This window comes from Hominiventricola filiformis, assembly GCF_020686965.1.
Taxonomy (GTDB): Bacteria; Bacillota; Clostridia; order Lachnospirales; family Lachnospiraceae; genus Hominiventricola; species Hominiventricola filiformis.
In genome coordinates, this window is record NZ_JAJEPS010000001.1 from 115,343 (window position 1) to 173,013 (window position 57,671).

59 protein-coding genes, 2 pseudogenes and 1 riboswitch (2 of these 62 running past the window's edge) are annotated in these 57,671 nt (G+C 46.7%); of the genes and pseudogenes, 11 read left to right on the forward strand and 50 right to left on the reverse strand.

All coding sequences use genetic code 11. The features are described from left to right. The 4 genes from LKD36_RS00530 to LKD36_RS00545 form a co-directional block, all read right to left on the reverse strand. A protein-coding gene (locus LKD36_RS00530; RefSeq protein WP_308458249.1) for a chromate transporter crosses the window boundary here: on the reverse strand, window positions 1–82 show its beginning. 491 nt of this gene lie to the left of the window's left edge; 82 of the gene's 573 nt are visible here — the first part of the coding sequence; its start codon is at window positions 80–82; its stop codon lies off the left edge, out of view. A gap of 365 nt (window positions 83–447) precedes the next feature. Then, the gene (locus LKD36_RS00535; protein WP_308458250.1) at window positions 448–543 is read right to left on the reverse strand and encodes a putative holin-like toxin; all 96 of its coding nucleotides are present in this window, start codon (window positions 541–543) and stop codon (window positions 448–450) included. A gap of 192 nt (window positions 544–735) precedes the next feature. Next, window positions 736–1,761, reverse strand: a complete 1,026-nt coding sequence (locus LKD36_RS00540; RefSeq protein ID WP_118769102.1) for a branched-chain amino acid aminotransferase — start codon at window positions 1,759–1,761, stop codon at window positions 736–738. A gap of 84 nt (window positions 1,762–1,845) precedes the next feature. After that, the gene (locus LKD36_RS00545) at window positions 1,846–2,508 is read right to left on the reverse strand and encodes a Crp/Fnr family transcriptional regulator (protein ID WP_308458251.1); all 663 of its coding nucleotides are present in this window, start codon (window positions 2,506–2,508) and stop codon (window positions 1,846–1,848) included. Window positions 2,509–2,595: 87 nt separating this feature from the next. Between LKD36_RS00545 and hcp the strand changes: the two genes are divergently transcribed. After that, window positions 2,596–4,191 (forward strand): hydroxylamine reductase, encoded by a 1,596-nt coding sequence (gene hcp, locus LKD36_RS00550; protein ID WP_308458252.1) that lies wholly within the window; start codon window positions 2,596–2,598, stop codon window positions 4,189–4,191. Between the two features lie 654 nt (window positions 4,192–4,845). Beyond that, the gene (locus tag LKD36_RS00555) at window positions 4,846–5,727 is read left to right on the forward strand and encodes an RpnC/YadD family protein (RefSeq protein WP_308458253.1); all 882 of its coding nucleotides are present in this window, start codon (window positions 4,846–4,848) and stop codon (window positions 5,725–5,727) included. A 49-nt stretch (window positions 5,728–5,776) separates the two neighbouring features. On the opposite strand, the gene LKD36_RS00560 is transcribed toward LKD36_RS00555, so the two are convergent. After that, the gene (locus tag LKD36_RS00560) at window positions 5,777–6,505 is read right to left on the reverse strand and encodes an RraA family protein (protein ID WP_308458254.1); all 729 of its coding nucleotides are present in this window, start codon (window positions 6,503–6,505) and stop codon (window positions 5,777–5,779) included. A 44-nt stretch (window positions 6,506–6,549) separates the two neighbouring features. Further along, window positions 6,550–7,452, reverse strand: a complete 903-nt coding sequence (locus LKD36_RS00565; RefSeq protein WP_308458255.1) for a dihydrodipicolinate synthase family protein — start codon at window positions 7,450–7,452, stop codon at window positions 6,550–6,552. 246 nt (window positions 7,453–7,698) lie between these two features. On the opposite strand from LKD36_RS00565, the pseudogene LKD36_RS17535 reads away from it, so the two are divergent. Then, window positions 7,699–7,880, forward strand: a pseudogene (locus LKD36_RS17535) (ISNCY family transposase); the annotation flags it as partial. 178 nt (window positions 7,881–8,058) lie between these two features. Here LKD36_RS17535 and LKD36_RS00575 read toward each other — a convergent pair. The 4 genes from LKD36_RS00575 to LKD36_RS00590 all read right to left on the reverse strand — a co-directional run bounded on the left by LKD36_RS00575 (window position 8,059) and on the right by LKD36_RS00590 (window position 12,191). Then, window positions 8,059–9,336, reverse strand: a complete 1,278-nt coding sequence (locus tag LKD36_RS00575; protein WP_308458256.1) for a TRAP transporter large permease — start codon at window positions 9,334–9,336, stop codon at window positions 8,059–8,061. Window positions 9,337–9,355: 19 nt separating this feature from the next. After that, window positions 9,356–9,844 (reverse strand): TRAP transporter small permease, encoded by a 489-nt coding sequence (locus LKD36_RS00580; protein WP_308458257.1) that lies wholly within the window; start codon window positions 9,842–9,844, stop codon window positions 9,356–9,358. Window positions 9,845–9,919: 75 nt separating this feature from the next. Then, complete coding sequence (locus LKD36_RS00585; protein ID WP_308458258.1) at window positions 9,920–11,002, reverse strand: C4-dicarboxylate TRAP transporter substrate-binding protein; 1,083 nt, start codon at window positions 11,000–11,002, stop codon at window positions 9,920–9,922. Window positions 11,003–11,183: 181 nt separating this feature from the next. Further along, on the reverse strand, window positions 11,184–12,191 hold the full coding sequence (locus tag LKD36_RS00590) for an aldo/keto reductase (RefSeq protein ID WP_308458259.1): 1,008 nt from the start codon (window positions 12,189–12,191) through the stop codon (window positions 11,184–11,186). 163 nt (window positions 12,192–12,354) lie between these two features. Between LKD36_RS00590 and LKD36_RS00595 the strand changes: the two genes are divergently transcribed. Continuing rightward, a complete protein-coding gene (locus LKD36_RS00595; RefSeq protein ID WP_408610901.1) occupies window positions 12,355–12,513 on the forward strand; it encodes a transposase in 159 nt (52 codons plus the stop codon). A 49-nt stretch (window positions 12,514–12,562) separates the two neighbouring features. On the opposite strand, the gene LKD36_RS00600 is transcribed toward LKD36_RS00595, so the two are convergent. The 5 genes and pseudogenes from LKD36_RS00600 to LKD36_RS00620 form a co-directional block, all read right to left on the reverse strand. Continuing rightward, the gene (locus LKD36_RS00600) at window positions 12,563–13,219 is read right to left on the reverse strand and encodes a GntR family transcriptional regulator (RefSeq protein WP_308458260.1); all 657 of its coding nucleotides are present in this window, start codon (window positions 13,217–13,219) and stop codon (window positions 12,563–12,565) included. A gap of 128 nt (window positions 13,220–13,347) precedes the next feature. Beyond that, entirely contained in the window at window positions 13,348–13,491 is a 144-nt protein-coding gene (locus tag LKD36_RS00605) for a hypothetical protein (protein WP_308458261.1), read from the reverse strand. A gap of 61 nt (window positions 13,492–13,552) precedes the next feature. Then, window positions 13,553–13,726: pseudogene (locus tag LKD36_RS00610) on the reverse strand (MBL fold metallo-hydrolase); the annotation flags it as partial. Window positions 13,727–13,916: 190 nt separating this feature from the next. Beyond that, window positions 13,917–14,744, reverse strand: coding sequence for a MerR family transcriptional regulator (locus LKD36_RS00615; RefSeq protein ID WP_308458262.1), 828 nt, complete (start codon window positions 14,742–14,744; stop codon window positions 13,917–13,919). Further along, window positions 14,737–16,086: an MATE family efflux transporter gene (locus tag LKD36_RS00620; RefSeq protein ID WP_308458263.1), complete on the reverse strand. Its 1,350-nt coding sequence runs from the start codon at window positions 16,084–16,086 to the stop codon at window positions 14,737–14,739. The genes LKD36_RS00615 and LKD36_RS00620 overlap by 8 nt, the downstream gene beginning before the upstream one ends. 171 nt (window positions 16,087–16,257) lie before the next feature. Between LKD36_RS00620 and LKD36_RS00625 the strand changes: the two genes are divergently transcribed. The 5 genes from LKD36_RS00625 (at window position 16,258) to bioA (ending at window position 20,311) form a co-directional block, all read left to right on the forward strand. Continuing rightward, window positions 16,258–16,749: a GNAT family N-acetyltransferase gene (locus LKD36_RS00625; protein ID WP_118769096.1), complete on the forward strand. Its 492-nt coding sequence runs from the start codon at window positions 16,258–16,260 to the stop codon at window positions 16,747–16,749. 91 nt (window positions 16,750–16,840) lie between these two features. Further along, window positions 16,841–17,416, forward strand: a complete 576-nt coding sequence (locus LKD36_RS00630) for a biotin transporter BioY (protein WP_308458264.1) — start codon at window positions 16,841–16,843, stop codon at window positions 17,414–17,416. A gap of 26 nt (window positions 17,417–17,442) precedes the next feature. After that, window positions 17,443–18,426 carry a biotin synthase BioB gene (gene bioB / locus LKD36_RS00635; protein WP_118769094.1) on the forward strand — a complete coding sequence of 328 codons (984 nt, stop codon included), beginning with the start codon at window positions 17,443–17,445 and terminating at the stop codon, window positions 18,424–18,426. A 4-nt stretch (window positions 18,427–18,430) separates the two neighbouring features. Beyond that, on the forward strand, window positions 18,431–19,123 hold the full coding sequence (bioD, locus tag LKD36_RS00640; RefSeq protein WP_308458265.1) for a dethiobiotin synthase: 693 nt from the start codon (window positions 18,431–18,433) through the stop codon (window positions 19,121–19,123). Next, window positions 19,124–20,311 (forward strand): adenosylmethionine--8-amino-7-oxononanoate transaminase, encoded by a 1,188-nt coding sequence (gene bioA, locus LKD36_RS00645; RefSeq protein ID WP_308458266.1) that lies wholly within the window; start codon window positions 19,124–19,126, stop codon window positions 20,309–20,311. Window positions 20,312–20,348: 37 nt separating this feature from the next. Here bioA and LKD36_RS00650 read toward each other — a convergent pair whose 3' ends face one another. From LKD36_RS00650 to LKD36_RS00810, 33 genes are all read right to left on the reverse strand, one after another. Continuing rightward, on the reverse strand, window positions 20,349–20,915 hold the full coding sequence (locus LKD36_RS00650; RefSeq protein ID WP_118769091.1) for a carbonic anhydrase: 567 nt from the start codon (window positions 20,913–20,915) through the stop codon (window positions 20,349–20,351). A gap of 10 nt (window positions 20,916–20,925) precedes the next feature. Beyond that, a complete protein-coding gene (locus LKD36_RS00655) occupies window positions 20,926–21,228 on the reverse strand; it encodes a thiamine-binding protein (RefSeq protein ID WP_118769090.1) in 303 nt (100 codons plus the stop codon). A 15-nt stretch (window positions 21,229–21,243) separates the two neighbouring features. Further along, window positions 21,244–21,894: an HAD family hydrolase gene (locus tag LKD36_RS00660; protein WP_308458267.1), complete on the reverse strand. Its 651-nt coding sequence runs from the start codon at window positions 21,892–21,894 to the stop codon at window positions 21,244–21,246. After that, the gene (thiE, locus tag LKD36_RS00665) at window positions 21,887–22,546 is read right to left on the reverse strand and encodes a thiamine phosphate synthase (RefSeq protein WP_118769088.1); all 660 of its coding nucleotides are present in this window, start codon (window positions 22,544–22,546) and stop codon (window positions 21,887–21,889) included. Before thiE ends, LKD36_RS00660 begins: the two co-directional genes overlap by 8 nt. Beyond that, window positions 22,533–23,357: a hydroxyethylthiazole kinase gene (gene thiM / locus LKD36_RS00670; protein ID WP_118769087.1), complete on the reverse strand. Its 825-nt coding sequence runs from the start codon at window positions 23,355–23,357 to the stop codon at window positions 22,533–22,535. The genes thiE and thiM overlap by 14 nt, the downstream gene beginning before the upstream one ends. 15 nt (window positions 23,358–23,372) lie before the next feature. Next, entirely contained in the window at window positions 23,373–23,870 is a 498-nt protein-coding gene (thiW, locus tag LKD36_RS00675) for an energy coupling factor transporter S component ThiW (RefSeq protein ID WP_118769086.1), read from the reverse strand. Between the two features lie 100 nt (window positions 23,871–23,970). Beyond that, window positions 23,971–24,077: riboswitch (TPP riboswitch) on the reverse strand. A 53-nt stretch (window positions 24,078–24,130) separates the two neighbouring features. Continuing rightward, window positions 24,131–25,576, reverse strand: a complete 1,446-nt coding sequence (locus tag LKD36_RS00680; protein ID WP_308458268.1) for a hypothetical protein — start codon at window positions 25,574–25,576, stop codon at window positions 24,131–24,133. 80 nt (window positions 25,577–25,656) lie between these two features. After that, window positions 25,657–26,631, reverse strand: a complete 975-nt coding sequence (bsh, locus tag LKD36_RS00685; RefSeq protein WP_308458269.1) for a choloylglycine hydrolase — start codon at window positions 26,629–26,631, stop codon at window positions 25,657–25,659. A gap of 1 nt (window position 26,632) precedes the next feature. Continuing rightward, window positions 26,633–27,556 carry a sugar phosphate nucleotidyltransferase gene (locus LKD36_RS00690; RefSeq protein ID WP_308458270.1) on the reverse strand — a complete coding sequence of 308 codons (924 nt, stop codon included), beginning with the start codon at window positions 27,554–27,556 and terminating at the stop codon, window positions 26,633–26,635. 134 nt (window positions 27,557–27,690) lie between these two features. Continuing rightward, window positions 27,691–31,239 carry a pyruvate:ferredoxin (flavodoxin) oxidoreductase gene (nifJ, locus tag LKD36_RS00695; protein WP_308458271.1) on the reverse strand — a complete coding sequence of 1,183 codons (3,549 nt, stop codon included), beginning with the start codon at window positions 31,237–31,239 and terminating at the stop codon, window positions 27,691–27,693. 244 nt (window positions 31,240–31,483) lie between these two features. Then, a complete protein-coding gene (locus tag LKD36_RS00700) occupies window positions 31,484–32,278 on the reverse strand; it encodes an ABC transporter ATP-binding protein (protein ID WP_308458272.1) in 795 nt (264 codons plus the stop codon). Further along, entirely contained in the window at window positions 32,278–33,198 is a 921-nt protein-coding gene (locus tag LKD36_RS00705) for an ABC transporter permease (RefSeq protein WP_308458273.1), read from the reverse strand. Before LKD36_RS00705 ends, LKD36_RS00700 begins: the two co-directional genes overlap by 1 nt. A 125-nt stretch (window positions 33,199–33,323) precedes the next feature. Further along, window positions 33,324–34,367, reverse strand: a complete 1,044-nt coding sequence (locus LKD36_RS00710; RefSeq protein ID WP_308458274.1) for an ABC transporter substrate-binding protein — start codon at window positions 34,365–34,367, stop codon at window positions 33,324–33,326. A 278-nt stretch (window positions 34,368–34,645) separates the two neighbouring features. Beyond that, window positions 34,646–35,386, reverse strand: coding sequence for an amino acid ABC transporter ATP-binding protein (locus LKD36_RS00715; RefSeq protein ID WP_308458275.1), 741 nt, complete (start codon window positions 35,384–35,386; stop codon window positions 34,646–34,648). Beyond that, window positions 35,376–36,044 carry an amino acid ABC transporter permease gene (locus LKD36_RS00720; protein ID WP_118769078.1) on the reverse strand — a complete coding sequence of 223 codons (669 nt, stop codon included), beginning with the start codon at window positions 36,042–36,044 and terminating at the stop codon, window positions 35,376–35,378. The genes LKD36_RS00715 and LKD36_RS00720 overlap by 11 nt, the downstream gene beginning before the upstream one ends. Window positions 36,045–36,223: 179 nt before the next feature. Then, a complete protein-coding gene (locus LKD36_RS00725; RefSeq protein WP_308458276.1) occupies window positions 36,224–37,069 on the reverse strand; it encodes a transporter substrate-binding domain-containing protein in 846 nt (281 codons plus the stop codon). Window positions 37,070–37,221: 152 nt separating this feature from the next. Beyond that, a complete protein-coding gene (locus LKD36_RS00730) occupies window positions 37,222–37,812 on the reverse strand; it encodes a cytidylate kinase-like family protein (RefSeq protein ID WP_118769076.1) in 591 nt (196 codons plus the stop codon). A gap of 2 nt (window positions 37,813–37,814) precedes the next feature. Continuing rightward, the gene (locus LKD36_RS00735; RefSeq protein WP_118769075.1) at window positions 37,815–39,218 is read right to left on the reverse strand and encodes an NAD(P)/FAD-dependent oxidoreductase; all 1,404 of its coding nucleotides are present in this window, start codon (window positions 39,216–39,218) and stop codon (window positions 37,815–37,817) included. A 99-nt stretch (window positions 39,219–39,317) separates the two neighbouring features. Beyond that, window positions 39,318–40,433 carry a SpoIVB peptidase gene (gene spoIVB, locus LKD36_RS00740; protein ID WP_118769074.1) on the reverse strand — a complete coding sequence of 372 codons (1,116 nt, stop codon included), beginning with the start codon at window positions 40,431–40,433 and terminating at the stop codon, window positions 39,318–39,320. Window positions 40,434–40,494: 61 nt separating this feature from the next. After that, window positions 40,495–42,177, reverse strand: coding sequence for a DNA repair protein RecN (gene recN / locus LKD36_RS00745; protein WP_308458277.1), 1,683 nt, complete (start codon window positions 42,175–42,177; stop codon window positions 40,495–40,497). An 11-nt stretch (window positions 42,178–42,188) separates the two neighbouring features. Then, on the reverse strand, window positions 42,189–42,647 hold the full coding sequence (gene argR, locus LKD36_RS00750) for an arginine repressor (protein ID WP_118769072.1): 459 nt from the start codon (window positions 42,645–42,647) through the stop codon (window positions 42,189–42,191). Between the two features lie 30 nt (window positions 42,648–42,677). Beyond that, a complete protein-coding gene (locus tag LKD36_RS00755; RefSeq protein WP_308458278.1) occupies window positions 42,678–43,514 on the reverse strand; it encodes an NAD(+)/NADH kinase in 837 nt (278 codons plus the stop codon). Between the two features lie 9 nt (window positions 43,515–43,523). Further along, on the reverse strand, window positions 43,524–44,327 hold the full coding sequence (locus LKD36_RS00760; RefSeq protein ID WP_308458279.1) for a TlyA family RNA methyltransferase: 804 nt from the start codon (window positions 44,325–44,327) through the stop codon (window positions 43,524–43,526). Continuing rightward, on the reverse strand, window positions 44,324–46,207 hold the full coding sequence (dxs, locus tag LKD36_RS00765; protein WP_118769069.1) for a 1-deoxy-D-xylulose-5-phosphate synthase: 1,884 nt from the start codon (window positions 46,205–46,207) through the stop codon (window positions 44,324–44,326). Before dxs ends, LKD36_RS00760 begins: the two co-directional genes overlap by 4 nt. Before the next feature lie 12 nt (window positions 46,208–46,219). Continuing rightward, a complete protein-coding gene (locus LKD36_RS00770) occupies window positions 46,220–47,107 on the reverse strand; it encodes a polyprenyl synthetase family protein (protein WP_118769068.1) in 888 nt (295 codons plus the stop codon). Continuing rightward, a complete protein-coding gene (xseB, locus tag LKD36_RS00775; protein WP_118769067.1) occupies window positions 47,094–47,315 on the reverse strand; it encodes an exodeoxyribonuclease VII small subunit in 222 nt (73 codons plus the stop codon). Before xseB ends, LKD36_RS00770 begins: the two co-directional genes overlap by 14 nt. Continuing rightward, entirely contained in the window at window positions 47,293–48,540 is a 1,248-nt protein-coding gene (xseA, locus tag LKD36_RS00780) for an exodeoxyribonuclease VII large subunit (protein ID WP_308458280.1), read from the reverse strand. Before xseA ends, xseB begins: the two co-directional genes overlap by 23 nt. Before the next feature lie 37 nt (window positions 48,541–48,577). Next, window positions 48,578–48,988 carry a transcription antitermination factor NusB gene (gene nusB, locus LKD36_RS00785; RefSeq protein WP_118769065.1) on the reverse strand — a complete coding sequence of 137 codons (411 nt, stop codon included), beginning with the start codon at window positions 48,986–48,988 and terminating at the stop codon, window positions 48,578–48,580. Window positions 48,989–49,066: 78 nt separating this feature from the next. Then, window positions 49,067–49,441, reverse strand: a complete 375-nt coding sequence (locus LKD36_RS00790; protein ID WP_118769064.1) for an Asp23/Gls24 family envelope stress response protein — start codon at window positions 49,439–49,441, stop codon at window positions 49,067–49,069. Between the two features lie 72 nt (window positions 49,442–49,513). After that, window positions 49,514–51,094, reverse strand: a complete 1,581-nt coding sequence (locus tag LKD36_RS00795; RefSeq protein WP_118769063.1) for a peptide chain release factor 3 — start codon at window positions 51,092–51,094, stop codon at window positions 49,514–49,516. Between the two features lie 72 nt (window positions 51,095–51,166). Further along, on the reverse strand, window positions 51,167–51,445 hold the full coding sequence (locus LKD36_RS00800; protein WP_118769062.1) for a hypothetical protein: 279 nt from the start codon (window positions 51,443–51,445) through the stop codon (window positions 51,167–51,169). Between the two features lie 46 nt (window positions 51,446–51,491). Next, a complete protein-coding gene (locus tag LKD36_RS00805; RefSeq protein WP_308458281.1) occupies window positions 51,492–52,472 on the reverse strand; it encodes a diaminopimelate dehydrogenase in 981 nt (326 codons plus the stop codon). Window positions 52,473–52,514: 42 nt separating this feature from the next. Then, window positions 52,515–53,447: a LysR family transcriptional regulator gene (locus tag LKD36_RS00810; protein WP_308458282.1), complete on the reverse strand. Its 933-nt coding sequence runs from the start codon at window positions 53,445–53,447 to the stop codon at window positions 52,515–52,517. Window positions 53,448–53,571: 124 nt separating this feature from the next. On the opposite strand from LKD36_RS00810, the gene LKD36_RS00815 reads away from it, so the two are divergent. Beyond that, the gene (locus LKD36_RS00815) at window positions 53,572–54,867 is read left to right on the forward strand and encodes an adenylosuccinate synthase (protein WP_308458283.1); all 1,296 of its coding nucleotides are present in this window, start codon (window positions 53,572–53,574) and stop codon (window positions 54,865–54,867) included. A 5-nt stretch (window positions 54,868–54,872) separates the two neighbouring features. After that, window positions 54,873–55,565: a YoaK family protein gene (locus tag LKD36_RS00820; RefSeq protein WP_118769058.1), complete on the forward strand. Its 693-nt coding sequence runs from the start codon at window positions 54,873–54,875 to the stop codon at window positions 55,563–55,565. Here the strand turns inward: LKD36_RS00820 and LKD36_RS00825 are convergent. Next, window positions 55,555–56,253, reverse strand: coding sequence for a response regulator transcription factor (locus LKD36_RS00825; protein ID WP_308458284.1), 699 nt, complete (start codon window positions 56,251–56,253; stop codon window positions 55,555–55,557). The two genes, LKD36_RS00820 and LKD36_RS00825, sit on opposite strands and share 11 nt — an antisense overlap. After that, window positions 56,246–57,671, reverse strand: partial view of an ATP-binding protein gene (locus tag LKD36_RS00830; protein ID WP_308458285.1) — the 3' portion only. 539 nt of this gene lie beyond the right edge of the window; the window shows 1,426 of its 1,965 coding nt (coding positions 540–1,965); its start codon lies beyond the right edge, outside the window; its stop codon occupies window positions 56,246–56,248. The genes LKD36_RS00825 and LKD36_RS00830 overlap by 8 nt, the downstream gene beginning before the upstream one ends.

Here is a 57,671-nt window from a genome sequence, read left to right on the forward strand (position 1 = left end):
CGCCTCCGAAGGTGAAGGCACTCAAATAAAATGTTGATAAAAACAGAGAACGCAGCAGATGGACGTTGTTCTTTTCTTTCATAATATGCTCCTACTGTTTCTTTATAGATATTGTGGCTAAGCGGATGAAAGTGACAGCCTGTGAGCGGAACCGCTCGCGCTAAGTCCTCGATCCAGCGGTACTAACATTCAAACATCGCTGCCGCTCGTTCTCATGAAGTACCGGGACTGCGGACGTTCCTTTCACAGGCTGTCACTTTCATCCACATAATCACCTGTAAACTGCAACGTATATTATCTCATAAATAAAGATTTTTGCAAGGGACGCTTGAAAGTTTAAGTAACTCATATTATAATACAAATAGAGAGAAGCAACTGCACACATTGTGGTTGCCTCCAAGGTTGATAAAATAAGTCACCTGTCCGGTCAAGACGTAGGTGGCTTATTTATTTTCGCTTGTTAATCCTATCTATGTAGGCAAGCAGCGCAAGCAGAAATGAACCGCCCAAAAACAACAGGCTTAATACTTCATATGTATCCATTCGCACCACCTCCCCTCTTTTCAAGTATGGGAGGCTTCCACCTAATCTAACCTAGCAATATTTATGTACATTTGCTTCTCATGCAAATAGTATATCATAATATTACATAACGTACAATTTTATCTTCACAAAAAACTGCCATTACACAGGAATTTTCCCGCATAATGGCAGTTTTTAGCATTTCGTTTAAAATTACATAATCTCTTTGATCCAGCCTTCCGGTGCCTCAATGCGGCCCATCTGGATTCCGGTCAGAGTATCATAAAGTTTCTTGGTAACCGGTCCCATCTCTTCCATACCGCTCGGCAGGCAGATCTCGGTTCCGTGGTCTACGATCTTTCCGATCGGGGAGATAACTGCTGCAGTTCCGCACAGACCAGCCTCTGCGAAATCTTTCAGCTCTTCTTTTGCAACCGGACGCTCTTCTACTTCCAGTCCCAGATAATCTTTTGCTACTACCATCAGAGAACGACGGGTAACAGACGGTAAGATACTGTTAGACTTCGGAGTTACGACTTTATTGTCTTTGGTTACAAAGATGAAGTTGGCACCACCGGTCTCCTCAACATAAGTTCTGGTAGCCGGATCAAGGTACATATTCTCATCAAATCCTTTGTTGTGAGCATCTACAATATTGTAAAGGCTCATTGCGTAGTTCAGACCAGCCTTGATATCGCCGGTTCCATGAGGTGCTGCACGGTCCACATCAGATACGCGGATGGTGATCGGTTTTGCTCCGCCTTTGAAGTACGGACCTACCGGAGTAGTAAAGATACGGAACTGATACTCAGTTGCCGGTTTTACACCAATAACAGAATCAATACCAAACATATACGGACGAATATACAGCGTTGCTCCGCTTCCATAAGGCGGTACATATGCTGCATTTGCTTTTACAACATCTACAACTGCCTGTACAAAACGATCTTCCGGAAATACCGGCATCTGCAGTCTTCTCTCAGAATCTGCCATACGTTTTGCGTTCAGATCCGGGCGGAAGGTAACGATTTTACCCTGCTCGGTTGTATAAGCTTTAATTCCCTCAAAGCAGGTCTGTGCATACTGAAGTACACAGGCACATTCACTCATGGTAATCATTGGATCGTCAATCAGAGCACCTTCATCCCATGCTCCATTTTTATAGTTGGCAACGAATCTCTTATCGGTTGGCATATATCCAAAACCAAGGTTGCCCCAGTCAATGTTTTTCTTTTCCATCACACTTTACTTCCTTTCCTATGTATATAGATGATGTCTGCGATGACTTATCTTGCTTTATGATACGCTTTTCAAAAACCAGTGTCAAGATTTCAGTACAAAATGCTTCTTCCGATATTCCAATAATCCCTCTTCCTGCATCCGGCTTAGTTCCATGGAAAGGCCGCTCCGGTCCACAGACAGATAATCTGCCAGCTGCTGGCGTGAAAATGCGATGTCAAATTCCGCACTGCCATGGCGTTGTGCTTCTGCCGAAAGGTATGATAAAATCTTTGCCCGGCGGCTTCGCTGTCCAAGGTGAGTAATTTTTTCATTAAGGCGCAGATTTTTCTCGGCCAATTCAGATAACAGATTGCGAATCATCCGGCTGTGATGACTGCAGGTGGACGGGCAGGTAGTAAGAATTCTCTTAACATTCAAAAAAAGCACCTGCACATTGGTTTCTGCAATGACACTTACATTCAGTACAGCACCCGGAGAACAGGCAAAGGTTTCTGCAAAACAATGTCCCGCTCCCACTGCAGCAAGAATATTCCGGTTTCCCCAGAAATCTTCCTGAATGATCATCACTTTTCCTGTGATTACCACTCCAAAAGCTTCTACCCGGTCTCCTGCCCGCAAAATATATTCGTCTTTTTGATAAGTTTCCGGACGCACTTCCAGGCAATGAAGCATTTTTTCTGTCTCTTCCTCGGAAATTCCGAAAAAAATTCCTGATGTCCGCAAAACGGATAACATTTCTTTCATTTTCTTACCTCGTTGTATTTTCAACCGATTTGTTGTTCACACTATAGTATACTCCACTCATCAAATCAAAAAAAAGGAGAATTTCTTATGGATACAAATATGTTTTGTTTTCAATGTGAGCAGACCGCCGGATGCAGCGGATGTACCGGGAAGGCCGGCGTCTGTGGAAAATCTGCTCAGACTGCTCAGATTCAGGATCAGCTGACAGGTGCACTTATCGGACTTGCTCACGCAGCAAACGGCTCTCTTCCAGAGGGACAGCCTATTGAAAAGGTAATGATTGAAAGTCTTTTTGCTACTCTTACCAATGTGAATTTTGACGATGATGCATTAAAAGCACTGCTAGCTCGGGTTCATGAAAAAAAAGCAGAACTGGTTCCTGGCTGCGGCAGCTGCATGTCTTCCTGCGGTCACAATGATGATTATGATATGATGCGGATCTGGGAGGCTGATGAAGATATCCGTTCCCTGAAATCCCTGATTTTATTCGGTATTCGCGGAATGGCCGCCTATGCTTACCATGCCATGGTACTTGGATATGAGAATGCCGAAGTAAATCAGTTCTTCAGTAAAGCGCTGTTTGCCCTCGGCGAGGACTGGGATATGGAGCTGCTCCTTCCCATTGTCATGGAAGTTGGGAAATACAACTTACTGTGCATGGAACTGCTTGATAAAGCCAATACCGAATCCTATGGCACACCAGTTCCCACCACAGTTCCGTTGGCTGTGGAAAAAGGACCATTTATCGTTGTCACCGGACATGACTTAAAAGATCTGCAGCTGCTGCTTGAGCAGACAGAAGGAAAAGGAGTTAACATCTATACGCACGGTGAAATGCTCCCTGCCCATGGTTATCCGGAGTTGAAAAAATATGCGCACCTGAAGGGGAACTTCGGAACCGCATGGCAGAATCAGCAGAAAGAATTTGCTTCCATCCCGGCACCGATTCTCTTCACCACCAACTGCCTGATGCCGCCGAAGGCATCCTATGCGGATCGCGTCTTCACCACCGGAGAAGTTGCTTTCCCAGGAACCGTCCACATTGATGAAGAAAAAGATTTCACTCCGGTGATTGAAAAAGCACTGGAACTCGGTGGATATACCGAAGATCAGGCATTTACCGGAATCAACGGCGGCTCTACTGTCATGACCGGATTCTCCCATGGAACCGTGCTCAGTGTAGCTGATCAGGTAATCAATGCCGTAAAGAGCGGTGCTATCCGTCACTTCTTCCTGGTAGCTGGCTGCGACGGTGCCCGCCCGGGACGTAATTACTATACGGATTTTGTAAAGCAGACACCTGATGATACCATCATCCTTACCCTGGCCTGTGGAAAATATCGTTTTAACGATCTGGATCTTGGAACCATCGGCGGTCTCCCCCGCATCATGGATATGGGCCAGTGTAACGATGCCTACGGTGCTATCAAAGTAGCTGTGGCACTCTCCGAAGCCTTCGGATGCGATGTCAACGAACTGCCCCTGTCCATGGTACTGTCCTGGTATGAGCAGAAAGCCGTCTGCATCCTGCTCACCCTGCTCCACTTAGGGATCAAAAACATCCGCCTCGGCCCTTCCCTTCCGGCATTTCTCTCTCCCAATGTTCTGAATTACCTGGTAGAGAATTTTGGAATCGCACCGATCACCACCCCGGAAGAAGATCTGAAAGAGTTGTTAAAATAAAAATGGGATAAATCTGTAAATATGTGCCAGATAGCGGTCAATTTCCGCTTTTTTATGCCTTTCAACTTCGGTTGGAAGGCATATTTTTCTGCCCGCGGCCGGGGCGTGGGGCTTTTGTTTTTCTGCCCGCGGCTGGGGCGTGGGCTTTTGTTTTTCTGCCCGCAGCCGGGGCGTGGGGCTCAGCGCCCAACTTGCTTACAAAAGTTCCTGCTTTTTTTGAAAACGGGGGAACTCGCGGCCAGCAATCTGCATTTCAGACCCATTTCAGGTAAAAAAGCTTGTTGTGTCAGAGGAAAACAGGAACTAAAGTGGGGCGAAAGTGATATAGACCCAGTACGTACTGTTCTGTTAACTCTTATTATAAATATGGACATTTTCACGCACAGTTTCTTCAAACATCCATGTATCTTGTAATCCTATACCGCACAACGTCATAATCCAATTTGTATATAGCGTCAACAATGTTGCATTTTAAATAATTGTATGCTATTATCAATACACACAGCAGATACTATTATTGCATTTCTGTAAATCACTTTTCATACGTTTCCCCACTGTTTATTATGTTTTTTCTAATATGCTTATTGTATCATTTTAGGAATCATATTATAATGAATGCAGACGGTGGGACATTTCTTTACTTAGGAGGCTGTCATGTCAGATTCTATTCATTCCCCGTCCACGCACAACATAAACGATTATTCTCAGCAGGAGGATGCTGCATTAAAAACCGCATGGCAGTTTTTTGCAAGTGACCTGCTGCCCTTCTTCCAGATTTCCGGGTCAGTAAAGGGCATCGCGCCAACGGAGCTTATCAGTCTGGAACTGAAAAAGCTGTTTCAGGATTTTAATCTCATTATGGAAGATGGAAGCTGGAAACATTTTGAATTTCAGAGTAAAAACGAAGGGCTTGCCGGTTTAAAACGATTTCGTACCTATGAAGCACTGACCAGCTATCAACATAAAGTTCCTATCACCACTTATGTCCTGTTTTCCGGCAATATTAAAAATCCTATGACCTCTTTCTCAGAGGGCATCAATACTTATAAGGTTGCTCCCATTATTATGAAGCGGCATAGTGCTGATCGACTCATCCGCAGGCTGCAGCGAAAATTGAAAGCAAAGAAAGAACTCACAAAAACAGATCTTGTTCCATTAACACTCTGCCTGTTAATGGGTGGAAAAATGAGTCTCAAAGACCGAGTAACAGAATCCTTCCACATTATCCACAGCGCTTCTCATATTCCGAATGAGGACCGGTCTCACATGGAAGCGGTACTCTATCTTATGGCAGATAAATTTTTAGAACCAGCAGAACTGAATAAACTGAAGGAGGAAATACATATGACGCAATTGGGACAAATGTTAGTTGACTGGGGTATTGAACAGGGGATTCAAAAAGGTGCTAAACAGAAAACACAGGAATTTATTATCAATGCTCTCAAGCTTGGTCTTTCTGATGAGGATATTCTCCGGCTCACGGAATGTACCTCTGACGAACTGCAGGCTGCACGTGAACACTGGCTCTCCAGATGACAGAACAGCCGATTTCTTTCGAAACCGGCTGCTCTGCTTTGTGTGCTCTTTATCTGATTTTAGAATTTTCTCTGGCTTTAGCCATTCCCTCGCGCCATTTTTTGAGATCTTCGATCTCTACGGTTTCACCATTCATGATGGCGCGTCTGCAGGGCTCTAGCACCGGAAGTTCCGCCAATGCGATATTTCTGCAGGCTCTTTCCATATCCGGCAGATATTCTACCGGGATACGGATAATTCCGTGAATGTCACATGCGATGATATCACCCGGTTCCAGTTCCAGACCGCCTACCGTTACCTTGCAGGCGAAGTCGACTACGTGAGTGTGTGCATGGCTCACCACTACTTCCTTTGCAAAATATCCGAATCCAAGTCCGGATACTTCTTTCAGGTCACGTACACCACCGCTTGTCACAACTCCCTGGCAGCCCAGAGCCAGATGCTGCGTGGCGTTTACTTCTCCCCAAAAAGATCCTACCGGTTTGAGATCCATATCCTGCTGTACTACAATACAGCCGGGTCCCATATCTTTTACATGCTGGTAATAGGGCATCATTTTTGCCTGTTCTTCCGGTGTTGCCGGAAACTCTGTAGCGATCTTTGCAGTTGCAACAGGACCAACATATGTAGTTGTGCAGGATACCACTGGTTTGATGGTGTAATCCATGAACCCCGTGCCTCTTTTGAAATCTGAGAAACATTCCAGTGCATTGGAAATAGTCGGCGTATCAAACTGTGTCAGTCTATCGCAATAATTACGTATTTCTTCCTTTGTCATATGTCAGTCCCCTGTCCTGATATTCATAATTTACTGGATTTTTCTTATTTCACGTATCCCAATTTTACCAGTTCCTCTTTCATATCATCATATTTCGGACCTGTTGTAGATTTATTCGGACGATACGGATCTCCGACATTTCTTCCAACAATATTTGCCATATCCTTGGTTGCTACCGGCCAGCTGGTCTTGTCCATGAGAAGTCTTAACGGATTTAACTTATACTGCGCCTCTCTGGAGCCTTCGAAATCACCTTCATTATATTTGGTGATAATGGAGCATACCAGATCCGGTACAAAGTTAGCAGTGGTAGCTACACAACCTGCTGCTCCGTGGCACATAGCGCCAAAGATCAGGGTATCTTTTCCACCGTATACTTTGAAACCACAGTCACTGTTTCTGCGGATGAACTCTTCGGTCTGAGTCATATCCCCGGAAGAATCCTTCATGCCAACTATATTCTCTACTTCATGAGCCAGACGATATACCAGATTACTGCTCAATGTATATCCGGCTCTTCCTGGATTATTGTAGAGGAGCATCGGCATATCCGGTACTGCATCAGCAATTGCTTTGAAGTGTTCGTACAGCTCTTCTTCGGTTGGTTTGATAAACATCGGCTGCAGAACGCTGATGGCGTCTGCTCCGACTTCTTTTGCCATCTTGGCGATGCGGATGCATTTTTTTGTAGCAATGCCACCGATTCCCATGAATACCGGCACACGTCCCTTTGCCTGATCTACCATGATCTTCAGTGCGCGTTCCATCTCATCCTCTTCTACCATGTAGAACTCGCCGTTACTTCCGAATGCAAGTACACCGACTACTCCGCCGTCGATAACAAAATCTACCTGCTCACGAAGTTTTGTCTCATCAATTTTCTCGTCTTTGTCTACCGGGGTCAGAATCGGTACTACAATACCGCTCTTCATAAAATCTGTGTTCATACTTGTTCTCCTTTTATTTTATATTTTAGTTAGACATTGGCAAAACGCCAAAAAACGTATAGATACGGCATTTTTTGTTAAAATAAAATATCTCCTCAAGGTTTATGGTAAAATAGAGTTGACCAGAAACTAAATAATCATCTGCCTAAAGGAAATATACCTATATGATAATATATAAGAAGCTCACTTTGGCAAAAGTTTTTGAAAATTGCCAAAATAAATTCGCTAACGACAAATGTCAGTTTCTTTCAAATCCGTGTAAATGTTGAAAAATCAATCATTTTTATTGCAAACATAAAAAAACAGAATGAAAAAAATCTTCATGTAGACTTGCTGCTTGCGAAGTCACTCAACTTGTCACTGTATTTGTTGCTGACAAAATCTACCAGCATCAATACATTCGAAGTTTGAAACCCTTAATTACATAATCATTCATTTCTATATGATATTTTCTTCGCAGTTTAGCTGGGAAGTCTTTTTGTTATACCTAAATTTTATATCACCTGTTTTCCATTCTAAGAATCTTGCGTTGCAGGATTCTTACCGCATATAAGCAGAAGACGGACAGCAATTGCCGTCCGTTTTTCATCCATAATAAAGGGATGGTTAGAAAAAAAGTTCGGGAAGGAACATAATTACTTCAGGAGTAAAAGCCAATGTCAGTACCATAAGCATTGTAGCGATGAGGAACGGAACCATTTCCTTGCAATAATCTTTAAGAGGGACATCTAGAATCGTGTTTACTGTGTACATTGAAATACCAACTGGCGGAGTATTAACCGCAAGGGTGGTCATCATACACATCAGCACACCCAGATGAACTGGATCAATACCGACCGATTCTACCAGTGGGATCAGGATCGGGGTGAGCAGGATGATCGTAGTTGCCCCCTCCATAAACATTCCCAAGAACAGCAGTAAGATAATAATAAGACAAAGAATCAAGTGGCCATTGGAGGTAACATTCATCATCAGCGAGGTGACTGTTTGAGGGACTTTATCAATAGGAATGCCATATCCAAATAGGCCGCTCATTGAAATAATCAACATAATTGCACCCATGTCCTTAGCTGTGTCATCCAGTGCCCCCAAAAACCGTTCCCAAGTCAGCTCCTTATAGACAAACAGTCCTATAACAATCGCGTAGACGCAGGCAAATGAACCGACCTCTGACGCAGTGAAGAATCCTAGGCGAATGCCAAACAGCATCAACAGCGGGAACATCAGTGCCCATATGGTTTCCTTGAGCGAATGCAGAATCTCGATTGGATGGGCAGCGTGTTCCCGTTCAGGCAGATAACCGTGATGGCGCGCCACCAGGTTAACGGTAACCATCATAATAACCATCATGATAATTCCAACCGTTAAACCAGACGCAAACAGTTGTCCAATTGAGACACCGCCTGTGGTTCCAAACAAAATTAACCCTACTCCCGGCGGAATAGTCGCTGTAATAAGCGAAGGGAATGTAAGCGCATTGGCTGTAAAGCCTTTAGAATAGCCCCTCTTAAGCATATCTGGCCCCAGCAGCCGAGCCTCCATCGCTGCGTCGGCAGTCGCCGAGCCCGAAATACCGCCCATCAGCGTGCTGAGCACCACACTCACCTGTGCCAACCCCGCGCGCATATGCCCGGTAAGCAAGGTTGCAAGCTCCACAAGCCGTGAAGTCACACCACCTGCATTCATCAGATTGCCCGCTAAAATGAACAGCGGAATAGCCAACATTGCCACCGTCTGAGTCTGAGAAATGGGCAACTGCGCCACAATAGTAGCTGGTAAATTACTGTGCTGTAAAAAGAATAGCACCCCTGCTGCCCCAATCGAAAAAGCAACCGGGACACCTAAGACTAGCAGGCATAGAAAAACAATAAAAACCAATACCATCTTTTTCTTCCCCCCTTTTTCACATTTTGGAGATTACATTCTTTTCGTTACTGCGCATCAGGTTAACAAACCGAGTGATTGCTGAAAACAGCAACAAAGAGAAACAAACCGGGATGCTTAACGCAACCCAAATATAGCTGAACCCCTTCATCCCATTGAAAGCACGGTGGATGGTAGTGGGGCAAATGACAATGCCTTGATATAGCACATATGCCAAAAAAGCGCAGATGATCGTATATACAACCGCCGCGATGACCTTCTGTACCTTAAGCGGGAAACACACAATCAGCAGGTCAACGTTCACCAGTCTACCGTTGCGAAAGGCGATATCCCCGCAGATAAACACTGTCCAAGCAAAAAGGAACAGCGCAATATCTGCGGTCCAGTTCAGCGGATGCCCCAAAGCACGGGTCACAGCACCCATGAAAATGGTAAGCATAAAACCAAGAATTCCAATCCGGGCAACTGTCTCTTCAATTTTTGTAATGATTCGAATGACTGATTTCATGATTTTTCCTTTCCTGATTTTTTAATTGTCTAATTGGCGGCGTCGGCACGTGTCCGGCGCCGCCAAAAAATGTTGTTACTCAGTTTTACCCAACTGCTTGTAAGCTTCTGCACGTACTTCGACCAACCCCAGCGCCTCGTATGCCTTGTCGCCTGCAGCCTTGAAAGCTTCAATATCAATCTCCTCCGGTGGGACAATAGTGATGCCCTTCGCCTTGAGTTCCTCGCGGATGCGTGGCTCCTCGACATTGGCAATCTCATCTGAAGCCATCTTTCCAGCAGCAACCGCCTCTTCTTCCACAATCGCCTGATACTCTTCTGGCAGACTGTTAAACCATTGGCTAGAAACAACCGGAATATTTACCAGCAGGATATCTCCGGTTTCGTTAACCGTGTTCAGCACCTCGTATAGCTGCTCGCTATAATAGGAGATGTACAATTCATCCAAGCCATCGATCACCTTAGTCTGAACTGCTGAATAAATTTCTGAACGAGCCAGTGCGGTTGGAGTTGCACCAAGCGCGCTGATCGACTCGACCCAGACTGGTGCACCCGGAGTACGCATCAACATACCGTTCAGGTCAGCCGGGGTTTTAATTACCTTGTCATTTGTCATAAAATGACGCTTACCGTAAACGAAGTTCATCGCCAACGGGCGGATGCCAAAATCAGTTGCCAACTGGTCAACCCAGCCCTTTGCCATATCGGTTTGAATAAACTTGTTGATCTCGTCTGCGTCCTCCAAAAAATACGGGCAGTTGAGCACACCGATCTCGGGCACATAGTTTGCAAGGCGGGCGGTATCGGTACTCTGTCCAACGTTTGCACCCGCACGGATCTGTTCAATGATATCCTCTTCAACCCCCAGTTGAGAACTGGTGTATAGCTCAATCTTTACCTCACCATGGGTGCGCTTATTAACATTCTCTGCCCATGCAGAGTAAGCACGAAAATACGGTTCGGTATCCGGACATGGCATATTAAACAGCAATTCATATTTACCTTCTTCATACTGAGTCTCAGCTGTACTGGAGGATTCAGCCGTGCTGGTAGCCGGCGAAGCCGATTCCGTGGACGATGAGGACGTAGCGTTTCCGCCACAAGCTACCAGCGAAAGTGCCAGCGTTCCTCCGAGGATCACACTTACAAATTTGTTCATCTTTCATTCTCCTTTTTGTTTTAATTTGTTGTAGGCGTTTGCAAAACGCCAAAAGCCGTGTAAATACGGCATTTTTAATGAAATATCGCCTCAAGGTTTATGGTAAACTTGCGGGCAGTATACCCCTTTGGATAAAATTCATCTGAATACACGCTTTTATCTATGGAAATTAAGATTTAGCTTAGATAGTGGTATAAGTCCGCTGGGAATCATCGATAAATAACAGATCCATCCGGGCCAGCTTACCCGCAAATTCATCTCGGCGTCGTTCCTCATAGACCTTAAACATTTCGGTGCCGCGGATTTTTTCAAGCAAAGCCTCGTCCTGTGCACTAAACGGTTTTTCCAGTGCTCTGCAGGCCGTTTGAAGATTGCGCACCTTACCGGTACCATAGACCACCATATCTACCGGTGCACAAGTTAGCTGCCAACGCATAGCCGCTTCCGCGAGCGACACAGTATCTTCAATACCAGCCTGTTTTGCCATTTTGAACAGGTCACCTTTCATGTAAACCTCGCGGGTAACTACCCCCATACCCTTCTCCTTCGCAAGCTTGAGGGTTTCCATTGGAGTGTGGTCACCAAAGTTAAAATTAACATAGATGACATCAAAAACACCTGATTCAATCATCTTACGGTAAATTTCCTCCCCTGAGAAAGTGTCAGCTGCCGCATAGCGCAGCAAGCCTTCCTTCTTGAGTTGGTCGAGGTTGTAGCCCAGTTTATCAAGGTAGTCTGGGTCGTGATCAAACGCCCATTTCATCGGCGGACAGTTGAGAAAATCAAGTCGTTCAATCTGCATAAGCTTGAGGATTCGCTGAACCTCAGTGCGCAACTTGTTCAGATCGGCCATTCCAAGGTTATATTTATCATAACTATAAGCCATTCGCTCGGGGCGAGTCTGGATGTAGACTTCATAAGGCGGTGGGCACTCCCGCAGATTACGCCCCAGCGCTTCTTTTTCCGAATCCTGAGTTACTTCAAAGAAATTAATACCGTTTTCATAGGCGGTTTTCAGCACTGCTTTACGGTTCTCACCGCCAAATCCATCGAACAACGCACCAGGGGTCAAACTCTTTTCACGATCCTCGTTAAAGCCACGGCTGCGTCCATCTTGGAGATACTCATGTCCCCCCATCGCAATACGAGAAACTTTCAATCCGGTTTTTCCTAAATTAACATATTCCATCAAATAAATCTCCTTTCATATCATAAGATGTATAGGCGTTTGCGAAACACCAAAAGCCATGTAGATACGGCATTTTTTGTTAAAACAAAATAATTGTTCCTGTTTCTTTTGTGAATCATTTTATGCCCGTACCGTAAGGCCTCGCAAACACCTGTTTTATCCAATGCTAAAAGCTCTTCTTATCCAACGCATTTTTTCAATCCCGACTGATACTCTCCTGATCATATTTTTGATATACTTTCAGGAACTACGTGATTTTTGCGGTTTTGATGTTGTTCCAAATGTTTCCAAATTTGACGTTTCAGCAGAACTTGATATCTGATATATCAGATATTGAAAATTTTTATAGGGAGATATCTGCTCCCCATAAATCACTTATTTAAAAGCGGCATATTTGCCTTTCGGATATGGTGTACCATAGCCATTTCTGCTTCTTCACAGCTTCCCCGTCTGATACATTCGAGGATCTGCTTATGCTCACTGTGCCTTGATTTCATCAACGTTGAATCTCGATTGATCAGTCTTCGCAATGATTTGTCGATAGAAGATAAATTATTTCCCATGGCAATGACCTGCTCATTTCCGGATGCTTCCCGGATGGCCATATGGAACTGATCATTGTACTGACTGATTGCCTCACCGTCATCTGCACCTTTATTAATCAATTTCTCTGCTTTCATAAGCGGATCTTCTATGGCATTATAAAGTTCTTCATTAATCCTCTTGGCAGCCAGGTATGCAGCCACTCCGTCAATAGAACTTCGAAGTAACATTACCTGATAGGCATGCTCTGATGCATTGGCAGAAACGAAAGAACCTTTTCTTGGCAGGGTGTAGATTAACCCTTCTGCCTGCAGCAGCCGAAATGCTTCCTTTACTGGCGTTGTGCTGATGTTCAGTTCTGCACTTATTTGTCGTTCACTGAGCCTTTCTCCATTTGCTAGATCTCCACTGATAATTCGTTTTCTAAGGATGTCTGCCACCTGATCGCGAATCGGAACGGCTTCCACAATATTCATTTCTTTCATTTTTCCTCACATGTTTGGAATCTGATATATCAGATCTGATGATCTTAACATAATTCCAGTTCTTCATTTTTGTCAATCCGTCATATTTCACTATTTTTTTGTTGATTTTCACTATAAAATATTTCACATTATGAAATCATGATCGTATGTCCGGATCCCAGATAGCAAAGCCTGTCTCCCATCTTTTCTTTCAGATACTGGTACTGGGAAAGCCCAGTACAGTGATCGGCCTCCAACTTCAGCTCTTCATCAATCTCTAGGCTGTCATCCACATAGTGGATATGTGAGCTCTGCTACAACAACGGATCCACACCGATATATTTTCCAAATAGATTATAGTGTGAAATAAATACCCCCTCTCTGCATGTAAATCTCTGCTTTCTGATTGATTTCCATAAATTCTTTCAGACCGCCGGAATGATCAAAGTGTCCGTGGGACAGAACCGCCGTATCAATATCGTCCAGACGAATCCCCAAAGTTTCCGCATTTTTTACAAATGCATCGCTCTGACCGGAATCAAAAAAATTTTATGCCGGCCCGTCTCCACATAGGTGCCGTAATTTTCATTGCTTCCCTGTCCCTCCTTTCAGATAGTCGTCTGTTTTTTGATATCTGATATATCAGATGATACCAACAAAACCGCGAATTGTCAATCCGACAGAATTCACGGTTTTATTTTGTAATTTTTGTGCAATTTTACTTTTCATCTACCGGAATCCGGATCTCCGTCACAAACTTCTCAGGATTGCTGGTGATGCCATCATCTATCATGGTGATTTCCTGAGAAAAACCTGTGATCGTCAGATGTTCTGCCCTGATGTAAGTGAGAATTTTCCGGTAATAATCAGGCGCTTCTGTGTGTCCTCCGCAGAAACGGATGCTCACATACATCTGCTCCTGCAGTTCTTCTGTTGTCCCCTGATAACTGTCTTCCTCATCTAAAATTAGAAATACCAGATCGTAGGTATCAAGTTTTCCTTCCAGAAGATGTTCCAGAATGATTCCAATTCCCACTTTTCCCAAAAATACACTTGTCTCCAGTTGGTCTTTCTGCAGCTGTCGAATTGAAAATTCCAGATCAAGATAGGATTTGGGACACAGAGAATCCTGCATCCGCACCATGCGGCATCCCGGAATCTTAATTTTCCGGATCACATCGAGCTCCGACTGGCTGGCATCCTGGATCTGCCAAATCCGGTGATCAATCTTTCGCTCGATAATCTCCAGTTCCTTTTTTTTCCGGGCAATGAGTTCTTTCTGCCGTTCCAGTTTTTCCTCGATGACTTCAATATCCCGATTATGAAGAAATTCCGCAATTTCATCAAGAGGCAGATCAAGTGCCCGCAAATACCGGATTGTGTTCAGCACCTCAAATTGCCGTACACTATAATAGCGATACCCGGTCTCCTGATCTGTATGTTCCGGGCATAATAATCCCGCTTTCTCATAATGGCGGAGCGTTCCCGTGCTCACACGGAACATCTTTGCTACATCGCTGATCCGGAATAATTTCTTATCATCCATGACTCTTTTTCCTTTCAACACCATGTTCCCGAAGCCACAAATAAACGATCACACAAATACCTACCGACAGCAGTGACCCACAGGCTGTGGCTATTCCCATTGGCAGCAATGTAGTCGGGAATAGCTTTGACGTCAGATACACACCGGGAATTCTCACCAGCAGGATGGCAATGATATTGTGGAGGAAGGAAAATTCTGACCGCCCGCAGGCACAGAAATATCCGCTGAAGCTGAAATGAATGCCCGCAAAAATACAGTCAAAAATATACCCCCGGATATACTGTCCACCCATCATCCGAACCGTGGCATCTGTAGTAAAGAGCCCCACTGCCGGTTCTGCGATGAACTGAATAAGAATGGATACCAGAATACCAAATCCTGCCGCAATCATGATAGCATAGCGAAGGGTCTCTCTTGCCCTGTCCTCTTTGCCTGCACCAATATTCTGGGCGCAAAGCGCCGATACGGTGGACAGCATGGAAGATGGTACCAGGAACAGGAAACTGATCATTTTTTCCACAATTCCTACCGCAGCCGCCGCGCTTAATCCACGCCGGTTGGCGATAATGGTGATAACAATGAACGCAATCTGGATAAATCCGTCCTGCAGTGCCACTGGAATACCGATCTGCAGAAGCTGTCCCATAACCGGCCTTCTTGGCCGGAAATCACTTTTTCCAAGGGTAATGCCGGATCTCTGTTTCAAGATGGTTATCAGGGCAATCACCACACTGATTGCCTGGGCAAGCGTGGTACCCAGGGCCGCACCTGCCGGCCCCAGATGAAAATAACCGATAAAAAGATAATCCAGTACAATATTTGCCACACAGGCTGCTGCGATAAAGTACATGGGACTTCTGGAATCCCCCAGTCCCCGAAAGATAGAACTAATGATGTTATAGGCTGTGATAAACGGAATTCCCAAGAAGCAGATAGTCAGGTAGAGAACTGTTCCGCTCACTGCCTCCTCCGGTGTGGACATGACTGTCACAATGGGACGCACAAATAAAAGCAGCACTGCTGACAGCACCACAGATAATCCCATAAACAATGTGACCGTATTTCCCACCGACAGGGACGCCTGCTTTTTATTATTTGCTCCTACTGCCTGAGCAATGCTCACCGTCGATCCCATGGCAAGGCCTACGATCATGACCGTAATCATATGCATGACCTGGCTTCCGATGGAGACTGCCGTCGTTCCGGCTACGCCCTCGAACTGCCCGATAATAAAAAGATCCGCCATGCCATACAGTGTTTGCAGAAAATACGACAACAGATACGGCAGGGAGAACCATACAATATTCTGAAATACACTTCCTGAAGTCAGATTCTTTTCCATTTCTTTCGTAACTCCTTTTCCTGAACTGCCTTCATTCTAAACCTTATAACTATTGTAAGGTCAATCTTTTCTTTCAGCAAGCACTTGGCAAATTTTTTTCGTGGTTTTATAATACGACTATAGTTTTGGTGCTGCACGGAACTATCACCTACAATTCGGAGGGATACCATCATGAATATTATCATCAGACCCTATCAGGACGCAGATCTTCCTTCCATGAATCAGATCTGGAACGAGGTCGTAGAGGACGGCGTTGCCTTCCCCCAGGAAGATTTTCTGAATGCGGAAACCGGCAAAGCATTTTTTGCTGAGCAGACATACACTGCTGTAGCAGAGGATACGGACACTGGAAATGTTCTGGGACTTTACATTCTTCATCCTAATAATATCGGCCGGTGCGGTCATATCTGCAATGCCAGCTATGCAGTCAGCTCCCAGGCAAGGGGACTTCATATCGGAGAGAAACTGGTCTCCGACTGTCTTATTCAGGGAAAACTCCATGGCTTCCGCATCCTGCAGTTTAATGCTGTTGTTGCCAGCAATATTCACGCGAGACATCTCTATGAACGTCTTGGCTTTATCCAGCTGGGCGTGATTCCCGGTGGCTTCCGGATGAAAGACGGTCATTATGAGGACATCTGTCCTTACTACCACGAGTTATAAGTTCATTTGTTAACCTCATAATTATTTTTAGTTGACAATTTGTTTTCCTCCTTTTATAATTGTGAACCATAGTGATTACGGAGGTTTACAAATGACAAAAACAAAATCTATTATCTACTGCGGACTCTTTACCGCACTCATTGCCGTGGGCGCTTTTATTAAAATTCCTGTCCCGGTGGTTCCCTTTACGTTACAATATCTCTTTACCATGCTGGCCGGACTGCTCCTAGGCGCACGCCTTGGTTCCCTGTCGGTTTTCGCTTACATGGTGCTTGGTCTTGCAGGACTTCCTATCTTTACTGAAGGCGGCGGACTCTGGTATGTATTGAAACCAAGCTTCGGTTATATCATCGGCTTTGTAGTCGGTACCTTCGTTACCGGATGGATTGCTGAGCATATGAAGAAAAAGACGATCCTTCGTTATCTTTTCGCAAATCTTGCCGGACTGATGGTAGTCTATGCTTTCGGCATGATATATTACTACATTATCTGTAATTATGTGATCAACACTCCAATCGGTGTATGGCCGCTGTTTCTCTATTGCTTCCTGCTGGCCGTACCGGGAGATATCGCTTTAAGTATCTTAGGAGCTGTCATTGCCAAACGGGTACGTCCGGTCATCGGCCTTCACGTTCTGTACCCGGCAAAAACAACTGCAAAATTATAAAACCTGAATCTACGAGGAGACACAACATGGATGTACTTGCACTTGCAAAAGAAATTATTGACGGGAGAAGACTGACCAGAGAAGATGATCTTTCCTTCTTCCTTACCTGCGATCTTGACGATCTATGTAAAGGAGCAGACCAGATCCGCGAAGCGCGCATCGGTGATAAGGTGGATCTTTGTTCCATCATCAACGGACGAAGCGGACGCTGCCCGGAAGACTGTAAATACTGTGCCCAGTCCGCACATCATCATACCAACTGTGAAATCTACGATTTTCTGCCGGAAGAAAAAATCGTGGAGCTCTGCAAACTCAATGAATCTGAAGGTGTGAACCGCTTCTCCATTGTCACCGCCGGAAAAGCACTGACTGGAAAAGAATTTGATAAAGCCATCCACGCATATGAGACCATGCACCGGGAATGTAAGATTGACCTTTGTGCTTCCATGGGATTTCTCTCTGCTGAACAGCTGCACCGTCTCCACGAAGCAGGCGTGACCAGCTATCACCATAACATCGAGACCTCCCGGAGAAATTTCCCGAATATCTGCACTACCCATACCTATGACATGAAAATTGAGACTCTGAAAAAAGTAAAAGCAGAAGGCATGTGTGCCTGTTCCGGAGGTATCATCGGCATGGGCGAGACTTGGGAAGACCGTCTCGACATGGCTGTCAGTCTGGCTGAACTGGGAATTGATTCCATTCCCATCAATGCTCTGATGCCCATTCCTGGGACACCTCTCGAACATCTTAAGGAACTTTCCGAAGAAGATATCCTGAGAACCATTGCTTTCTTCCGCTACATCAATCCGGACGCCAATATTCGTCTGGCTGCCGGACGTGCACTTCTGACCAACGATGGAGAAAAAGCCTTTCAGGCTGGAGCATCTGCTACTATTACCGGAAATATGCTGACCACGGTTGCCTGTGCCACGATCCGGAGCGACCGTCAGATGCTGACAGATCTGGGCCGTGATGTAACTCCGGACTACTGGAAGGAGGCATAATGCCATGAGCAAAGCACTTTTTGTCACCGGTACCGGCACAGATACCGGGAAAACGTATATTACCGGTCTGATTGTGAAAAAGCTTCAGGAAGCCCAAAAAAATCCTGCCTATTATAAAGCAGCCATGAGCGGTAATGACAGACGTCCTGACGGTACCTTAATCCCGGGAGACGCCCTGGCAGTTCAGACCATGAGCGGCATCGATCAGTCTCTTACTTCCATGTGTCCCTATGTCTATGAGCATGCTTATTCTCCGCACCTGGCATCCCGCCTGGAGGGAAATCCGGTGGTGATGGATGTAGTAACGCATGGATTTGCAGATGTAGCAGCAGTCTACGACTATGTAACGGTAGAAGGAAGCGGTGGCATTCTCTGCCCCATCTGCTTTGACGAGGCTAGAATTCAGTTGGAAGATGTGGTGAAAGAGCTCCATCTTTCCAGTATTCTCATAGCAGATGCCGGACTTGGCACCATCAACAGCGTAGTACTGACCGCAGAATACATGAAAACCCACGGATTGCCGCTGAAAGGAATTATTTTCAATCATTACCATCCGGGCGATGTGATGGAGGACGACAATATTTTCATGTGCGAACATATGACAGGACTGCCGACACTGGCAAAGGTGCAGGACGGTGACACGGAACTTGATATGAATATCGACGCACTCTGTGCGCTTTATGACGAGGTGAAATAAATGATCTGGTATCCTTATGAACAAATGAAAACCATGCGGGAACCTTACAAAATCGTGGATGCAGACGGAGTCTATCTCTATACAGAGGATCAGAAGCTCATTGATTCTGTTTCTTCCTGGTGGTGCATGATCCACGGTTACAAACATCCGGAATTGACTGCCGCCATCAAAGAACAGGCTGATCACTTCTGCCATGTCATGCTGGGGGGTCTGACCCATGATCCGGTACAGAAGCTCTCTGATAAACTGGAAAGCTTCCTCCCCGGTGATCTTGACTACTGCTTCTTCTCTGATTCCGGCAGTGTAGCTGTAGAAGTTTCCCTGAAAATGGCACTTCAGTACAATACCAATCAGGGCCGGAAACGCCCGCTGGTACTGGCTCTTACCCATGCTTACCATGGAGATACATTTAAAGCCATGGAAGTCGGTGATGATGAAGACTATCATTTCGCTTTTGATAAAAAAGAAGGCGTCATCCATATTCCCACTGAGATCGCGGCTCTGGAAGAAGCCTTTGCCCGTTACCACGATCAGCTGAATTCCTTTATCGTGGAACCTCTTCTGCAAGGTGCAGGAGGTATGCGGATGTATGATCTTGCATTCCTGAAACGTGCCAGAGAGCTCTGTACGGAATATGATGTACTGCTGATTTTTGACGAGGTAGCCACCGGATTCGGCCGCACCGGCTATCGTTTTGTGGCTGACGAGGTACTTCCGGACATTCTGGTCTTAGGCAAAGCACTGACCGGCGGTTATATCGGTCATGCCGTAACAGTTGCCAACCATAAAGTCTTTGAAGCATTTTACAGTGATGACGACCGGAAAGCACTGATGCACGGACCCACCTTTATGGGAAATCCTCTTGCCTGCGCAGTCGCCTTAAAAGGCATTGAGATCTTTGAGCGGGAAGATTACATGAGCAAAATCCACCGGATCACGGAGATCTCCCACCGGGAAATGGACGGATTTACCGATCCCAGAATCCGTGAGATCCGCATCATGGGTGGCTGCACCTGTGTGGATGTCTACGATCCTGCCACTCTGGACGGATTCCAGCAGTTCGCCTATGAACACGGGGTCTTCAGCCGTCCGTTCCTGACCTGTATGTACACGATGATGCCTTATATCATCAAAGAAGATGAACTAATACAGATTTATGACGTCATGAAAAAATGGTTCCGGAGATAATCTCCGGAACCATTTTTATGTCGTACCCCTTCTCCTGTCAGATGAATTCTACCCTTCCATCCTCGATATGATAGACGGCCCCTACGACCCGCAGTCCTTCTTCCTCAATCTGATGGATCTCCAGACTGTGTTCAATCATATCGATACTGCGCTGCACATTGAGACAGCAGGCTTTGAAATCATCCGTCTCATCCCCGATGGCCAGCTTAATCTCATCGGTAATGTATTTGATATATCCCTGCGGGTCATGGTTGATGGCCGCATCTACCGCACCGCAGAACGTATGTCCAAGCACTACGATAAGCGGGCTTCCCAGATGATCCGCCGCATACTCAATGCTTCCCAGCTGATGGTCATCGATCACATTTCCCGCCACACGAATCACAAAGAGATCTCCCAGGCCTGCCGAAAAAATACTCTCCGGAATCACACGGGAATCCGAACAGGTAATGATGATCGCATAAGGATGCTGTCCATTCTCATACGTATATTTCCGGAGCATACGGGAAATATTTCCCCGGCTGGTCTCCGCATTCAGATATTTTGCATTTCCCTCTTTTAATTTCTTCAGCGCCTTGTCGGCGGTCATAATAAATGCATGCATACTTCAAACCCTATTTGTTTTTCTTATATTTGCCGATCTTCTGGTCAATAGAAAGGATTTCACCCTCCGGGCGATATACCACTTTTACGTAAGCGGACACCTTCTTCGCCCCTGCACGGACTGCCACGTGCTGGCATTCCTTGACAATATCCATCAACTGGTCATAATCATCTCCCTCGATGGTGGTTTCAAAGGGACCCACTTCATAGCGAAGACCAGTGCCTGCAATATAAGCAATTACCTCATCTACGATTCTGCAAAGCTCCTGATCATTTTCTGCCGATGGCAGTACCTGAATTGCTACACTTGTCATATCTTTCTTCTCCTTTTACAAATCCGCTGCCGCAGACTTCCAGTCTTCTATCACTTCATCTGCCAGCCGTTTCATCTTCTCCCAGCAGTCTGTGTTACTCTCATCCTGAACACCTGCCACATAAAATCCTGCCCGTTTTGCCGTCTCTGCCGCATAGATGGCATCTTCATAAACAGCCGTCTCTGCCGCTTTTGCACCCATCCGGCTTATGGATTCCAGATAGACATCCGGCTGCTTCTTTCCTGCCCCTACAGTCTCGCAGGAGAGCAGAAATTCAAAATCAGCAAGAACATCAAGACGCTCCAGACAGGCTTTCATGAGCGGTTCTGCTGTGGCAGATGCCACGCACATACGGACTCCCGCTGACTTTAATTTTGTTAAATATTCCTTTACTCCTGATTTCAGCGGGATATCATTCCGGTAATGTTCATCCATCATGGTATTCATATCCGCTGCCACGCTCTCCGGTGTTCCCAAAAGACCATATTCGCTGATAAAAAGTGCTGCTGACTCTGTCATCGTCATAGCCTTGATACGTTCCAGAATCTCTGCTGACACTTTTTTCACCCCATGGCTTTCCAGATATTCAAAAGCCAGACGCTTCCAGAATCCCATGGAATCTACCAGGGTTCCGTCCATATCAAAAATCGCATATGGTTTATTCATGGCTCACCATCTCTGCTGCCAGTGTTTTCAGATGCTCTGTAGCTGCTCCCGGATCCTCCGCTGCAAAAATGGCAGATACCACAGCGACTCCATCCACGCCGCATCCAGAGAGTTCTTCCACATTGGAAGCGTTAATGCCTCCGATGGCTACCACCGGAATGGATACAGAGCTGCTGATCTCTTTTAACTTTTCTTTGGAAAGATTTCTTGCATTTTTCTTGGTGCTGGTTCCAAACACAGCACCGACACCAATATAGTCTGCACCTGCTTTTTCTGCAGCCTGTGCTTCTTCTACGGTTCCGGCGGAAATTCCCAGAATTTTATCCGGACCAATCATGGCACGGATATCTCTTCCCTTAATATCGGACTGGCCCACATGGACGCCGTCTGCATCAATGTCGATGGCAATCTCCACGCTGTCATTTACCACAAAAGGCACATGATACTGGGCACACAGGCCTTTCAGTTCCTCTGCTTCCTGCTCAAAGGTTCCCTCATCCAGGTCTTTCTCCCGGATCTGCAGAAATGTTGCCCCATGCTCCAGCACATTTTTGCATACATCTGTCAGTTTTTCGCCTTCCTTTAACCACATCCGGTCGGTTACTGCATAAAGCAGCATGGATTTCCGGATCTCTTCTTTAGAGTATTTCATATTGCATTCCCTCCACCAATTGTTCTTCTGTCATATTAAATACAGCATCAATCAAATCTGTCCGGAATGTAGCATTGCCTGTTCCGTTTTTGATACGGCGTGCCTCTGCCACCTCTCCGCTGATTCCCATCACGCTCATGGCTGCCACTGTTGCCGTAAAGCAGTCTTCCGGCATGGCTCCACAAAATGCGCCGATCATGGAAGTCAGCATACAGCCGCTGCCCGTAATCCGCGCCATAGTTGCACATCCATTTCTGAGGACTGCCGTTTCTTTCCCATCGGATACCAGATCCAGCTTTCCTGAAACAGCAATGACACTTCCCGTGCGTTCCGCAAGTGCCCGCACCATCTCTGCTGCTTCTTTGAGATTCTCTTCCGTAATCTTATCAAGCGCGCTTACATCCACACCACTTCCGGCGGTCTGCTGTCCTGCCAGATAACGGATCTCTGACGCATTTCCACGAATGGAGCTGAACTTCACTTCTTTTAACAATTCTGCTGCCACTTCTCTTCGAAGGCTCGTTCCGCCTGCTGCTACCGGATCCAGAACAACCGGACGACCAAGCTTGTTCATCTCTTTTCCGGCCAGAATCATGGACGGGGCATCTTCAATGGCTCCCATATTGCAGACCAGTGCCCGGGCATTTCTGGCTGCCTCTGCCGCCTCCCGGACGTCATGCGCCATAGACGGAGAGCCGCCTGCTGCCAAAATGATATTTGCACAGTCATTGACCGTCACAAAATTGGTAATGCACTGCACCAGCGGTTCCTTTTCCCGCACCAGATGTAATGCCTCTGCATACTTGTTCATAAAACGTTTGTCTCCTTACGCCAGCTCATTCTGCATCCGTCCAAGCACAGCCGTTTTCTTTAAGATCACCAGGATTGCCACACCCATAGCTGCTCCTACCACTGCAGACGGGGTATAGAACGGAATATAGTAAAACGGGGACTGGGCATCCAGTCCGTAAAACATCTTCATCAACGGATAAGAAGACATGGCTCCGAAAAATCCGGTTCCGATGACTTCTCCAATCCATACCAGATAAATATTTTTTGTCTTCTTGTAAATCAGGCCTCCCAGAATCGGTCCATAGATTGCTCCGGTAACTGCCTGAATGGTACGGCCGGACAACATTCTCATAATGCCGCATAAAAGGGCTGCCGCAAATCCATACCAGGGTCCCACCAGAACCGCTGCAATGACATCCACGCAGTGCTGGAACGGTGCCATGGCCGGGAAATAGACAAAGGTGTTCAGGACGAAGGCCAGACAGGCCAGCATGGCAGTCAGTGCCATTTTTTTAGTTACATTTTTCTGCATATTCATTCACTCCTCTTTTGCTCAAACAAGGGAAACCTGATGACCAACACCTGACTTTTTACTGACAAAAAAGGAGGCTCCTGTATCGGTGCCTCCTGTAAAATCATATTCGATGACTTCCTACGACGGCATTATCCGTATCAGGTTAAAGGGTCGAAGGTCATTCCTTCCTCTCAGCCTGTCACACAAGCTCCCCTGTTCTCTTTCTGCTGTCTATTTTACCCCTGTACAGTAGGAAATGCAAGCCCTATTCATTTTTCTTATCCTGCATAAGGCAGCTCTTCAAAAAGATCGCTCTCCGATACACCTCCAATGGTGCCTGCATAAATACCGTCTGCATTCAGGTCTACGATCAGGTTTCCTGCCGTTCCGTCCTCCAGTTCAAAGCCAAAGGTACCGTCTTCAGAGTAACTGGTCGGAGTAATCACATCTCCTGCTTTTAATGTAGCATTGGAGCCTTCCAGTCTGCAGAAAATGGAACCTTTCACGGTCAGTTTCACATCAGAAGCATGGTTAAAAAGATACATGTCCCCGTTCGGAGTCAATTGGTCATTGGAAATATGGTAAGTTTTGGTTCCACCATAAGTCCCCAGTACATCTACTTTGGACGTAATCTCAATGCCGTCTGCCGGATTGGAAGGAACCTTTTCGATACTTCCATCCACACTGGTGACAGAAAGTTTTCCATCCTCCAGTTTGATCAGATATGTAACTGCCCAGTCATTGTACGTATAGGTCTCTGTCAGTACATAGTAAGTATTATTCAGATTCAATGCATAGGTATCCCCTGCCCGCAATGTCTCCGGGTCTACCTCCACACTGTCAGAACCATACTGAGCCGTCACACTCACAATATCCGCATTATCTGCATCCGGCTCTGATACTTGCAGTGTAAATTCCTGGCCGTCAATCTCCACCGGTGTGTTTGCTTCCAACTTCGTCACATTGGAATCCACCGTAGCCGGAGTACCGATAGCGTCCATAAGCGGGGTCCAGTCAAGGACGGCATACTGCTCCATATAAGAATCAATCATTGCCTGCGCGGTCTCTTCATCCGTCGGCGTATCATTGCTCACATCCCAGTCATCATCCACGGAAGTAAACCATGGATTCTGCTCATCTGCTCCTGCGTCATAAATAACCGACTGCTGAATAGAAAGCTCTCCGTTTTCTACGATATAGTACAGCCATCCGGAACTTGCTGCACCGTTGGAACCTTCATTGGCAATGATCACAGCACCTGCCTCATCTTCCACCAGATAATATCGGTTTCTCTCCCGACTGGTAAACAGCTGCTTTGCCGCATCTCCGTCCATAGTATAAGCATCCAGAATCATCCGGTTCACCGGTTCTTCCGTATCTGTTTCACCAATCAGTAATTCCAGCTGTCCGTCCTGATCAAGATCGTATAACGTATAACCTACTGACACCATAGTGGCCAGATTACTGTAATTATGCTCATAGATCTGGTCATAATCCCACTGTTCCTCTACCAGTGACCGATAGTCGTCGATAATCCCTTCGTAGGCTTCCGTCATACCATCATCCGAGATCGTCTCCAGCGGAGCATCTTCCTCTCCGATGATTTCCTCACTGTCTTCCGGATTTTCTGTATCCTGCGCTGTCTGATCTGTATTGTTTCCACATGCTGCCAGCATGGACATTCCAAGCATCAATACACATAAAATCGCAATTTTCTTTTTCATAAGATCCTCCTTCATGAAATTACCTTCATTTTGGTATCCTCATTTTACTACACAGGAGGTATTTGTCCACTTAAGATTTCTTAATTCTGATACCGGATCTCTGTCTTCTGCAACATAGGATAACTGACCACTTCCATTCCTTCAAGATCCTCTGCATGCATGCTGACTGCCGTGATCTGCGGATTTTCATAGGTGGTATAATAGTAAATACCTTTGCTGGTGTTGCAGCAGGAAGTATAAATCGTAATCTCATACTTTCCTTCCGCCACTTCGCAGCAGCCTCTCTGTTGGTCTACAGAACCAAGGATATGGAAAAACTGGCTGACACTCTCTTCCTCCGTATCTCCTGACTGGGAATTAAGTTTCGTAAATGCCACTCTTGCAAAGCGGGATGTGGAAGACAAATCTCCCGGAAGTCCCAATGCTCCCATGCCTCTGCTGTACATATCAAGCGGAAGCTCTTTGGAAAACTGATTCTCTGGCTGCTTCGGAGAAAGATTTCTATACTGATTCAGCAAAAACATCTGCTGAGGGAACGGAGGATTGTTGGTAAGCACCCCTGCCGGATTATCATAGACATGGAACCCATCCTTCATAGATTCCACCACAATACAGCCATTTTTATCCGCAATGATCCAGTGAAGCTGTGCAGAAGGAAGCTGATCACTGAATGAGATTCCTGTCAGATTCATTTTCCCAAGTGCTGCTTTTGCCTCTTCCACAGTCGCACATCTGGAAAGGATCCAGGGGATAAACTCATACTGAGCTACATTCTCTTTCTCTTTTGTTTCCTCTGCATAAGCTGCATTTCCCACAAAATTCAGACCAGCCATACCAAGACCTTTTTCATTGGCTGCATCATAGTAAAGCGGATATCCGTCCGCCATATGTGCCATACCAATCATGGCATAATGCTGCTTCAAGACACCTGCATAATGAAAATGAATGGGATAATTCCGCGGCATCACTGCAATCTCTTCTCCATAAGAGAATTCATAATCCAAAGTACGTCCCATATAGAAATCTTTTGTCAGATAAGTTGCTGCTGTACACATATTAATCCTCCCACAGACTCTGCGGATATTTGCCCGCATCTTTCAGATCCTGCATAGCCTTCATAACAACCGGCTTGTCCTCTTTGTAGGTAACACCATGCCAGCGGTCATGGGATTTTAATACGGTTACTTCTGCCTTTCCCTCACGGATCAGTTCATCCACAACAAATGGCAGGAAATACTCACATTTCAGCGGATTCTCCGGGATACTTTCTTTTAAGAACTTCGGGAAACGGTCTTTTAACTCTTTTAAAATGCTCTCGGAAAATCCCCAGAGATTCATGGATACCGGTGCATCCTCCGGCAGTGCATGCCAGGTAGCTCCATCGTCCTCGGTATAAGCAGGTCCTTCCGGACGGCGCTCAATTCGTGTTCTTTCTGTGATAGCAGTCAGTTTCTGATGCTCATCGGTCTCGCAGACACCTCTTGCCACATGGCCATTCTCAGTCAAAGTATTTTTCAGCAGATAACCTACCATGGCATACTGATATTTCTCTCCATCTTTCGTATTAACCAGGAAATCGTGAATCAGCTTGAATGCTTCCTGTCCATAATAATCATCCGCATTGATCACTGCAAAGGGTCCATCCACTACCGGCAGGCAGGACAGAACAGCATGTCCGGTTCCCCACGGTTTTACACGGCCTTCCGGCACCTCAAAGCCTTCCGGCAGATTGTGAAGATCTTGAAATACATACTCCACCGGAATCCGTTTCTCCATACGATTTCCAATACTCTCACGGAAATCTGCTTCATTTTCTTTTTTAATAATAAATACGACTTTTCCAAATCCAGCCTGTACCGCATCATAAATGGAATAGTCCATAATAATATGTCCCTGGGGATCAATGGGATCGATCTGTTTCAGTCCGCCGTAACGACTTCCCATTCCTGCCGCCATAATGACTAATGTTGGTTTTTTCATGCTTCTCTCTCCTCCTGTACGAAAATTCCACTTATTACTAATATACTCATAAGTCCGGTATTTTACAAGTTTTTGACGAAAAAAGAGGTGTACCAAAAGGTACACCTCTTCGAAAGTCTTATGGATTCTACAGATTACTCTGCATCTGCTCCGTAAAGAGTTTTCAGTTTGTTCAGGTAAGCAAATCTTGCTTTGTACTCCTCTTCGGATCTGGTGAACAGAGCCTGTGCTCTCTCCGGATTTGCTCTCTTCAGAGAGTTGTAACGAACCTCGCCGTCCAGGAATGCCTGGAAGTCACCGGTCGGTGCTTTGGAATCCAGAGCGAATGCGTCCTTGCCCTCTGCTGCCAGAGCCGGGTTGAAGCGGAAGCAATGCCAGTAACCAGCCTCTACAGCCAGCTGCTCCTCGGTCTGAGCTTTGCTCATACCTTTCTTGATACCATGGTTGATACACGGAGCGTAAGCGATGATCAGGGACGGTCCCGGATATGCCTCTGCCTCTGCGATTGCTTTTACGCACTGATTGAAGTCAGCACCCATGGAGATCTGTGCTACATATACATAACCATAGCTCATTGCGATAGAAGCCAGGTCTTTCTTCTTGGTCTCTTTACCACCAGCTGCGAACTGTGCTACAGCACCAGTCGGGGTAGCTTTGGAAGACTGTCCACCGGTATTGGAGTAAACCTCGGTATCGAATACCATAACGTTGATGTCTTTGCCGGAAGCAAGTACATGGTCAACGCCGCCGAATCCGATATCGTAAGCCCATCCGTCACCACCGAAGATCCACTGGGATTTCTTAGCGAGGAAGTCTTTCTGTGCAAGGATCTCTTTGCCCTTGTCGCATCCGCAAGCTTCCAGAGCAGCTACGAGCTTATCAGTTGCAGCACCGTTGGTTGCTCCAACTCCATAAGTATCAAGCCATTCCTGAGCTGCAGCTTTGACATCTGCATTCTTGCCGTTAGCAACGATATCCTCAACTTTTGCTTTCAGTCCGCCACGGATAGCGTTCTGAGCAAGTAACATACCATAACCAAACTCTGCTGCATCCTCGAACAGGGAGTTAGACCATGCCGGTCCCTGACCTTTCTCGTTTACAGTATACGGAGTGGACGGTGAAGAGTTACCCCAGATAGAGGAGCATCCAGTTGCGTTTGCAATGTACATTCTGTCACCGAACAGCTGGGTAATCAGTTTAGCGTACGGAGTCTCACCACAACCTGCGCATGCGCCTGAGAACTCAAGCAGCGGAGTCTTGAACTGAGATCCTTTTACGGTAGCCTCTTTGAATTTCTCGATAACATCTGCTTTCTCCGGAAGAGTAACAGCATAATCGAATGCGCTCTGGCAAGCTGCATTTGCTTCCATATTTGCCATATCGAGAGCTTTTGCACCCTTCTTGCCCGGGCATACGTTTGCACAGGAACCGCATCCGGTACAGTCAAGAGCGGATACAACGATTGCAAACTTCTTATCAGCCATACCAGTCATAGCCAGAGTCTTCATCTCAGCCGGTGCAGCAGCAGCCTCAGCCTCGGTCATAGCAACCGGACGAATTGCAGCGTGCGGGCAGACATAAGAACATCTGTTACACTGGATACAGTTTTCAGCATTCCATACCGGGATATTAACTGCAATACCACGTTTCTCGTATGCAGAAGTTCCGGACGGAGTAGTTCCATCTACATAATCCTTGAATGCAGATACCGGCAGGGAGTTACCTTCCTGAGCAGATACTTTAGCCTGGATGTTGTTAACGAAGTCAACAGCAGCCTGTCTTCCGCTCTCTGCATGAGTAGTTACAAGTCCTTCATCAGCTGCATTCTTCCAGCTTTCCGGAACTTTGATCTCTACAACCTGTTTTGCTCCCTCATCGATAGCAGCCCAGTTCTTAGCAACGACATCATCACCCTTACGTCCGTAAGTAGCCTTTGCAGCAGCTTTCATAAGATCGATTGCCTGCTCCTCCGGAATGATTGCAGCCAGTTTGAAGAATGCGGACTGGAGAATGGTATTGATACGGGTCGGTCCCATACCAGTCTCGATACCGATCTTAACACCATCAATTACATAGAATTTGATGTTGTGGTTAGCGATGAATGCTTTTACCTGTCCCGGAAGATGTTTCTCAAGACCTTCCATATCCCACGGGCAGTTCAGCAGGAAGGTACCGCCGTCTACCAGCTCCTGTACCATGTTGTACTTACGTACATAGGACGGATTGTGGCAAGCTACAAAGTTAGCTTTATGGATCAGGTATGTAGATTTGATCGGTTTCTTACCAAAACGAAGGTGAGACATGGTCACACCACCGGATTTTTTGGAGTCATAATCAAAATATGCCTGAGCATACATATCAGTGTTATCACCGATAATCTTAATGGAGTTCTTGTTAGCACCTACAGTACCGTCTGCGCCAAGACCCCAGAACTTACAGTTGATGGTTCCTTCCGGAGTGGTTACCAGCGGAGCACCGGTTTCCAGAGACAGATGTGTTACATCATCAACGATACCGATAGTGAATTTAGCCTTCTCGGTGTTGTGATATACTGCAACGATCTGTGCCGGAGTGGTGTCTTTGGAGCCCAGTCCGTAACGGCCGGTAAATACCGGAGTATCATTGAATTTGGTTCCTTTAAGAGCTGCAACAACATCAAGGTACAGCGGCTCGCCAAGAGCACCCGGCTCTTTGGTTCTGTCAAGTACAGTGATCAGTTTTGCAGTATCCGGAATAGTCTCTACCAGAGCATCTGCGCAGAACGGTCTGTAAAGACGAACTTTAACAACGCCGACTTTCTCTCCTGCAGCGGTCAGGTAATCGATGGTCTCCTCGATGGTATCACATACAGATCCCATAGCGATGATAACTTTTTCAGCATCCGGAGCACCGTAGTAGTTGAACAGCTTGTAATCGGTACCGATCTTAGCGTTTACTTTGTCCATGTACTCCTGTACGATTGCCGGAAGAGCATCGTAGTACGGGTTACATGCCTCACGAGCCTGGAAGAAGATATCCGGGTTCTGAGCGGAACCTCTCTGGCACGGATGATTCGGGTTCAGAGCGTCCTGTCTGTAAGCCTCGATTGCATCCATATCTACCATATCTTTCAGATCTTCGTAATCCCACTGCTCGATCTTCTGGATCTCATGAGATGTACGGAATCCGTCGAAGAAGTTGATGAACGGCAGACGTCCTTTGATTGCTGCACAGTGTGCAACCGGAGTCAGGTCCATAACCTCCTGTACGCTGGACTCACAGAGCATTGCTACTCCGGTCTGACGACAGGCATATACGTCGGAGTGATCTCCGAAGATAGACAGTGCATGGCTTGCCAGTGCACGAGCGGATACGTTAAATACACCCGGAAGTCTCTCACCTGCTACTTTGTACAGGTTCGGGATCATCAGAAGAAGACCCTGAGAAGCGGTAAAAGTGGTAGTCAGAGCACCTGCTGCCAGAGAACCGTGTACAGCACCTGCTGCACCTGCCTCAGACTGCATCTCGGTTACCTGTACGGTATGTCCGAAGATATTGGTTCTTCCCTGAGTTGCCCACTCGTCAGTTGCCTCTGCCATTACAGATGACGGGGTGATCGGATAGATAGCAGCTACGTCAGAGTATGCATAAGATACATGAGCGGCTGCATGGTTTCCATCCATGGTTTTCATTTTTCTGGCCATTTTTATTATTCCTCCTTATTTGAATCAATAAGACTCTTTATTACTTTGTAAAAATAGCTCTTATCATACGGATTCATTCTAGCACATCTGTCGAAGGTTGTCCATTTCTATACTTAATTTTTTCCATAATTTTTTCTCATTAAGCTCTTGTTTTTGGTTAGTTTAGACAAACTCTCATCTGTTGCTGAGTAAAAAAAAGAATCGGAAAGCCATTTTGGCTCCCGATTCTTTTTTTATGATCTGGTTATCCAAGAATCGCCTTGTCATTGGTGAACTCTTCCCCGCTGACCTCTTCAAATTTGTGAAGGAGATCTTCCACGGTCAGTTTCTTCTTCTCCTCGCCACGAATGTCAAGAATAATCTTTCCTTCCATCATCATGATCAGACGGTTTCCATGAGTAATGGCATCCTTCATGTTGTGAGTGATCATCAGCGTAGTCAGATGGTCACGGTTGACAATCATCTCGGTGGTTTCCAGTACTTTTGCTGCTGTCTTCGGATCCAGAGCTGCCGTATGCTCATCCAGCAGAAGAAGCTTCGGTTTCTTTAAGGTTGCCATCAAAAGGGTCAGTGCCTGTCTCTGTCCTCCTGAAAGAAGCCCAACTTTAGAAGTCAGACGGTCTTCCAGGCCAAGACCAAGGGTTGACAGAAGCCGTTTATACACTTCTCTCTCACTGGCTTTGATTCCTGCGCGGAGGGTTCTGGACTGCCCACGCCGAAGTGCCAGTGCAAGATTCTCCTCAATTCCCATAGTGGCTGCAGTTCCATTCATCGGATCCTGGAACACACGTCCCAGAAAAGCAGCTCTTTTATGCTCCGGAAGTTTGGTTACATCCTTTCCGTCAATGATGATCTGTCCTTCATCTACCGGCCATACACCTGCAATTGCATTCAGCATGGTGGATTTTCCTGCACCGTTTCCTCCGATGACCGTTACAAAATCACCATCCTCCAGCGTCAGGTCAATTCCTTTCAGTGCCTGTTTTTCATTTACTGTTCCGGCATTAAATGTTTTATAAATATTCTTCAGTTCCAGCATCAGTGGTTTCCTCCCTTTCTAACCGGTTTGGAAAAATATCTGCTCTTCCAGGTCGGAATTGCCAGGAATATGGCAACTACCAGTGCAGACAGAAGCTTCAGAAGGTCTGTGTCGATACCGAACCAGATGACGATCTGAAGTACAAAATAATAAATAATAGAACCAATGGCTACTGCGATAAGTTTCAATCCGAAGTTGCGGAAAATCTTTCCGAAGATAGCCTCACCGATAATGACGGCTGCCAGTCCGATAACAATGGCACCACGGCCCATGTTGATATCGGAGAATCCCTGATACTGTCCCAGCAGTGCACCGGAAAAAGCAACCAGTCCGTTAGAGATCATAAGGCCAAGTACCCGGTTAAAATCCGTGTTGATTCCCTGTGCTCTTGCCATCTTGTCATTACATCCGGTTGCACGTAAGGAACATCCAAGTTCTGTACCAAAGAACCAGTACAGTACTGCTACCAGAAGTATAATCAGAACGACTACGATCAGAATGGTATTTTTATAAATGGCAACATTCTTAATATAACGAAGGGATACCAGCAGATCAAATTTATCAACATTGATGGCCTGATTGGATTTGCCCATAATTTTCAGATTCACGGAATACAGTCCAAGCTGTGTCAGAATTCCGGCCAGAATCGCCGGGATCCCCATAAAGGTATGGAAAAGTCCGGTTGCAAATCCTGCCAGCATACCGGCTAAAAATGCACATAGAAGGGCAATCCATACATTGCTTCCTCCCTGGATCATCATAATGCAGACTGCTGCGCCTGTACAAAGGCTGCCGTCTACGGTCAGATCTGCGATGTCAAGAATACGGAAGGTGATATAGACACCAATCGCCATAATTCCCCAGATCAATCCCTGTGCCACTGCTCCCGGCAGGGCATTCAGTAAACTCATAATGTTCATGTTCCCAATCACCTCGTAATTCTTATTGCTTTTTATTTCACAACGACGGCAGCGAGAGTGGAATCCCCCTTCTCGCTGCCATCATAGTAAGTCAAATTTGTATGAACTTTTTGGTTTCTTCTTATTTATTCTGCAATTGCAGTGTAATCATCCGGAACAGTTACTCCAAGAGCCTCACACAGTGTCGGGTTGTACTCTTTGGTAAACTGCGGAGCATACTCAATCGGCATCTCAGAGATATCAGCTTCGCCTGTCAGAATCTTCACTGCCATCTTACCGGTTGCTACACCAAGATCATAGTAGCTGATGGAAAGAGTTGCAACTCCGCATCCTTTGCAGATACCTTCCTCACCTGCAATAATCGGAACACCTGCAGGCTGGCAGATATTGTTTACGATCTCTGTATTGTTTGCTACGGTGTTATCGGTCGGTACATAAATAACATCACTCTCATCTGCTGCGGTAGTTGTTACAGAAGAAAGGTCATTGGAATCAGAGAAACCATACTGTTTGCAGGTATATCCCATTCCTTCCAGTGCTTTCTGCACCTCGTCTACCTGATACTGGGAGTTTGCCTCTGCAGTACAGTACAGAAGACCTACATTCTTAGCATCCGGGAACAGCTCATTCAGCATAGCTGCCTGCTCAGTCAGCGGTGCCAGATCAGAAGTACCGGAAATATTTCCACCAACAGTTCCATCAAAATCATCAATACCAAGAGCTACACCATACTCCGTTACTGAAGTACCAAGAATCGGGATCTCACTGGTTCCAGCCTGTGCTGCCTGCAGTGCAGCAGTTGCATTTGCAAGAATCAGATCTGCATCCTCAGCCACGAAGCCGTTAATAATGGTTGCGCATGTATTGGAATCGCCCTGTGCATTCTGCTCATCGAAAGTTACCGCATCCTCACCGAGTGCCTCTACGATGGCATCCTTAAATCCCTGGGTAGCTGCATCCAGTGCTTCATGCTGTACCAGCTGGCAGATACCGATCGTGTAGGATCCGCCTGCAGACGGTACTTCCGTCTCCTCTGCTGTATCAGCAGTATCAGCTGCCTCAGTTGTCTCAGCTGCAGCATCTGTGGATGCTGCGGTATCACTGCTTCCGCATGCAACCAGACTAAGTCCCATGGTCATTGCCATAGCCAGAGCTATCATCTTTTTCATAATCCTTTTCCTCCGTCTTTTCCGAATTGGCTTTCAATACTTTAATGCATTGAAGCTTTTAGACTTAATCAATATAGCACTTCAACGCACAAAAGTCAACAAGTATGAAAATATTTAATAAAAAATAACATCTTTCCAGTGAAAAGGAACCGCTCGCACTAAGTCCTCGCCCAGCGGTACTAACACTCGAACAATGTCTTCGACTTGTTCTCGTGAAGTGCCGGGGCTGTGGACGTTCCTTTCACAGTGAAAGATGTTTTCTGTACTTATTAAATATTTTATAATACTTTGCTTAAGAAGTCGATGGTACGCGGCTCTTTTGGATTCAGGATGACTTCATCCGGAGTTCCTTCTTCCACAATATATCCGCCTTCCATAAATATGACACGGCTTGCTACTTCTCTCGCAAAACCGATCTCATGGGTAACAACCACCATGGTCATGCCATCACGAGCCAGCTCTTTCATAACAGCCAATACTTCGCCGACCATCTCCGGGTCCAGAGCACTGGTTGGTTCATCAAAGAGCATGATATCCGGCTTCATTTCCAGGGCACGAGCGATCGCTACACGCTGTTTCTGTCCACCGGACAACTGGCTTGGGAATGCATCTGCCTTATCTGCCAGTCCGACTCTTTCCAGAAGTCTCATGGCCTCGGCCTTTGCCTCTTCCTTGCTCATGAGTTTTAAGTGTACCGGAGCAAGGGTCATATTGTCCAGCACGGTCAGATGGTTAAACAGATTGAAATGCTGGAATACCATTCCGATATTCTCGCGCACTTTGTTGATATCTGTATGTTTATCTGTCACATCGTGTCCGTCGATAATAATCTGGCCTGCGGTAGCGGTTTCCAGCTGGTTCAGACATCTTAACAAAGTGGATTTTCCACTTCCGGACGGTCCTAAGAGAACGACAACCTCACCCTCGTGGACATCCATGCTGATATCTTTTAATACTTCCAGTTTTCCAAAATTCTTTTTCAGATTCGTAACATGAATCTTCAGCTGCTTATCTTCCACGGTTTACCCTCCTCTCAATTCTCTTGGCAATCTTGCTCAGGGTAACAATAACAACCATGTACATAATGCCGACGATTGCCCATGACTGCAGTGGCTTAAATGTATTTCCCATAACAGTCTTACCTACCAGGGTCAGCTCCGGGAATGCAACAACTGACAGAATGGAGGTATCCTTCAGTGTAATAATAAACTGGTTAATGATTGACGGGATCATGGTACGCACTGCCTGCGGCACAACGACCAGTGCCATAGATGCGCCATAGGAAAGTCCAAGGCTTCGGGAAGCCTCCATCTGTCCTCTGTCCACGCTCTCAATACCGGCACGGATAATCTCTGCCATATATGCTCCGCAGTTCATGGACAGTGCAATAATACCGGCCTGAAGAGAAGACAGGCGGAAATTCGTCATTCCCATCTGCTGCATTGCTGCAGGGATACCAAAATATACAAAGTATGCAAGAACGATCAGAGGCACTCCACGGACAGCATCTACATATACTGTTCCAATCAGATTCAGTACTCTGTTATGTCCAACATTCATCAGGCCAAAAATCATACCAATTACCATAGCGATGATCAGTGCCAGAAGCGTCAGCAATAAAGTCTGTCCCAGTCCTGCCAGCAGCATGCCGCCATATACCTTTATAATTCCTATCATGGGGTTATCTCCTTGTCTGTATTTAATTTCCATGTAAAAATGCGCTGCATCCGATCCATGGGTTGATGCGGAATACTTCCTGTATTGTGAAAACCTCCAAAACGGGCGCTTTCACAGTACAGGAAGCAGCCGTTTATTCACGGCTGCTCCGCTGTATCATCTCTGCATATTTACAGAAATTACTCTCCTACATAAGTTGCAATGATCTCATCGTAAGTTCCGTTTGCCTTAATATCAGCAAGACCTGCATTGATCATATCCAGAAGTTCCTGATTGGACTCGTTCATGATAGCAAAACCATACGGTGCACCTTCGCTCTGTGTTCCGTCAACCAGTTTCAGATCAAGTCCGCCGGTTTTGATGTTGTCTGCCATAATCGGCTCATCCTCTACACATGCAACTGCCTGGCCAAGGATAACTGCCTGATACATGGTCGGTGAGTCTTCATATACGTCTACGGTAAATCCGTACTGATCTTTCAGACTGTCTGCATATTTAGCACCTGCAGTACCGTTCTTTACAGCTACGGTCTGTCCCTTCAGATCTTCCAGAGAAGCAACTGTGCTGTCACCTTTTACAGCAAAGATCTGGCAGGAATCATAGTAAGAATCAGAGAAGATCCATCCTGCTTCTTTACGCTCATCTGTAATACTTGCACCTGCAAGAAGTACGTCAGCCTGGCCAGCCTGTACTGCTGCTACAGCTGCGTCCCATCCAAGGCTCTGAATTTCATACTTGAATCCCTGATCCTCAGCAACGGCTTTCAGAATATCAACATCGATACCTACAAAGTTTCCGCTCTCATCAGTATATTCAAACGGTCTGAATACGGTATCCATGGCAACAATCCATGTTTTGTCAGATGCAGTGGTATCAGCAGCATCTGCGGTCTCCTCTGCGGTATCAGCAGTCTCCGTAGTCTCCGTAGTCTCAGCAGCTGAAGAGTCACTGGAAGATGATGATCCGCATGCTGCAGCAGAAACAGCCATGCATGCAATCAGAGAAAGTGCAATTAACTTTTTCATAATATGTATACTCCTTTTCTCCGGTAAATGTACCGGTCCTGTTTATGCAGAAAGGCATTTGTATTATTGTATACAATGCCTCGCATTTGAAAACAGTATAATTTTTTCTGTCCGTATTGTCAAGGGAAAATTCTGTCAGGGCTTTATCTGTGTTACAGATTTTCTGCTGCCTCCAGTACAAACTTTACCGCACGATCAATCCCCAGTTTTTCCGTATTTATACAGAGATCATAATTGGCCGCATCCCGGTATCTGGTCTTGGTGTAATGTTCACAGCTCTTCTTTCGCGCTTTGTCTGCCTGACGCACGTCAGATGCCACCTGTTCAAGCGGAACCCCAGGCATCTTGCCTGCCATACGATTGACTCTCCACTGAAATCCTGCATGGGCAAATACCCGCAGGCAGTGATCAAACTCTTTCAAAATATATTCACTGTTCCGGCCTACAATGACACAACTCTCGTGACTTGCCATCTCCCGAATAGCATCCATCTGTGCCTGCCAGAGCTGTTCATCCAGTGGTTTGTTATAGAAATCAAAAAGGCTCTGTGCAAATCCAAAAGTCTGTGGTACTCTCTCATCCCACTTGCGCACTTCTTCCGGCGTCAGTTTAGGATCCGCCAACGCAGTTCTCAGGATAATATCCTTGTCATAATATTCGATGCCAAGCTCTTTGGCAACTCTTCTTCCGATTTCTCCACCCCCTGCGCCAAATTCGCGGGCAATGGTAATGATTTTTCTCATAATTACTGACTCTCCTTCTCCAGCAGTTTACGTCCCATCAGCACACCCATGGCGGAAGCCATCATCAGTCCTCTGGTCCATCCGGAAGAATCTCCCAGACAGTGCAGTCCCTGAATATTGGTGTTCAGGTTCGTATCCATCTTTACTTTATTGGAATAGAATTTCAGCTCTGGACTGTACAGCAGGGTCTCGCCGCTGGCAAATCCCGGAACAACCTCATCCAGCATCCGGATAAACTCGATGATATTGGTCATGGCACGGTAAGGCATAGCTGCCGTGATATCACCTGCTACCGCATCTTTCAGGGTCGGGCGCACATTGGACTGAGCCAGCTCCTTCTGCCAGGTTCTTTTTCCATCCAGTATATCACCATATCGCTGTACCAGAATATGACCTGCGCCAAGCATATTAGTCAACTCTCCTACCTTCTGCGCATAGGCAATCGGCTGATTAAACGGCTCTGTAAAGTTATGGCTTACAAGAATGGACAGGTTGGTGTTTTCACTCTTCAGGTCTTTGAAGCTGTGTCCATTTACAACAGCCAGGTTATTGTCGTAGTTCTCCTGTGCTACAAATCCGCCCGGATTCTGACAGAAAGTACGCACTTTATTCTTCCACGGTCTCGGATAACCAATGAGTTTTCCTTCGTAAAGTACCTTGTTGATCATCTCCATGACCTCGTTGCGGCACTCGACACGGACACCGATGTCAACGGTCCCCGGCTTATGGGCAATTCCATTCTCCTCGCAGACTTTTTCCAACCAGTCAGCACCTCTTCTTCCGGTAGCAATAATGACATTGTCAGCGTAGATTTCCTCACTGCCTGCCTTATCTTCCAGACGAACGCCCTGACAGACATCCTCTTTGAGAATAATATTGTCACACTCCGTGTTAAAACGCATCTCCACGCCTTTTTCCTGCAGATAATTCTGGATATTCAGATACAGCTGCTGAGCTTTCTCCGTTCCCAGATGACGGATCGGGCAGTTTACCAGCTGAAGGCCTGCACGGATGGCACGTTTACGGATTTCTTTGATCTCCTCGCCCTCATATACGCCTTCCACATGCTCGTCAGCACCAAACTCCAGATAGATCTTATCTGTATAATCAATGAGTTCCTGCGCAAATTCAGAACCGATCAGATTCGGCAGTTCTCCTCCTACCTCGCAGGAAAGGCTTAACTTTCCATCAGAAAATGCACCTGCTCCGGAAAATCCGGTAGTGATCATGCAGTTCGGCTTGCAATTCATACATTTTCCGGTCTCTGCTTTCGGGCAGTGACGTTTATCCACCGGTTTTCCCTTTTCCACCATGAGGATCTTCTTATCTGATCCGTTTCGTACCAGTTCCAGTGCGGTAAAAATCCCGGCCGGTCCTGCTCCGATAATTACTACGTCATATTTCATAAAATCTTCTCCTGTATTCCAAATATTCGCGTGATCTCATCACGCAGTCTTCTCCATCATTTAGTATAGCATATTCCCGCCTGTTTGCAAAATGGATTTTCACTTCGCCGCTTCCAGCATCATCTCCGCGAATCCCGCATATCCTTTTGTTGGATCATTGACAAACACGTGGGTCACTGCCCCGACAAGCCGTCCGTTCTGAAGAATTGGGGACCCGGACATTCCCTGAATGACACCGCCGGTCAGTGCAATGAGATCCGGATCTGTCACTTTGAAAATCATACCTTTATTCACATTGGACTCATTCAGACGGATTTCCTGAATCTGTATCTCATATTCCTTCATCTCTCCGGAAACAGAACTTCGGATCACCGCCGGGCCGGGCTTGATTTCCTGCCGGAATGCCACTTCCACCGGTGTGCCTGTCAGTTCTTTTGCAAGTCCTGCGTCTGCCTGCCCGAAGATTCCGACCCGGGTATTTTTCTGAATCATTCCCTTCTGGTACCGGTTTGCATAAGTAATCACTCCACTCAGTTCCCCTGGTAACCCTCTCTGACCTTTCACAATCTCCAGAATGTTTGTGTCATAAAGGCTCCCGCCGGAGATGGTAATCAGATCCCCTGTATCCGTATCCGTGATGCCATGCCCCAGTGCGCCGAACCGGTAATCCTCTGTAAGATAGGTCAACGTACCGATCCCCTGTACATCATCCTTCACCCAGATTCCCAGTTTATAGTCTTCTGTCTCAGCTTCCACTGCCTGCACCCGCACCTGAATCTCTTCCTCATTCCTGCAAAGTTTCAGAATGAGAATTCCGGTCCGGTTGGCCTGCACGCAGCTGATCAGTTCTTTTTTGTCTGTGATGCGTCTGCCATTAACCGCCAGAATATAATCTCCGGACTGAACTGCCTGCCCTGCAGGCTCACAGAGCATCCCGTCTGCCGTCTGTACGGCATCCGTACCTACTACATAGACCCCCTGCGTCTCAAGATATATTCCTACCGGAATACCTCCTGGAATCACTTTTTCCCGCTTCACAACCCGGACAGAGACTTCCTTCAGTCCAAGATCCAACGTCTGTGTTTCTTCCTCACTGATCCTTATCTCATCCGGCACCTGATTGCTCATATAATAAAAGCCGTAGATTCCAAGAGTCATCACTGCCAACAGCAGCGCAGCTATCAGACATCTGCGATAAATTTTTAGACGGTTCATGCAGCCACACCTTTCTCATGTTCTCACATTAGTGTCTGCACAAAACCGTCTAAAGTTACTGTCAAATATTTCCTTTATATTGAAGTGCCAGCCGTTTCATCTCCCGGGCATTATCCCTGACTGCGTCCGTGATCTCTGCTCCCCCCAGGATTCTCGCCAGTTCTTCTGTCATCTCCTGTCCGGAAAGCTTTCGAATACGGGTCTCCGTGCTTCCGTCTACTGCTTGCTTCTCAATGCAGAAATGGCTGTCCGCCATGGCTGCCAGCTGTGCCAGATGGGTGATGCAGATGACCTGTCTGCTTCTTCCGATCAAAGAAAGCTTTTCTGATACTTTCTGTGCTGTCCTTCCGCTGATACCGGTGTCAATCTCATCAAAAATCACCGTATCAATAGCATCCTGGTCCGCCAGCACCGTCTTAATCGCCAACATAACTCTGGAAAGCTCTCCTCCTGATGCAATCCTGCCGAGCGGCTTGATCGGTTCGCCCGGATTGGTGGAAATCAAAAACTCCGCATCATCCCAGCCATCCGCCCCCGGCTGTCCGGTCTCCTGCACCTGAATTTCAAATCTCACATCGAGGAAATTGAGCTCCGACAATTCTTTCAGCATCAGTTTTTCCAGTTCTGCTGCTGCCTTTTTCCGGATCCCATGAGCTTTTTTACACCAGTCTTCCAGCTCCTGCGCCGCCTTCCCGTACTCCTTTTCCAGCTGCTGTTTCCGTTCTTCCAGATGGAGAAGGAAATCTAGGCGTTCCTGCTGCTTTGCTGCATATATACGAATCTTCTCCATGGAATCTCCGTACTTGGACTTCAGATGGTTGATCAGATTCAGCCGTTCTTCCGTCTCTGCAAAATCCTGTTCAGAAAAATCCAGCTCTTCCATATAATCATCCAGCTCTCTGGCAAAGTCTGCCAGCATGCTGTCAATCTGTTGCAGCTGTTCTGATAACGGTTCCAGCGCACTGTCATAATGAGTCACACTGCTTAACTCTCTGCAGGATCTTCCGGTCAGATCAGAGGCGGAAGTTTCCTCGCCCACGCAAAGTGCTCGTACCGTTCCCAGCGCTTCCATGATCCGGCGGCTGTTGACCATCCGGCGATAATCCTGCTCCAGACACTCATCTTCTCCGTCTTTCAGTTTTGCCTCTTCAATCTCATTTAATTCAAATTCCAACAGGGATTGTTCCCGGTTTCGCTCCGTCTCGTCCATACCTGCTGTTTCCAGTTCGGTTTTCAGCTTTCGGCACCGTTTCCAACATTCATTTAAGGACGCTTTCACCGGATCGAGCGTTTCGTGGGTATAAGAATCCAGAATTTCCAGATGTTTTCGTTTATTGAGCAGTGACTGATGTTCATGCTGTCCGTGAATATCAATGAGCATGGAGGAAATCTCCTTCAGCACCGCCGTGCTCACAGTCTCTCCGTTCAGCCTGCAGATACTTCTGCTGCCAGACAGTTTCCGGGAAAGAATCACCTGTCCATCCTCCACCGGAATCTCCAGCTCGGAAAGTCTCTTTAAAAGTTCCGGCCGGTCTGTCTCAAAGATCAGCTCCGCCAAAGCATAATCCGCATCTTCACGGATCATTTCCTTTGATACTTTTCCTCCCAGTGCCATTGTCATGGAACCGATCAGAATCGATTTTCCGGCGCCGGTCTCTCCGGTCAGAATATTAAGTCCTTCAGCGAAATCAATCTCTGCCTCCCGGATCAACGCCAGATTTTTTACATGAAGGTGAAGCAGCATGTTCTCTCCTCCTATGCTTTTCCGTCTACAATTTTCTTCAGTTCATCCATCACCGCTTCGGTGTCTTCCTGTGTACGGATGACACACATAACCGTATCATCCCCTGCGACACAGCCAAGGATTTCCTTCCAGTTAATATTATCCAGTGCTGTTGCCAGTGCCATCGCCATGCCGGATACCGTCTTGATCACCAGAATATTCTGTGCGGAATCCATGGAAACAAAGGCTTCCCGTAAGATTCCCACATATTTTTCCGACATCTGATGCTGTACACCGTTTAACAGCGCATATTTCTGTTTTCCATCTCTGGCCGGGACTTTGGAAAGCTTTAATTTTCTGATATCTCTGGACACCGTTGCCTGTGTCACCTGAAATCCTGCATTTCTTAAATGTTCCGCCAGTTCATCCTGCGTCTCAATATCATACTGATTAATCAGTTCAATGATCTTCTCATGTCTCTTATCTTTCATGACTTCTCTCTGCCGCCCTTTTTGTCTCCGTCATCGCCTGCTCAGCTTATCCCGGAGCACCTCCAGAAAGCTTACCTGGTTGATCTTGAGAATTTTTGTCACCTCACAGGACTTGTGAATCTCCACATAATCTCCTGTCTTCAGTTCTTCACAGGTATCTCCGTCAAATGTCACGCAGGCCTCATCCGGCCCGTTTCTTCTTCCTTCCCCGATTTCAATTCTGATCCGGTCATCCCCTGAAAACACAATACTTCTGGAATTCAGCGTATGCGGACAGATAGGTGTCAGCACCAGCATGGATGCTGTCGGTGATACAATCGGGCCTCCTGCTGACAGGCTGTATCCGGTGGAACCGGTAGGTGTGGACACAATCATGCCATCTGCGGTAAAGGAATTCAAATACTCGTCATTGACATACACATCATAATTGACCACCCTGAGGTTGCCGCTTCGGTTCATCACAATATCATTAAGCGCCAGATCATGGAATGTCTGCTTTCCTTCCCTGTAGACCGTTCCTTCCAGCATCATGCGGTTCTCTACGGTATAGCATCCTTCAATCAGCCGGTCCAGTGCCGACGTCACATTCTGTTCTTCAATCTCAGCGAGATATCCCAGATGTCCCAGATTAATTCCAAGAAACGGAATCTTTCTGCCTGCCAGATCTCTGGCTGCCCGGAGAAGAGTGCCGTCCCCTCCGAGTACCAGAATGCCATCCACATCCTGCCCCACTTCCGGATCGTAGGAATCCTTTCCCTTCCGGATCAGACATTTCTGTCCGTGCGCAGTCAGATACTCTGCAATCTCTCCGGACAGTTTTATGCATTCTTCCTTATCACTGTTTGCAATAATGTAAAAAATTTTCATCTCTGTTCACTACAGCGCCTGATGGGCCTGCTCCACAATTGCCTTCGGATCGACCGGCATGTTTTCGCAGGCAGTGCCTTCCTCATGATTCTTCAGATGAACCAGATATTCAATATTTCCTTCCGGTCCCTTAATGGGTGAAAATTCCAGATTCAGAATCTGAAAACCAATGCCTGACGCATATGCCAGGATACGCTCCACCACTTCCAGGTGAACCGCTTTGTCTCTGACAACACCCTTCTTCCCAACCTGCTCTCTTCCTGCTTCAAACTGTGGTTTGATCAGGGCAACAATCTCTCCATCCGGAGTCAGAAGTGCTTTTACCGGCTCCAGTACCTTGGTCAGAGAAATAAATGCCACATCAATGGATGAGAACTCAATGGGCTCCGCTATCTGCTCTCTTGTCACATAACGGATATTGGTCTTTTCCATGCACACCACACGCTCATCCTGGCGCAGTTTCCATGCAAGCTGTCCGTTTCCCACATCCACTGCATAGACCTTTTTCGCTCCGTTCTGCAGCATGCAGTCGGTAAATCCGCCTGTGGAAGCACCTACATCCATGCATACTTTTCCTTCCAGTGTCACATCGAAATGGGTCATGGCCTTCTCAAGCTTCAGGCCACCGCGGCTTACATATTTCAGCGGACTGCCCTTGACTTCAATGACCACTTTCTCCGGAAATGAGGTTCCAGCCTTGTCTTCTCTCTGTCCATCTACGAATACTTCTCCGGCCATGATGATTGCCTTGGCTTTTTCCCGGGACTCTGCAAGGCCCCGTTCTACCAGCAGCACATCCAGTCTTGTCTTCATCTTCTGCCATCCTCCTTCGGACAGGTTACATATTTTTCAATAATCCGTTTGGTCACGGATTCTGCATCAATTCCTACTTCTTCATAGAGAAGCGCCACATTGCCATGCTCCACATATTCATCCGGCAGAGCAATCGTAAGAACATGTACCGGAATTTCCTGTTCCTGTACATAGTCGCGCACTTTCTCGCCATATCCGCCGCTTCTCACATTTTCTTCCATCGTCACGATCAGTCGATGGTCCTTTGCCAGCTCCTTTACCACATCCGTATCAATGGGTTTTACAAAACGTGCATTGACCAGCGTACAGCTGTAACCGATCTCTTTTAACCGATGGCGGACTACTTCTGCCGTCTTCACCATGCTGCCCACTGCCAGAAGCGCAATATCTTCCTCTTCGTAAAGGATCTCACTCTTACCGTAAACAATCGGGTGACGGAATTCCCGCAGACCGTCATAGGCCTCTCCTCTCGGATACCGAAGAGCAATCGGGCCGTCAAACTCCACGGCAAACTTCAGCATATCTGACAGCTCCCATTTATTCTTCGGAGCCATGATATGCATATTCGGGATGCTGGACAGATACGACAGGTCAAAAATTCCCTGATGAGTCTCACCGTCACTTCCTACCAGCCCCGCACGGTCAATGGCAAATACCACCGGCAGATTCTGAATACAGACATCATGGAGTACCTGGTCATATGCTCTCTGCAGGAAAGAAGAATAGACAGCAAAGATCGGGCGCATGCCTCCTGCTGCCAGTCCTGCTGCAAAAGTTACCGCATGTTCTTCCGCAATTCCCACATCGAAGAAACGCTCCGGGTAGATGTTTTTAAAACGTTTCAGACCCGTTCCATCCGGCATAGCCGCCGTAATTGCCACAACCTTCTCATTTCTCTGTCCCAGTTTTACCATACAGGTAGAAAATACATCCTGATAGTTGGCCTTCTTCCGTTTATTTTTCGGAAGTCCTGTTTCGATATCAAATGGTTCTGCTCCGTGGAATCTGGCCGGATGCCGCTCCGCCGGTACAAATCCTTTTCCTTTCTTAGTAAGTACATGGACAAGCACAGCGCCTTTGACGCGCTTTGCTTTCTTCAAAACTTCCTGTAGTTTATCAATATCATGGCCATCCACAGGGCCTAAGTAGGTCACGCCCATATCCTCAAAGAACATTCCAGGAATAAAGAGCTGCTTCAAACCGCTCTTCGTCTTCTTTAGCTGATTTGCCAGATGATTTCCACCCGGAATCCGGTTTAAAGACTGCTCTACGCCACTCTTAAAATTCGTATATACTTCGTTGGTACGAAGACCGTTCAGGTACTCCGACATTCCTCCGACATTTTCCGCAATGGACATATTATTATCATTAAGGATAATAATGAAATTCTTCTTCAGGCGGGATGCGTTATTCAATGCCTCATATGCCATGCCGCCGGTCAGAGCACCATCTCCGATCACGGAAATTACATGCTCATCGCCACCGCACAGGTCACGCGCAGCCACCAGACCGATCCCCGCAGAGATGGAAGTGGAACTGTGTCCGGTGTCAAAACAGTCACAGTCACTCTCTTTTCTCTTCGGAAATCCGCTCATGCCGCCATATTTTCGAAGTTCATCAAAGCCGCTTTTACGTCCGGTCAGGAGCTTATGCGTGTAGGACTGATGGCCCACATCCCATACGACTTTATCCTTCGGAAAATCAAAACAAAGATGGAGTGCCATCGTAAGCTCCACCACTCCCAGGTTAGAAGCCAAATGTCCCCCGGTCTGACTGATCTTTGTAATCAGGAACTGCCGGATCTCTTCCGCCAGCTGCTCATATTCTTCCGGCGGAATCTTCTTAATATCATTTACCTGATTGATCTTTTCCAGTACCATTCTTTATCCCCTTTATTTTTCTCTGTAAATCAGAGACTTTATCAGTTCCAGCAGAAACTCATTTTCATACGGAAGTGCTTTCAGATGCTCAATGGCCCTTTCAGAAATCTCCTCCACATCCTTCGACGCCTGCTCAAGTCCATGAATCGTCACATAGGTAGTCTTCTCATTCCGGTCATCGCTGTTGATCGGTTTTCCCAATGTCTCCAGTGTACTGGTCACGTCGAGAATATCATCCCGGATCTGAAATGCCAGTCCTACATCGGAAGCGATCTTCTCAACAGCTTCCACTTCCTCATCCGACGCGCCTGCCAGCACAGCCCCCACCATCATGGATGCCTCCAGAAGCGCACCTGTCTTCAGCTCATAGATAAAATCCAGCTCCTCCTGGTCGATGGCTCTGCCTGTAGACTGTACATCCACCACCTGTCCGCCAATCATACCATAGATACCTGCTTTTCTTCCAATGATTCGCAGTGCCTTCGCCACTCTCTCCGGATCCTCTCCACAGTCAAATGCTGTCATGGCAGTCTCAAACGCATAGTTCAGAAGACCGTCACCGGCCAGCACACCCATAGCATGTCCGTATTTCGCATGAGTTGTCAGTTTTCCTCTCCGATACTGGTCATTGTCCATGGCTGGAAGATCATCATGTACAAGAGAATAAGTGTGTACCATCTCGATAGCTGCCATCAGCGGAAGAATCACTCTTCCGGTACCGCCGAACATCCGGTATGTCTCATGCATCAGAAGCGGACGGAGTCTCTTGCCTCCTGCCATGACGCTGTAATTCATGGCTTCCATAATTGCTTTCTGTGTGCCGCTCTCCTCCGGCAGAAATGTCTTTACTACATTTTCTGTCCATGCTGTTCTATCTGCCAGTTCCTCATGAAAATTCATGGGTATGTCCCTCCTCATCTATCTGAAGCATCTGCTTCTCCACATGATCAATATTTTCACTGCATTTTTTCAGGAGTTTCATCCCCTGCTCATACAAAGCAAAGGATTCCTCCAGAGAAACGTCTCTGTCCTGAAGCCGTTCCAGAAGAAGCTCTATCTGATCGAAGGCCTCTTCCAAACGGAATTTATCTTCCATCTTCTCTGCCATCTGATTCCTTTCTGCCCGAACCGGACGCATATACCGCAGTCGTCTTCGCTGCCACCACTCCGTCTGCCAGATGAATTTTCAGCATTTTTCCGGGTGCCGTCTGTGAAATACCGGTCAGGGCACGCCCTGTCTCGTCTTCTATATAGGAATACCCCTGCTGAAGTTTTTTAAGCGGTGACATACCGTCCAGCCGTTCTGCATACAGCGCTGCCGTATGCTTCCGTTCGATAAGTTTCTGCTCCATGGTCCTTCTTAGCCTGTCCTCCAGATCTGCCGCATGCTGTTTTTTCTCTCGCAGCTGGTATTCAGGACTTGCCTGCTGAAGCCGCAGCCTTAAAAACTCTGCTTTCTGTCTGCACTGCAGTATTTTCTGTTCCACACGGTCCGCCAGCTGATTCCGATACAGCTCCAGTCCGCTCATCAGCTGCCGGTATTCGACAACAGCCAGTTCTGCCGCCGCTGATGGAGTCGGTGCACGGCGATCCGACACCAGGTCTGCAATGGTCGTGTCCGTCTCATGCCCGACTGCTGATATCACAGGTGTCCGGCATTCAAAAATGGCACGCGCCACTTTTTCTTCATTAAATGCCCAGAGATCCTCAATAGAGCCGCCGCCGCGGCCTACAATCATCACATCCACGCCATATTCATCCAGCGTGCGGATGCCCTGTACGATACTGTCCGCCGCATTTTCTCCCTGCACCAGTGCCGGATAAAGGATCAGCTGCACAAACGGATTTCTCCGGCGGGTAATATTCATAATATCCCGGACAGCGGCTCCCGTGGGTGCTGTCACCACACCTATCTTCCGGCTGTACAACGGAATGGGCTGCTTGAACTCCGGGGCGAACATGCCCATCTCTTCCAGTTCTTTCTTCAGTCTCTCATAACGAAGGTAAAGATCGCCTTCTCCGTCGGGTACAATTTCTTTCGCATATAGCTGATATCTTCCGTCCCGCTCATAGACGCTGACTGCACCCAGTACGATGACTTTCTGACCTTCCTGCATCCGAAAGTGAAGCCCTTTTACCCGGTCACCTGCAAACATGACGCAGGCAATGGCTCCGCTCTCATCCTTCAGTGAAAAATAAATATGTCCGGACGTATGGTATTTACAGTTGGATACCTCGCCCTTCACATAGATTCTTGCCAGCATGAAATCCTGGGTAAACATATTTTTAATATACCGGTTGACCTGCGCCACCGAATATACATTTTTTGCCATATTGCCTTACTCCCCGGCATCCTGCTGCCGGCATTCTTTATTTTCCGGCAATCTTTGCCAGCACGCCGTTGATAAACGCCGGTGACTCGTCTCCGCCGAATTTTTTGGAAAGCTCCACTGCCTCGTTGATGGCTACTTTCTCCGGAATATCTTCATCAAACTTCATCTCATATACCGCAAGGCGCAAAATCGTCAGATCCACACGTCCCATGCGTGAAGTCTTCCATCCTTTTGCAGATGCATTCAACATCTCGTCAATCTCCGGGATTTTCTCCACAATCTTCTTATATTTCTCAGTAATATAGGTCTCATCCTTTTCTGCCAGAGTCTCTTCCTCCCTGACTCCGTCAAAATACATGCTCACCTGCTCGTCCATCTCTTCACTGCTGTTGAACTCCACGCGAAAAAGCAACTGGAACACGTGCTCTCTTAATTCTCGTCTCTTCATCTATATCCTCCATGATATAAGGGACTGCCGCGGAATACGATCTTTCCCGCAGCAGTCCCTTCTCTTTCAAAAGTTCTCTTACTCCAGTGCTACACCGGCTACACGTACATTTACTTCAGATACATTCATTCCGGTCATGCTCTCAATGGCTGATTTTACTTTTTCCTGAACTGCACCGGACACTGCCAGAATATTCGCCTCGAATTTCAGAATCAGTGTCAGATCTACCTTTACATCCGTGTCTGTCACTTCTACTTTCACGCCCTTGGACAGGCTCTTCATTCCCATCTTGGCTACCAGTTCATTTTTAATATTTCCTGCCATGGATGCAACACCCTTGACTTCAGTTGCTGCCATTCCGGCAATGATTGCTACTACTTCATCTGCAATCTGCACTGTACCTTTCTCTGCGTCCTCCTGGAGAACATGGGTGGCTCTGTCTAATTTTTCCATACCGGCACCTCCTAAAAAACCATACCTTTCAGTTAAGTATACCAAAACTTGTTCCCTTTGAAAAGGGGCAAATTAGCGTCCGAATTCGCTTAATTCCAAGCCCGGATTGCGGTCCATGGTCATGCCGATACTCCAGCTGTTAACCCACAGAAGAAGCGGACGGCCTTTCAAATCCTTAATCTTCTTCATATCGGAAGTCCCACTGATCTTATCAAGATCAATCTCCCGGTTCTCAATCCAGCGAATATGCTCATATGGCAGATTTTCCAGACGGATCTCTACATTATATTCATTGTTCAGACGATATTTTAATACGTCAAACTGCAGCACCCCGACCACACCGACAATGATCTCTTCCATACCGGTGTTGTATTCCTGGAAGATCTGGATGGCACCTTCCTGGGCGATCTGCTCGATTCCTTTGACGAACTGCTTTCTCTTCATGGTATCCACCTGACGCACGCGTGCGAAATGCTCCGGTGCAAAAGTCGGGATACCCTCATACTGAATCTTGTGTCCTGCCATGCAGACCGTATCTCCGATGGAGAAAATGCCCGGATCGAAAAGTCCGATAATATCTCCTGCATAAGCCTCTTCCACGATCTTACGATCCTGTGCCATCATCTGCTGCGGCTGGGACAGACGGATCTTCTTTCCTTCCTGCACATGGAGCACTTCCATGCCTGCCTCAAACTTACCGGAGCAGATACGCATGAATGCAATACGGTCTCTGTGTGCTTTATTCATATTTGCCTGAATCTTGAAAATAAACCCGGAAAATTCTTCTTCCACCGGGTCAATAAGTCCCACATCTGCTTTTCTCGGAAGCGGCGGAGTCGTCATCTTCAGGAAATGTTTCAGAAAAATCTCCACACCGAAGTTGGTCAGTGCAGAACCGAAGAATACCGGAGAGAGTTCGCCCTTATCTACCAGTTCCTGATCAAACTCTGCACTCGCACCGTCCAGCAGCTCGATCTCATCTGCCAGCTGATCTCTCTGACCCGGGAGCAGTACACTGTCCGCCTCATCAAGGGTCAGTACCTGATCTTCTCCTTCTTTGGTACCCTTCTCAGTGTCGGAGAATACATGGATCTTCTCGGTGGCACGGTCGTACACACCTTTGAATTCCTTACCGGAACCGATAGGCCAGTTGATCGGGCAGGTGGCAATACCGAGCTCTTTCTCGATATCATCCAACAGTTCAAAAGTATCCATGGCGTCACGGTCCATTTTATTAATGAACGTAAAAATCGGGATATGTCTCATGACACAGACTTTAAACAGTTTTCTGGTCTGCGCCTCGACACCCTTGGATCCGTCAATGACCATGACCGCAGAATCTGCAGCCATCAGGGTACGATAGGTATCCTCAGAGAAATCCTGATGTCCCGGTGTATCCAGAATGTTGATACAGTAATTATCATAATTGAACTGCAGTACGGAAGAGGTAACAGAAATACCTCTCTCCTTCTCGATCTCCATCCAGTCGGAAACTGCATGTCTTGCGGTTGCTTTTCCTTTTACGGAACCTGCCAGATTGATGGCTCCTCCATATAACAGAAACTTCTCTGTCAGTGTTGTTTTACCCGCATCCGGGTGGGAGATAATTGCAAATGTTCTCCGCTTCTCTATCTCTTTACGTAAATCTGCCACGTATCATTCCTCCAGTGCATAATCCACTTTAGTATAGGGCAGGGTTGTACGCGTGTCAAGGGTTCATTACTCTTAAAGCCCTGCAAAGAACAGTTCGTAGAAATCATCCTCGCCCTCCAGCATCGGGGAGTTCTCTCCGCCGCCGTTGGTGCTTCGACGCATGGCCGCATAGGCTTCTTCTCCGGCAGTGATGAGATCCATCTCATAAATCTCATACCCCAGCTCCCGGCACTTTCTGCAGAATGCCGCAAAAGGCTGGTCTTCCTTTCGGGTTGCCAGCAGTGCTTCCTTCAGTTTCGGATCATGAAGTGCTTTCTGTTTCAGTTCGTCCAACATTTCTGCAATTGCCATACATCGTACCTCCCTACGGTTCCCGAAGCGGGATATTTTTTCTTCCTTACAGAAGCGTTTTTCTTAATTCTGCACCGTCTTTTGCGCTTAAATATGCCGGTGCAATGTCAAATACGGTCTTGCAGCCGGTCTGTCCCTCTTTGTAGAGACGATAAGCAGCTCTTGCATAAGCTACGATCACACTGGAAGTGAACTCCGGATTGGAATCCAGTTTCAGGCTGTATTCGATTACATGGTTATTTTCCAGGTTCCAACCGGTCTTTCCGGAACGGATCACAAATCCACCGTGAGGGATTCCGCTATGATCTCTCTTTAACTCTTCTTCGCTGATAAAATGAACCGTCGTATCGTAATCAGAAAAATAGTTCGGCATATTTTTAATGGTTTCTTCTACCTTTGCAGCATCAGCGCCTTCTTCCAGTACGACGAAGCACTCTCTGGTATGTTTCTGTCTTGCAGTCAGTTCCGGATTCTCACCATTTCTTACTGATTTCAGTGCAGACTCCACTGGAATGGTGTACTGCTTGCCATCTTTGACACCCTCTACCCGGCGAATGGCATCTGAATGTCCCTGGCTGACACCTTTTCCCCAGAAAGTATAGTCATGGCCTTCCGGAAGAATCGCATTTGCATACATACGGTTCAGTGAGAACATACCCGGATCCCAGCCCACGGAAATGATGCCCACGTGGCCGCTCTTCTTTGCTGCTTCATCTACATCATCAAAATGCTCCGGAATTCTTGCATGGGTGTCGAAGCTGTCTACAACATTGAAAAATTCTGCATATTTCGGGGTCTGTACCGGAAGATCTGTCGCACTTCCGCCGCAGAGAATCATTACATCAATCTTGTCTTTCCACTGTTCCACATCTGCCACGGAGCAAACGGCCGCAGTCTCTGTCAGTACAGATACCGTCTCCGGTGCACGTCTTGTAAATACGGCCACCAGCTCCATGTCCGGGTTCTGCTTGATGGCACACTCAACACCTCTTCCGAGGTTTCCATATCCTAAAATACCAATTCTCATAATTCTATCTCCTTATATATTGTCCGATTTTATTTATTAATTTTACTTTTTGTATACACGTATGTCAACAGATTTCTCCGGTTCTGCGCTGCCTCCCAAAATCAGATTTTTAAGCTGCCTTGTCGGTGCATTCAGAGAATGTTCCACATCATATACCATACAGATCTGCCGTTCCGGAACAGGGTCCTGCAGCGCAATCTGCACAATTTCATGACGTGCGATAGCTTCTTCTGCTATCTTCTCCGGCAAAAAGGCAAGTCCCAGTTCATTTTTCACAAGAGGCAGAATCTGATCTGTTGTCGCCACCTCCGTATCCGGTGTCAGCTCCAGACAATGTTTCAGAAAAAACTGGCTGTAAAACTGATAGGTCATCGTTTCCCGTCCAAGGCAGATCATGGGATAGTTCTTCACCTCTGCCAGAGAAAGCACCTGGCTGCCCAAGGCGGTAAAGGTCTTCCCCCCTACCAGAATTTCCCGAAACGATTGCAGAACTATCTTTTTCAGCGGAGGTTTCATTTCTACTGGAGTGGTCACCACCGCAAACTCAATCTTTCCGCTCTTTACTGCCTCAACAGCCTGAGGTGTGGAATGGTTATACAGTTTCAGGCGGATTCCCGGATATTCCATATGGAAACTTTTCAATTTCTCAAGCAGGAAAATATTTAAGGCAGTCTCGGTTGCTCCTATGGAAATACTTCCACGAGAAAGTCCCCCACTGTCTCCTAATTCTTCTTCAGCCGCAAAGAGCTGTGTCATCGCGGCAGAAACACGGACATATAGCCGCTCTCCCTCCGGTGTCAGCTGAACACCTCTGTTGGTGCGGATAAAAAGGCTGCACTGTAGCTGTTGTTCCAGACAGTTCATGGCCCTCGTCACATTAGGCTGACTGTTCCCTAATGTTCTTGCCGCCTTCGTAAAATTTCCATACTTTGCAACGTAATAGAAAATTCGGTAGTAGTCCATGTTGACATTCATGTTTCTTCTCCTGCCATATCATTTTCTGATGATTATCATATCAATAATAGTTTTTACATATTTCTCTTCTCTCAGTATAATGGAATTCGTTTCAAAAAACAACAACCGAAAGGGGATCATTGATATGTTAACAGCAGTTACAGGTATTAACTGGGGAGATGAAGGAAAAGGTCGTGTCATTGATCTGCTCGCAGAGCAGGCTGATGTAGTTGCACGGTATCAGGGCGGTAATAACGCCGGGCACACCGTTGTTACCGACCAGGGTAAGTTCGTACTGAACCTTCTTCCCTCCGGTATCCTTCACTCCAATGTCGTATGTATCTTAGGTGGCGGCATGGTCATCGATCTTGAACATCTTGCCGGGGAAATCCAGCAGATCCGCGAAAAAGGAATCACGGTCACACCGGAACATCTAAAGCTGTCCCGCCTGGCTACCATTTCCATGCCATGGCATCGGATTCAAGATGAACTGGAAGAAGATCGTCTTGCCAAGACCGGTTCCGCCTTCGGTTCTACCCGCCGCGGAATCGCCTATGCCTACAGTGATAAATACAGAAAGAAAACACTCCGTCTGGGAGATCTTCTCCATCTGGATGAGGAGCCTGTACGTTCCCGTCTGAAGACGATGCTGGATGCAAAAAATCTGGAGCTGGCAGGCTGCTATCATCAGGAGCCCATGTCCTACCCGGCACTGCTTGCCTGGTGTGAGAAACAGGCTGAGCTCTTTGCACCCTATATCTGCGATACCGGAAGTTATCTCAGCCAGGCGCTCTTAGAGGGCAAAAAAGTCGTTCTGGAAGCACAGCTCGGCGCTATGCGTGACATTGACTATGGTATTTTCCCATATACCTCCAGTTCTTCCACCATTGCTGCATACGGACCTATTGGTGCCGGAATCCCAGGGACTTCTCTGGACCACATTGTTGGTGTCCTGAAAGCTTACTCCACCTGCGTAGGTGCAGGACCCTTTGTTGCAGAAAAGGGCATGTCCGAATCCTGGCGGGAAGAACTTCGTCAGGCCGGTGGAGAATATGGAGCCGCTACCGGACGGCCGCGCCGTGTAGGACCCTTTGATGCAGTGGCCAGCCGTTACGGTCTGAAATGCCAGAATGCGGATCAGATTGCTCTGACCAAGCTGGATGTATTAAGTTCTTTAAAGGAAATTCCGCTGATTATTGCTTATCAGAAAGGTGCTGAGAAAATCACCGAATTTGATCCTACGGAAGATATGGACAACTGCATCCCGGTCATCGAAATGGTACCCGGATGGCAGGAAGATATTTCCGGCTGCCGTACTTATGAAGAACTTCCGAAAAATGCCAAAAACTATATCGAAACATTGGAACGCCTTCTGAATCACAAAATCCAGATGATCTCCGTGGGCGCGCGCCGTGACCAGTATCTGATGAAGGAGATTTAAATTTTATGCATCACAAAGCCCATAAACAAATGTCCGAGGCCTTCCTGACGGCTGCTTTTCTGTCCATATCAGGCGGTCTCCAGGATGCCTATACCTATCTTGCCAGAGGAAATGTATTTGCCAATGCCCAGACCGGAAACATCGTTCTCTTAAGCCAGCATATTGCGGATGGAGACCTTGCTTCTACTATTCACTATCTGATTCCTCTGTCCTTTTTTGCATTGGGTGTTGCTGCTGCTGAAATCATTCACCAATGCTACCAGCAGGCACAACGCATCCACTGGAGGCAGTTAGTATTAGCGATTGAAATCCTGCTCCTGTTTGCTGTCGGATTTCTCCCCGACTCCTGGAACCTGATTGCCAATTCCATGGTATCCTTCTCCTGCGCCATGCAGGTACAGGCATTCCGTAAAGTGAACAGCTATGCTTTTGCCAGCACCATGTGCATCGGTAATCTCCGCAGCGGCATGGAATCCCTGTGTGCCTATTTTAAGACCCGCAACAAAGATGTGCTGATAAAATCAATGCACTATTTTGGTGTTATTTTACTGTTTGCTTTTGGTGCCGGAATTGGCGGACATCTGCTTCCGCGTTTTGGCATGCGCACGATCTGGCTGTCCTGCCTGCTCCTCCTCGTCAGCTTCCTGCTCATGTTTATCAAAGAAGAGATCGAGGAGCATCCGGAAATCAAACTTTAAGCATCCGATACCCAATTCCGATATGTGTCTGTATATAAGCAGTTCCGTTTTTATCCGGTTCCAGTTTTCTTCGCAGAGTTGCCATAAAAACGCGAAGGGATGCAATATCATTTTCCGAACTGCTTCCCCAGATCTGCTGAGTAATGTAGGTATGTGTCAATACCTTCCCGACATTTCTGGCCAGCAGACATAATAACTTATATTCAATTGGAGTAAGATGCAGTTCCTCTTCCTTCAGGTAAGTGCATCCTGCCGTGTAGTCGATCTTCAGGTCTCCATTTTCAAAAACGGACGTATCCTGCATTTCTCCCATACCAAGCATGGCAAGACGCCTTATCGTTACACGGATTCTTGCAAGCAATTCTTCTACGGAAAAAGGCTTGGTAATATAATCATCCGCACCTGCGTCCAACGCTTCGATCTTATCCGTATCTTCGTTTCTCGCACTGATCACGATGATCGGCACGTTGGACCAGGTACGGATTTTTTTGATCACATCTACGCCTTCCATGTCCGGCAATCCCAGGTCCAACAGAATAATATCTGGCTGATGGGAGGATGCTTCCATAATTGCAGTGGTACCATTTTCCGCAGTAAGATATTTATAGTCATGTGTTTTTAATGTTGTCACAATCAGATTCCGCACAGGACGGTCATCCTCGACAACCAGAATTAATATTTTATTCATTTAATATCACCTCACTCAACGGTAACGTAAAGGTAAATGTACATCCATGGGGCATATGGTCTGTCAGCATAAGCTTTCCCCCATGGGCTTCCACAATCGTACGGCACAATGCAAGTCCCAGCCCCAGACTTCGATGGCTGTCCGCTATGGTATTCTTTCCAGTATAAAACATTTCAAAAATATGCGGCTTCATTTCATCATCAATTCCCGGTCCATCATCCGTAACACTGATCTTTGCCTTTCCATCTTCCCTGCATCCGCAAATCCAGATGGTCGATCCTGGCGGTGTATATTTGATGGCATTATCTATCAGATTAACCAACACCTGAATCACCAGCTTCACATCCATCCGGGCAAGAATCAGATCCTCACATTCTGGAATGATCTGGTATTCATCATGCTTACGGCTGATATGCTTTAGTGCCTCCATAATAACTTCATCCAGAAGCTGATCTGTGAATTTGAATTTTAACCTTCCATCATGAATTCTTGTAATGGACAGGAGATTTTCCACCACTGCAGTCAGCCACTCTGCATCATCATAAATATCAGAATAAATCTGCTGTTTCATTCTATCATCCAGGCTTTTCCCATTATGAAGAAGCATATCTGCATTTCCGGAGATAGAGCAAAGCGGAGTCCGAAGATCATGAGAAATGGCCCGCAGCAAATCTGCCCGCAGCTGCTCATTCTTTGCCATAATGGCGTTCTTCTCTTTCTCCTCCGCATTTCTGATATTTTCCATGGCAAGGGCACATTCATTGATGACAGAAAGTACAATGCTGTATGCAAAGGAATCCAGCTCCTCTTTCCCCATGGAAATCCCAATCACACCATATACATAATTTCCCATGCGAATTGCCAGATACAGACATCTGGCCTCACTGAAATGATGCGTCGTTGCACCGGCACGTTTTCCCTTTTCATATACCCAGTGAGCCACTTTCTGTTCCTCTTCATTCAAAAGCTCTTTTTCAGAAGAAGTTCCCTGCTCCGAAAAAAGAGTCCCTTCCGACAAAATTCCATTCTCCGCCACATAGGTCACAATGCCGCACTCCATCAGCCTGGTCAGCTGTGTGCAGGTAATGTCCAGCATTTCATCTTTGCTTTTTGCCTGCTGCAGCTGACGGTCGGTATCAAACAGAATCTGGGTGCGAAAAGCCTGCTGCGCTGAAATCTTTGCATGTGTTTTCAATTTTGCAGCCAGTGTTCCGGCTATCACGGAGGAAAGCAGCATAATGGCAAGGGTAACCGGATATCCCACTGCATAAGTTTGAAATGACATCCTTGGTTCTGTCAGAAAAAAGCAGAAAAGAAACACACTTAAAAACGATCCTGCCAGACTGCAGAAATATCCATCCGTAAGAACAGAAGTAAGCAGCACTCCAAGAATATAGATGGTCACCACATTCGTATCT

Coding starts and splice junctions, on each gene's coding strand:
- LKD36_RS00535 (WP_308458250.1), bottom strand. CDS start 543: ATGGATACATATGAAGTATTAAGCCTGTTGTTTTTGGGCGGTTCATTT.
- LKD36_RS00540 (WP_118769102.1), bottom strand. CDS start 1,761: ATGGAAAAGAAAAACATTGACTGGGGCAACCTTGGTTTTGGATATATG.
- LKD36_RS00545 (WP_308458251.1), bottom strand. CDS start 2,508: ATGAAAGAAATGTTATCCGTTTTGCGGACATCAGGAATTTTTTTCGGA.
- hcp (WP_308458252.1), top strand. CDS start 2,596: ATGGATACAAATATGTTTTGTTTTCAATGTGAGCAGACCGCCGGATGC.
- LKD36_RS00555 (WP_308458253.1), top strand. CDS start 4,846: ATGTCAGATTCTATTCATTCCCCGTCCACGCACAACATAAACGATTAT.
- LKD36_RS00560 (WP_308458254.1), bottom strand. CDS start 6,505: ATGACAAAGGAAGAAATACGTAATTATTGCGATAGACTGACACAGTTT.
- LKD36_RS00565 (WP_308458255.1), bottom strand. CDS start 7,452: ATGAACACAGATTTTATGAAGAGCGGTATTGTAGTACCGATTCTGACC.
- LKD36_RS00575 (WP_308458256.1), bottom strand. CDS start 9,336: ATGGTATTGGTTTTTATTGTTTTTCTATGCCTGCTAGTCTTAGGTGTC.
- LKD36_RS00580 (WP_308458257.1), bottom strand. CDS start 9,844: ATGAAATCAGTCATTCGAATCATTACAAAAATTGAAGAGACAGTTGCC.
- LKD36_RS00585 (WP_308458258.1), bottom strand. CDS start 11,002: ATGAACAAATTTGTAAGTGTGATCCTCGGAGGAACGCTGGCACTTTCG.
- LKD36_RS00590 (WP_308458259.1), bottom strand. CDS start 12,191: ATGGAATATGTTAATTTAGGAAAAACCGGATTGAAAGTTTCTCGTATT.
- LKD36_RS00595 (WP_408610901.1), top strand. CDS start 12,355: ATGCTAAAAGCTCTTCTTATCCAACGCATTTTTTCAATCCCGACTGAT.
- LKD36_RS00600 (WP_308458260.1), bottom strand. CDS start 13,219: ATGAAAGAAATGAATATTGTGGAAGCCGTTCCGATTCGCGATCAGGTG.
- LKD36_RS00615 (WP_308458262.1), bottom strand. CDS start 14,744: ATGGATGATAAGAAATTATTCCGGATCAGCGATGTAGCAAAGATGTTC.
- LKD36_RS00620 (WP_308458263.1), bottom strand. CDS start 16,086: ATGGAAAAGAATCTGACTTCAGGAAGTGTATTTCAGAATATTGTATGG.
- LKD36_RS00625 (WP_118769096.1), top strand. CDS start 16,258: ATGAATATTATCATCAGACCCTATCAGGACGCAGATCTTCCTTCCATG.
- LKD36_RS00630 (WP_308458264.1), top strand. CDS start 16,841: ATGACAAAAACAAAATCTATTATCTACTGCGGACTCTTTACCGCACTC.
- bioB (WP_118769094.1), top strand. CDS start 17,443: ATGGATGTACTTGCACTTGCAAAAGAAATTATTGACGGGAGAAGACTG.
- bioD (WP_308458265.1), top strand. CDS start 18,431: ATGAGCAAAGCACTTTTTGTCACCGGTACCGGCACAGATACCGGGAAA.
- bioA (WP_308458266.1), top strand. CDS start 19,124: ATGATCTGGTATCCTTATGAACAAATGAAAACCATGCGGGAACCTTAC.
- LKD36_RS00650 (WP_118769091.1), bottom strand. CDS start 20,915: ATGCATGCATTTATTATGACCGCCGACAAGGCGCTGAAGAAATTAAAA.
- LKD36_RS00655 (WP_118769090.1), bottom strand. CDS start 21,228: ATGACAAGTGTAGCAATTCAGGTACTGCCATCGGCAGAAAATGATCAG.
- LKD36_RS00660 (WP_308458267.1), bottom strand. CDS start 21,894: ATGAATAAACCATATGCGATTTTTGATATGGACGGAACCCTGGTAGAT.
- thiE (WP_118769088.1), bottom strand. CDS start 22,546: ATGAAATACTCTAAAGAAGAGATCCGGAAATCCATGCTGCTTTATGCA.
- thiM (WP_118769087.1), bottom strand. CDS start 23,357: ATGAACAAGTATGCAGAGGCATTACATCTGGTGCGGGAAAAGGAACCG.
- thiW (WP_118769086.1), bottom strand. CDS start 23,870: ATGCAGAAAAATGTAACTAAAAAAATGGCACTGACTGCCATGCTGGCC.
- LKD36_RS00680 (WP_308458268.1), bottom strand. CDS start 25,576: ATGAAAAAGAAAATTGCGATTTTATGTGTATTGATGCTTGGAATGTCC.
- bsh (WP_308458269.1), bottom strand. CDS start 26,631: ATGTGTACAGCAGCAACTTATCTGACAAAAGATTTCTATATGGGACGT.
- LKD36_RS00690 (WP_308458270.1), bottom strand. CDS start 27,556: ATGAAAAAACCAACATTAGTCATTATGGCGGCAGGAATGGGAAGTCGT.
- nifJ (WP_308458271.1), bottom strand. CDS start 31,239: ATGGCCAGAAAAATGAAAACCATGGATGGAAACCATGCAGCCGCTCAT.
- LKD36_RS00700 (WP_308458272.1), bottom strand. CDS start 32,278: ATGCTGGAACTGAAGAATATTTATAAAACATTTAATGCCGGAACAGTA.
- LKD36_RS00705 (WP_308458273.1), bottom strand. CDS start 33,198: ATGAACATTATGAGTTTACTGAATGCCCTGCCGGGAGCAGTGGCACAG.
- LKD36_RS00710 (WP_308458274.1), bottom strand. CDS start 34,367: ATGAAAAAGATGATAGCTCTGGCTATGGCAATGACCATGGGACTTAGT.
- LKD36_RS00720 (WP_118769078.1), bottom strand. CDS start 36,044: ATGATAGGAATTATAAAGGTATATGGCGGCATGCTGCTGGCAGGACTG.
- LKD36_RS00725 (WP_308458276.1), bottom strand. CDS start 37,069: ATGAAAAAGTTAATTGCACTTTCTCTGATTGCATGCATGGCTGTTTCT.
- LKD36_RS00730 (WP_118769076.1), bottom strand. CDS start 37,812: ATGAGAAAAATCATTACCATTGCCCGCGAATTTGGCGCAGGGGGTGGA.
- LKD36_RS00735 (WP_118769075.1), bottom strand. CDS start 39,218: ATGAAATATGACGTAGTAATTATCGGAGCAGGACCGGCCGGGATTTTT.
- spoIVB (WP_118769074.1), bottom strand. CDS start 40,433: ATGAACCGTCTAAAAATTTATCGCAGATGTCTGATAGCTGCGCTGCTG.
- recN (WP_308458277.1), bottom strand. CDS start 42,177: ATGCTGCTTCACCTTCATGTAAAAAATCTGGCGTTGATCCGGGAGGCA.
- argR (WP_118769072.1), bottom strand. CDS start 42,647: ATGAAAGATAAGAGACATGAGAAGATCATTGAACTGATTAATCAGTAT.
- LKD36_RS00755 (WP_308458278.1), bottom strand. CDS start 43,514: ATGAAAATTTTTTACATTATTGCAAACAGTGATAAGGAAGAATGCATA.
- LKD36_RS00760 (WP_308458279.1), bottom strand. CDS start 44,327: ATGAAGACAAGACTGGATGTGCTGCTGGTAGAACGGGGCCTTGCAGAG.
- dxs (WP_118769069.1), bottom strand. CDS start 46,207: ATGGTACTGGAAAAGATCAATCAGGTAAATGATATTAAGAAGATTCCG.
- LKD36_RS00770 (WP_118769068.1), bottom strand. CDS start 47,107: ATGAATTTTCATGAGGAACTGGCAGATAGAACAGCATGGACAGAAAAT.
- xseB (WP_118769067.1), bottom strand. CDS start 47,315: ATGGCAGAGAAGATGGAAGATAAATTCCGTTTGGAAGAGGCCTTCGAT.
- xseA (WP_308458280.1), bottom strand. CDS start 48,540: ATGGCAAAAAATGTATATTCGGTGGCGCAGGTCAACCGGTATATTAAA.
- nusB (WP_118769065.1), bottom strand. CDS start 48,988: ATGAAGAGACGAGAATTAAGAGAGCACGTGTTCCAGTTGCTTTTTCGC.
- LKD36_RS00790 (WP_118769064.1), bottom strand. CDS start 49,441: ATGGAAAAATTAGACAGAGCCACCCATGTTCTCCAGGAGGACGCAGAG.
- LKD36_RS00800 (WP_118769062.1), bottom strand. CDS start 51,445: ATGGCAATTGCAGAAATGTTGGACGAACTGAAACAGAAAGCACTTCAT.
- LKD36_RS00805 (WP_308458281.1), bottom strand. CDS start 52,472: ATGAGAATTGGTATTTTAGGATATGGAAACCTCGGAAGAGGTGTTGAG.
- LKD36_RS00810 (WP_308458282.1), bottom strand. CDS start 53,447: ATGAATGTCAACATGGACTACTACCGAATTTTCTATTACGTTGCAAAG.
- LKD36_RS00815 (WP_308458283.1), top strand. CDS start 53,572: ATGTTAACAGCAGTTACAGGTATTAACTGGGGAGATGAAGGAAAAGGT.
- LKD36_RS00820 (WP_118769058.1), top strand. CDS start 54,873: ATGCATCACAAAGCCCATAAACAAATGTCCGAGGCCTTCCTGACGGCT.
- LKD36_RS00825 (WP_308458284.1), bottom strand. CDS start 56,253: ATGAATAAAATATTAATTCTGGTTGTCGAGGATGACCGTCCTGTGCGG.